Annotated in this window: 47 protein-coding genes (1 of these 47 running past the window's edge); 25 read left to right on the forward strand and 22 right to left on the reverse strand. The window is 55.6% G+C overall.

Annotated features, from left to right (window positions below; translation table 11 throughout):
* The 6 genes from KKW20_RS14705 to KKW20_RS16665 form a co-directional block, all read left to right on the forward strand.
* Positions 1 to 873, forward strand: an 873-nt coding sequence (locus KKW20_RS14705; protein WP_214568668.1) for a carbohydrate ABC transporter permease, incomplete at its 5' end; no start/stop codon positions are given.
* 10 nt (positions 874 to 883) lie between these two features.
* Positions 884 to 1,735, forward strand: coding sequence for a carbohydrate ABC transporter permease (locus KKW20_RS14710; protein ID WP_214568669.1), 852 nt, complete (start codon positions 884 to 886; stop codon positions 1,733 to 1,735).
* The gene (locus KKW20_RS14715; RefSeq protein ID WP_214568670.1) at positions 1,732 to 2,778 is read left to right on the forward strand and encodes a Gfo/Idh/MocA family protein; all 1,047 of its coding nucleotides are present in this window, start codon (positions 1,732 to 1,734) and stop codon (positions 2,776 to 2,778) included. Before KKW20_RS14710 ends, KKW20_RS14715 begins: the two co-directional genes overlap by 4 nt.
* A complete protein-coding gene (locus KKW20_RS14720) occupies positions 2,775 to 3,770 on the forward strand; it encodes an ABC transporter ATP-binding protein (protein WP_214568671.1) in 996 nt (331 codons plus the stop codon). The genes KKW20_RS14715 and KKW20_RS14720 overlap by 4 nt, the downstream gene beginning before the upstream one ends.
* 117 nt (positions 3,771 to 3,887) lie before the next feature.
* The gene (locus tag KKW20_RS14725) at positions 3,888 to 5,693 is read left to right on the forward strand and encodes an autotransporter assembly complex protein TamA (protein WP_343207601.1); all 1,806 of its coding nucleotides are present in this window, start codon (positions 3,888 to 3,890) and stop codon (positions 5,691 to 5,693) included.
* A gap of 17 nt (positions 5,694 to 5,710) precedes the next feature.
* Positions 5,711 to 9,472: a translocation/assembly module TamB domain-containing protein gene (locus KKW20_RS16665; RefSeq protein WP_214568672.1), complete on the forward strand. Its 3,762-nt coding sequence runs from the start codon at positions 5,711 to 5,713 to the stop codon at positions 9,470 to 9,472.
* 76 nt (positions 9,473 to 9,548) lie between these two features.
* Here the strand turns inward: KKW20_RS16665 and KKW20_RS14735 are convergent, their stop codons facing one another.
* From KKW20_RS14735 to iolD, 8 genes are all read right to left on the reverse strand, one after another.
* Positions 9,549 to 11,108, reverse strand: a complete 1,560-nt coding sequence (locus KKW20_RS14735; protein ID WP_214568673.1) for a SpoVR family protein — start codon at positions 11,106 to 11,108, stop codon at positions 9,549 to 9,551.
* On the reverse strand, positions 11,105 to 12,424 hold the full coding sequence (locus KKW20_RS14740; protein WP_214568674.1) for a YeaH/YhbH family protein: 1,320 nt from the start codon (positions 12,422 to 12,424) through the stop codon (positions 11,105 to 11,107). The genes KKW20_RS14735 and KKW20_RS14740 overlap by 4 nt, the downstream gene beginning before the upstream one ends.
* A gap of 13 nt (positions 12,425 to 12,437) precedes the next feature.
* Positions 12,438 to 14,372 carry a PrkA family serine protein kinase gene (locus KKW20_RS14745; RefSeq protein ID WP_214568675.1) on the reverse strand — a complete coding sequence of 645 codons (1,935 nt, stop codon included), beginning with the start codon at positions 14,370 to 14,372 and terminating at the stop codon, positions 12,438 to 12,440.
* Between the two features lie 561 nt (positions 14,373 to 14,933).
* Positions 14,934 to 15,923 (reverse strand): inositol 2-dehydrogenase, encoded by a 990-nt coding sequence (gene iolG / locus KKW20_RS14750; protein ID WP_214568676.1) that lies wholly within the window; start codon positions 15,921 to 15,923, stop codon positions 14,934 to 14,936.
* A gap of 1 nt (position 15,924) precedes the next feature.
* The gene (locus KKW20_RS14755) at positions 15,925 to 16,755 is read right to left on the reverse strand and encodes a class II fructose-bisphosphate aldolase (protein WP_214568677.1); all 831 of its coding nucleotides are present in this window, start codon (positions 16,753 to 16,755) and stop codon (positions 15,925 to 15,927) included.
* Positions 16,752 to 17,594, reverse strand: coding sequence for a 5-deoxy-glucuronate isomerase (locus tag KKW20_RS14760; RefSeq protein ID WP_214568678.1), 843 nt, complete (start codon positions 17,592 to 17,594; stop codon positions 16,752 to 16,754). Before KKW20_RS14760 ends, KKW20_RS14755 begins: the two co-directional genes overlap by 4 nt.
* 12 nt (positions 17,595 to 17,606) lie before the next feature.
* Positions 17,607 to 18,584, reverse strand: a complete 978-nt coding sequence (gene iolC, locus KKW20_RS14765) for a 5-dehydro-2-deoxygluconokinase (RefSeq protein WP_214568679.1) — start codon at positions 18,582 to 18,584, stop codon at positions 17,607 to 17,609.
* A complete protein-coding gene (iolD, locus tag KKW20_RS14770) occupies positions 18,584 to 20,452 on the reverse strand; it encodes a 3D-(3,5/4)-trihydroxycyclohexane-1,2-dione acylhydrolase (decyclizing) (protein WP_214568680.1) in 1,869 nt (622 codons plus the stop codon). The genes iolC and iolD overlap by 1 nt, the downstream gene beginning before the upstream one ends.
* 124 nt (positions 20,453 to 20,576) lie before the next feature.
* On the opposite strand from iolD, the gene KKW20_RS14775 reads away from it, so the two are divergent.
* From KKW20_RS14775 to KKW20_RS14785, 3 genes are read left to right on the forward strand one after another with little or no spacing between them, the layout of a single operon-like run.
* Positions 20,577 to 21,680 carry a Gfo/Idh/MocA family protein gene (locus KKW20_RS14775; protein ID WP_214568796.1) on the forward strand — a complete coding sequence of 368 codons (1,104 nt, stop codon included), beginning with the start codon at positions 20,577 to 20,579 and terminating at the stop codon, positions 21,678 to 21,680.
* A 19-nt stretch (positions 21,681 to 21,699) separates the two neighbouring features.
* Positions 21,700 to 22,593 (forward strand): TIM barrel protein, encoded by an 894-nt coding sequence (locus tag KKW20_RS14780; protein WP_214568681.1) that lies wholly within the window; start codon positions 21,700 to 21,702, stop codon positions 22,591 to 22,593.
* A 12-nt stretch (positions 22,594 to 22,605) separates the two neighbouring features.
* Complete coding sequence (locus KKW20_RS14785) at positions 22,606 to 23,739, forward strand: Gfo/Idh/MocA family protein (RefSeq protein ID WP_214568682.1); 1,134 nt, start codon at positions 22,606 to 22,608, stop codon at positions 23,737 to 23,739.
* Positions 23,740 to 23,810: 71 nt separating this feature from the next.
* Here KKW20_RS14785 and KKW20_RS14790 read toward each other — a convergent pair whose 3' ends face one another.
* A complete protein-coding gene (locus KKW20_RS14790; RefSeq protein ID WP_214568683.1) occupies positions 23,811 to 24,845 on the reverse strand; it encodes a LacI family DNA-binding transcriptional regulator in 1,035 nt (344 codons plus the stop codon).
* Between the two features lie 187 nt (positions 24,846 to 25,032).
* Between KKW20_RS14790 and KKW20_RS14795 the strand changes: the two genes are divergently transcribed.
* The 3 genes from KKW20_RS14795 (at position 25,033) to KKW20_RS14805 (ending at position 27,969) form a co-directional block, all read left to right on the forward strand.
* The gene (locus KKW20_RS14795; protein ID WP_214568684.1) at positions 25,033 to 25,983 is read left to right on the forward strand and encodes a sugar ABC transporter substrate-binding protein; all 951 of its coding nucleotides are present in this window, start codon (positions 25,033 to 25,035) and stop codon (positions 25,981 to 25,983) included.
* A 74-nt stretch (positions 25,984 to 26,057) separates the two neighbouring features.
* Positions 26,058 to 27,179: an ABC transporter permease gene (locus tag KKW20_RS14800; protein WP_214568685.1), complete on the forward strand. Its 1,122-nt coding sequence runs from the start codon at positions 26,058 to 26,060 to the stop codon at positions 27,177 to 27,179.
* A 1-nt stretch (position 27,180) separates the two neighbouring features.
* Positions 27,181 to 27,969 carry an ATP-binding cassette domain-containing protein gene (locus KKW20_RS14805; protein WP_214568686.1) on the forward strand — a complete coding sequence of 263 codons (789 nt, stop codon included), beginning with the start codon at positions 27,181 to 27,183 and terminating at the stop codon, positions 27,967 to 27,969.
* Positions 27,970 to 28,032: 63 nt separating this feature from the next.
* On the opposite strand, the gene KKW20_RS14810 is transcribed toward KKW20_RS14805, so the two are convergent.
* Positions 28,033 to 29,187, reverse strand: coding sequence for a phytanoyl-CoA dioxygenase family protein (locus KKW20_RS14810; RefSeq protein WP_214568687.1), 1,155 nt, complete (start codon positions 29,185 to 29,187; stop codon positions 28,033 to 28,035).
* An 86-nt stretch (positions 29,188 to 29,273) separates the two neighbouring features.
* On the opposite strand from KKW20_RS14810, the gene KKW20_RS14815 reads away from it, so the two are divergent.
* Complete coding sequence (locus KKW20_RS14815) at positions 29,274 to 30,308, forward strand: LacI family DNA-binding transcriptional regulator (protein ID WP_214568688.1); 1,035 nt, start codon at positions 29,274 to 29,276, stop codon at positions 30,306 to 30,308.
* A gap of 49 nt (positions 30,309 to 30,357) precedes the next feature.
* Here KKW20_RS14815 and katG read toward each other — a convergent pair whose 3' ends face one another.
* A complete protein-coding gene (katG, locus tag KKW20_RS14820) occupies positions 30,358 to 32,544 on the reverse strand; it encodes a catalase/peroxidase HPI (RefSeq protein WP_214568689.1) in 2,187 nt (728 codons plus the stop codon).
* Positions 32,545 to 32,665: 121 nt separating this feature from the next.
* Between katG and KKW20_RS14825 the strand changes: the two genes are divergently transcribed.
* Positions 32,666 to 33,565 carry a LysR substrate-binding domain-containing protein gene (locus KKW20_RS14825; RefSeq protein WP_214568690.1) on the forward strand — a complete coding sequence of 300 codons (900 nt, stop codon included), beginning with the start codon at positions 32,666 to 32,668 and terminating at the stop codon, positions 33,563 to 33,565.
* A gap of 15 nt (positions 33,566 to 33,580) precedes the next feature.
* On the opposite strand, the gene KKW20_RS14830 is transcribed toward KKW20_RS14825, so the two are convergent.
* The 5 genes from KKW20_RS14830 to KKW20_RS14850 form a co-directional block, all read right to left on the reverse strand.
* Entirely contained in the window at positions 33,581 to 34,462 is an 882-nt protein-coding gene (locus KKW20_RS14830) for an amino acid ABC transporter permease (RefSeq protein ID WP_214568691.1), read from the reverse strand.
* Between the two features lie 59 nt (positions 34,463 to 34,521).
* Entirely contained in the window at positions 34,522 to 35,358 is an 837-nt protein-coding gene (locus tag KKW20_RS14835) for a transporter substrate-binding domain-containing protein (protein WP_214568692.1), read from the reverse strand.
* Between the two features lie 69 nt (positions 35,359 to 35,427).
* On the reverse strand, positions 35,428 to 36,267 hold the full coding sequence (locus tag KKW20_RS14840) for an amino acid ABC transporter permease (RefSeq protein ID WP_214568693.1): 840 nt from the start codon (positions 36,265 to 36,267) through the stop codon (positions 35,428 to 35,430).
* A gap of 3 nt (positions 36,268 to 36,270) precedes the next feature.
* On the reverse strand, positions 36,271 to 37,017 hold the full coding sequence (locus KKW20_RS14845) for an amino acid ABC transporter ATP-binding protein (RefSeq protein WP_214568694.1): 747 nt from the start codon (positions 37,015 to 37,017) through the stop codon (positions 36,271 to 36,273).
* 188 nt (positions 37,018 to 37,205) lie between these two features.
* A complete protein-coding gene (locus KKW20_RS14850) occupies positions 37,206 to 38,126 on the reverse strand; it encodes a LysR substrate-binding domain-containing protein (protein ID WP_214568695.1) in 921 nt (306 codons plus the stop codon).
* A gap of 130 nt (positions 38,127 to 38,256) precedes the next feature.
* Here KKW20_RS14850 and KKW20_RS14855 point away from each other — a divergent pair, with 130 nt between their 5' ends.
* Positions 38,257 to 39,378 (forward strand): hypothetical protein, encoded by a 1,122-nt coding sequence (locus KKW20_RS14855; protein ID WP_214568696.1) that lies wholly within the window; start codon positions 38,257 to 38,259, stop codon positions 39,376 to 39,378.
* Between the two features lie 15 nt (positions 39,379 to 39,393).
* Here KKW20_RS14855 and KKW20_RS14860 read toward each other — a convergent pair whose 3' ends face one another.
* Both KKW20_RS14860 and KKW20_RS14865 read right to left on the reverse strand, forming a co-directional pair.
* Positions 39,394 to 40,095: a histidine utilization transcriptional repressor HutC gene (locus KKW20_RS14860; protein WP_214568697.1), complete on the reverse strand. Its 702-nt coding sequence runs from the start codon at positions 40,093 to 40,095 to the stop codon at positions 39,394 to 39,396.
* Between the two features lie 110 nt (positions 40,096 to 40,205).
* On the reverse strand, positions 40,206 to 41,567 hold the full coding sequence (locus KKW20_RS14865; RefSeq protein WP_214568698.1) for a formimidoylglutamate deiminase: 1,362 nt from the start codon (positions 41,565 to 41,567) through the stop codon (positions 40,206 to 40,208).
* 81 nt (positions 41,568 to 41,648) lie between these two features.
* Between KKW20_RS14865 and hutI the strand changes: the two genes are divergently transcribed.
* From hutI to KKW20_RS14915, 10 genes are all read left to right on the forward strand, one after another.
* Positions 41,649 to 42,854 (forward strand): imidazolonepropionase, encoded by a 1,206-nt coding sequence (gene hutI, locus KKW20_RS14870; protein WP_214568699.1) that lies wholly within the window; start codon positions 41,649 to 41,651, stop codon positions 42,852 to 42,854.
* Entirely contained in the window at positions 42,851 to 44,389 is a 1,539-nt protein-coding gene (gene hutH / locus KKW20_RS14875; RefSeq protein WP_214568700.1) for a histidine ammonia-lyase, read from the forward strand. Before hutI ends, hutH begins: the two co-directional genes overlap by 4 nt.
* On the forward strand, positions 44,386 to 45,189 hold the full coding sequence (hutG, locus tag KKW20_RS14880) for an N-formylglutamate deformylase (protein WP_214568701.1): 804 nt from the start codon (positions 44,386 to 44,388) through the stop codon (positions 45,187 to 45,189). Before hutH ends, hutG begins: the two co-directional genes overlap by 4 nt.
* Positions 45,190 to 45,198: 9 nt before the next feature.
* A complete protein-coding gene (gene hutU, locus KKW20_RS14885) occupies positions 45,199 to 46,881 on the forward strand; it encodes a urocanate hydratase (protein WP_214568702.1) in 1,683 nt (560 codons plus the stop codon).
* A 38-nt stretch (positions 46,882 to 46,919) separates the two neighbouring features.
* Positions 46,920 to 48,311: an MATE family efflux transporter gene (locus tag KKW20_RS14890; RefSeq protein ID WP_214568703.1), complete on the forward strand. Its 1,392-nt coding sequence runs from the start codon at positions 46,920 to 46,922 to the stop codon at positions 48,309 to 48,311.
* A 3-nt stretch (positions 48,312 to 48,314) separates the two neighbouring features.
* On the forward strand, positions 48,315 to 48,515 hold the full coding sequence (locus tag KKW20_RS16580; RefSeq protein ID WP_214568704.1) for a Rieske 2Fe-2S domain-containing protein: 201 nt from the start codon (positions 48,315 to 48,317) through the stop codon (positions 48,513 to 48,515).
* A gap of 38 nt (positions 48,516 to 48,553) precedes the next feature.
* Positions 48,554 to 49,135 (forward strand): peroxidase-related enzyme, encoded by a 582-nt coding sequence (locus KKW20_RS14900; protein WP_214568705.1) that lies wholly within the window; start codon positions 48,554 to 48,556, stop codon positions 49,133 to 49,135.
* A 107-nt stretch (positions 49,136 to 49,242) separates the two neighbouring features.
* Positions 49,243 to 50,265, forward strand: a complete 1,023-nt coding sequence (locus KKW20_RS14905) for an aromatic ring-hydroxylating dioxygenase subunit alpha (protein WP_214568706.1) — start codon at positions 49,243 to 49,245, stop codon at positions 50,263 to 50,265.
* Positions 50,266 to 50,560: 295 nt separating this feature from the next.
* Positions 50,561 to 52,273 (forward strand): PHA/PHB synthase family protein, encoded by a 1,713-nt coding sequence (locus tag KKW20_RS14910; RefSeq protein ID WP_214568707.1) that lies wholly within the window; start codon positions 50,561 to 50,563, stop codon positions 52,271 to 52,273.
* Complete coding sequence (locus tag KKW20_RS14915) at positions 52,254 to 53,096, forward strand: alpha/beta fold hydrolase (RefSeq protein ID WP_214568708.1); 843 nt, start codon at positions 52,254 to 52,256, stop codon at positions 53,094 to 53,096. Before KKW20_RS14910 ends, KKW20_RS14915 begins: the two co-directional genes overlap by 20 nt.
* Positions 53,097 to 53,192: 96 nt before the next feature.
* Here the strand turns inward: KKW20_RS14915 and KKW20_RS14920 are convergent, their stop codons facing one another.
* From KKW20_RS14920 to KKW20_RS14935, 4 genes are all read right to left on the reverse strand, one after another.
* On the reverse strand, positions 53,193 to 54,338 hold the full coding sequence (locus KKW20_RS14920; RefSeq protein WP_214568709.1) for an iron-containing alcohol dehydrogenase: 1,146 nt from the start codon (positions 54,336 to 54,338) through the stop codon (positions 53,193 to 53,195).
* Entirely contained in the window at positions 54,335 to 55,717 is a 1,383-nt protein-coding gene (locus KKW20_RS14925) for an aldehyde dehydrogenase family protein (protein ID WP_214568710.1), read from the reverse strand. The genes KKW20_RS14920 and KKW20_RS14925 overlap by 4 nt, the downstream gene beginning before the upstream one ends.
* A gap of 35 nt (positions 55,718 to 55,752) precedes the next feature.
* Positions 55,753 to 57,117 carry a glutamine synthetase family protein gene (locus tag KKW20_RS14930; RefSeq protein ID WP_214568711.1) on the reverse strand — a complete coding sequence of 455 codons (1,365 nt, stop codon included), beginning with the start codon at positions 57,115 to 57,117 and terminating at the stop codon, positions 55,753 to 55,755.
* A gap of 292 nt (positions 57,118 to 57,409) precedes the next feature.
* Positions 57,410 to 57,671 carry the 3' end of an inositol monophosphatase family protein gene (locus KKW20_RS14935; protein ID WP_214568797.1) on the reverse strand. It continues 527 nt past the right edge of the window, so the window shows 262 of its 789 coding nt (coding positions 528–789); its start codon lies beyond the right edge, outside the window; it ends in the stop codon at positions 57,410 to 57,412.

The following is a 57,671-nucleotide window of genomic DNA, read 5'->3' on the forward strand; positions in this document are numbered from 1 at the left end:
GCCCCATCGGTGCTGGTTTATACGGCGGTGATGATCTATCCGCTGTTCAACACATTGCGTTTGGCGCTTTATTCAAAGGTCGATCAAGAACGCATCTTTGTGGGGCTGGCGAACTTTCGCACCTTGTTCTTCGATCCCATTTGGTCTGAACAATTCTGGAATGCCTTGGGCAATAATTTCTGGTTTTTCATCGTGCATATGCTGGTGCAAAACCCCATCGGCGTGGCCTTGGCGGCCATCCTGAGCCATCCGCGATTGCGTTTCGCCGCACTGTATAGGTCCGCCATTTTCATCCCCACAATCCTGAGCTTTGTGATCGTGGGTTTTGCATGGAAATTGATCCTGTCGCCCATTTGGGGCATCGCCCCCAACATGCTGGATGCGGTTGGTCTGAAATCCCTATTTGCGCCGTGGTTGGGCAAAGAAGAATACGCGCTGACCACGCTTGCGCTGATCTCTGTCTGGCAATTTGTGGGCATCCCGATGATGTTGATTTACGCTGCACTCCTGTCGATCCCAGAAGAGATTTTGGAAGCGGGCGAAATAGACGGCATCACCGGCGTTTCGTCCTTCTGGAAAATCAAACTGCCGTTGATTCTGCCCTCGATCGGGATCATCTCAATCCTGACATTTGTGGGCAATTTCAATGCGTTTGACCTGATTTACGCCTCTCAAGGTGCGCTGGCGGGGCCTGCGTATTCGACGGATATTTTGGGCACATTTATGTACCGGACGTTCTTTGGCTTCCAGCTTCAGCTTGGGGATCCGCACATGGGGTCCGCCATCGCCGGGGCCATGTTCTTCATCATTTTGGTTGGGGTCAGCCTGTACCTCTTTGGTATCCAGACCCGGATGCGCCGGTATCAGATGTGAGGATCAGATCATGAGCAATTCTTCCGCCCAAGCCCGCACAAACCCGTTAAACACAATCGCCATGCACGGCGCGTTGATCACCTATACTTTGATCGCGCTGTTCCCAGTTTTTGTGATCCTTATCAACAGCTTCAAGACACGCAAAAAGATCTTTCGCGAGCCTTTGGCGCTGCCGGATGCGGATAGTTTTTCGCTGATCGGCTATCAAACTGTGCTAAAGCAGGGGGATTTTTTCCTCTACTTCCAAAACTCGTTCATCGTGACGGTCGCCTCGCTTTTCTTTGTGCTGCTGTTTGGGGCTATGGCCGCCTTTGCGCTGTCGGAATACCGGTTTAAGGGCAACACGATTATGGGGCTGTATCTGGCGCTTGGGATTATGATCCCGATCCGCATCGGCACCGTGGCGATCCTTGAACTTATGGTGCAGACCGGTCTGGTGAATACGCTGTGGGCGCTGATCTTGGTTTATACCGCGCAGGGTCTTCCGCTTGCGGTGTTCATCCTGTCAGAGTTCATGCGACAGGTGAGTGATGATCTTAAGAATGCGGGCCGCATCGACGGGTTGTCGGAATACACGATCTTTTTCAAACTGGTTCTGCCGCTGGTGCGCCCGGCGATGGCGACGGTTGCGGTCTTTAATATGATCCCGATTTGGAATGATCTGTGGTTTCCGCTGATTTTGGCACCATCCGAAGAGGTCAAAACCCTGACCCTTGGCAGCCAAGTGTTCATCGGCCAGTTTGTCACTGATTGGAACGCGGTGTTGTCGGCGCTGTCGATGGCCATCCTTCCGGTGCTGGTTCTTTACGTGATTTTCTCACGTCAACTGATCCGCGGTATCACATCTGGGGCGGTGAAATGATCCGTGTTCTGATCGCAGGTCTGGGCAATATGGGTCTGTCCCATGCGCTTGCGCACCACCGCGACAAAGGTGCCGAGGTCGTGGGGCTGGTCAACCGTTCAGGCCGCGTGGATCACCGTGATCTGGCCGCATATCCCGTCTTTACCGATTTTCAAGAGGCGCTGACCACCACTCAGCCGGACCTCGTTGTCATCGCCACCTATTCGGATAGTCACGCGGATTATGCGGTGGCGGCGATGACAGCGGGGGCACATGTTTTTGTGGAAAAACCACTGGCGACCACCGTGTCTGATGCCGCGCGCGTGGTGGCCACAGCCCAAGAAACCGGCCGAAAACTGGTGGTGGGATACATCCTGCGCCATCATCCCAGCTGGGTGCGGCTGATCGAAGAGGCCCGTGCACTTGGCGGACCTTATGTGTTTCGCATGAACCTGAACCAACAAAGCGCGGGAGCGGCGTGGGAAACCCACAAAGCGTTGATGCAAACCACGTCACCGATCGTCGATTGCGGTGTGCATTACGTGGATGTCTGGTGCCAAATCACCGACGCCAAGCCTGTCAGCGTCAATGGAATGGGCCTGCGCCTGTCTGATGAAATTGCACCGGATATGTACAATTACGGCCAGTTTCAGGTGACGTTTGAGGATGGATCTGTGGGCTGGTACGAAGCTGGCTGGGGTCCGATGATGTCGGAAACTGCGTTTTTTGTAAAAGACGTTGTGTCGCCTGCCGGATCCGTGTCGATTGTCGAAGAGGGCAAGGCTTCGTCGTCTGACGTGGATGGCCATACCAAAGTGGGCGGGTTGCTCGTGCATCGCCCGGATGGTGACACACGCATTGCGCTGCCCGATGAACCCGGACACCAAGAATTATGTGACGCAGAGCAGGCTTACATGTTGCGCGCCATCACTGAAAACCTCGACCTGACCCGCCATATGCAAGACGCGGTTCAGTCGCTCGCCATTTGTCTGGCAGCCGATGAAAGCATTCGCACCGGCCAGCCGGTTTCTTTGGCTGCTCGTTTGAAAAAGGACACGATATGACCGCCTTGACCCTGACAAAAGTGAACAAATCCTTTGGCTCCGTCCATGTGTTGAAAGACATTGATATTGAGGTGGAAGAGGGTGAATTTGTCGTGTTCGTTGGCCCATCGGGTTGCGGAAAATCAACCTTGCTTCGGGTGATTGCCGGGCTGGAAGACGCAAGTTCAGGCGAGATCCGCATTGGCGACGATCAGGTCAATCTGACCCCTCCCTCAAAACGCGGTATTGCGATGGTGTTCCAAAGCTATGCGCTTTATCCGCACCTGAATGTGCGCAAAAATATGACCTTGGCGCTTAAGCAGGAAAAGCAATCCAAAGAGGTGATTGACGCGCGGGTCGAAGAGGCCAGCCGGATGCTTGACCTTGGCGATTACCTTGACCGCTTCCCATCCGAGTTGTCCGGCGGACAGCGTCAGCGTGTGGCGATTGGGCGTGCGATTGTGCGCCAGCCCAAGCTGTTTTTGTTTGATGAACCCCTGTCTAACCTCGACGCTGCTTTGCGGATGAACACCCGGATTGAAATCGCCGCGTTGCATCGTCAACTGGCGGCCTCGATGATTTATGTCACCCATGACCAAACCGAAGCGATGACCCTGGCCGATAAAATTGTGGTTTTGCGTGACGGTCGCGTGGAGCAGATCGGTAGCCCGATGGAACTGTACAACAACCCCGCAAATCAGTTTGTCGCCGGGTTTCTGGGATCGCCCGCGATGAATTTTCTGCCGGCGGATTTGCTGGCTGAAGGGGACATGCGGACACTGGGTGTGCGGCCTGAGGATCTCCAGCTTGACGATATGGGGGCCTTCGATGCGAAAGTTGGCCATGTGGAACATTTGGGTGGCGACACCAATGTCATCGCCAACATTGGCCCACATCAGGTGACTGCGCGTCTGTTTGGTCAACATGATGTAAGCGAGGGGGACGAGGTCAAGTTGGGGTTTGCTGCCGATAAGGCCTATTATTTCGACAAAGACGGGGCGCGATTGGGCTGAGCCAAAGCGATATTTTGCCGAAGTGATGAGTTGTGTTTGGAATGATGGTGGCAGGTCTTTGCCGATCGGGTTAGCTTAGGGCAACGCCAACCTTTCGTCCCGGCAAGGATCCTGCGAGTGACGCGGACAGTTTACGCTTTTCTTCACCTAATCCTTTGCGTCTCCGCGTTTGTGGGGGGGCTGGGAACACCCGCACTCGCATTGGAACGGGTTACCTTTAACGTCTCTGGCGTGGACGAGGCGCTGAAATCCGATCTGAAAGCCGCCTCGCTGGTGCAATCGGTCAAATCCCGAGATGTCACCGCCCCGCGTGAGGTGTTTGCTGCGGCCTTGGCTGACTACGGTCGCTTGACAGAAACACTCTATGCAAATGGGTATTACAGCGGCGTTGTACAGATACGTGTGGACGGGCGCGAAGCGGGCGCCATCCCGCCGTTCTCAGAACCCAGTACGATCAATACGATTGCGATTTCTGTGACGCCAGGCCCAGTTTTTCGCTTTGGCACAACCAAGGTTGACCCGCTCGCACCGGGATCTACGTTGCCCAAGGGATTCAGATCAGGCGAAATTGCGCGTAGCGAGTTGGTGCAACAAGCGGCGGACGGGTCTGTTGCAGACTGGCGGGATGCCGGTCATGCGAAAGTCGCTGTTACGGGGCAGAAAATCTCCGCAAATCATGCCAATCGGGTCCTTTCTGCCTTTCTGTATTTGACGCCGGGGCCAAAAGTTCGGTTTGGCGCGTTGCGCCTGACGACCGACAGCATGGTGCGTGCAAGCCGCATTCAACGCATCGCGGGTTTGCCAAAAGGGGCACAGTTTTCGCCAGATACCCTTGAAACTGTGGCCAAACGTCTACGTCGCACCGGCGCATTTTCATCTGTTTCCATGACCGAGGCCGCACATTTGGGGCCGGGCGACACGTTGGATATTGATCTGGCACTGGTGGATGCAAAACCACGTCGCTTTGGCGTCGGGGCAGAATTGTCGTCGCTTGAGGGTCTCACCGTGTCTGGGTTTTGGATGCACCGGAATTTTCTGGGTGGCGCAGAAAGGTTCCGCGTTGACGGCGAAGTCGCGGGAATTGGCGGACAGCATGGCGGCATCGACTATCGGCTTGGCGTGCGCCTGGATCAGCCAGCGACCTTTGGGCCTGATACGGGCGGATTTCTATATGGTGGCCTCGCGTATGAGGACGAGCCGGGATATATTTCGCGCAGTGCGGATATCGGCGCTGGCGTGACACGCATTTTTTCGAAGACCCTCGAGGGCGAACTCGGCTTTGGGCTGCGCTATTCTGAAACCACGGATTATCTGGGCGAGCGCCGCTTTTTCTTGGCCACCTTGCCCGGGGTCCTTACTTGGGATCGGCGCGACAATGCATTGAACCCGACAAATGGGTTTTATCTGCGCGGAAAGGTTACGCCGTTTATCTCGCTTGATACGGGCGGGGTGGGGGCGTGGGGCTTGGCCGATGGGCGGGTCTACCGCGGCTTTGGTGGGGGGAAATATGTTCTCGCCGCGCGGGTGCAGATCGGCACTGTGCTGGCCGGAAATACCAGCGACATTCCCCCGGATTATCTGTTTTATTCCGGCGGTGGTAATTCCGTGCGCGGGCATCCTTATCAATCTCTTGGCGTAGATGCCGGGGGCGGCAACCTCACCGGTGGGCACGGCTATGTCGCCCTCTCGGCGGAGCTGCGTGCGGCAATCACTGACACGATCGGTGTGGTGGGGTTTGTGGACGCAGGTCATATTGGTGACACGGGCATCCTTGCGGGTGCGGGCGATTGGCAAGTGGGCGCCGGGATGGGGTTGCGCTATCAAACGCCCATCGGTCCGTTGCGACTTGATGTGGCTGGGCCTGTTTCGGGTGACACCGGGAGTGGCGTGCAAATATATCTTGGAATTGGACAAGCGTTTTGAACCGGTTTCTAACCCTCGTGATCTGTGTCACCGCATTTCTTTTACCCACCCTTTCGGGGGCGCAACAGGCGCGCGAAGATCTGGACGATCGGGGCTATATCCAAGCGTTTCTCGAAGACAACCTCTCTGATCTTGGCCGCGATATCCGAATTATCGGTTTTGCGGGGGCGCTTAGTTCGAAGGCCACGATCGAGCAAATCACCATCGCGGATGAAGCGGGAATTTGGCTTACCTTAAATGGTGTTGAACTGAGTTGGAGCCGGTCCGCGTTGCTGAGTGGACGGATCGACATTGATGTGCTGAGCGCGCGAGAGATCCTTTTGCCGCGCCGCCCCCTCGCGGTCAGTGGTGCCCCCGCGCCAGAAGCGGGCGGGTTTTCATTTCCAGAGCTGCCAGTGTCGATCGACATCGCAAAAATCCGGGCAGATCGGGTGGAGATTGGCGCGCCGGTCATGGGCGCCGCCGCAAGTCTATCCTTACAAGGTGAGGCGCATCTGAATGGTGGTAAGGCATCTGCTGATGTCACCATCACACGGACGGATGGCCCCAAGGGGGTGTTGTCGCTGAAAGGGGCCTATTCCAACACAGACAAGATGCTGGATTTGGCACTCAACCTGGAAGAAGGCCCTGATGGGATTGCCGCCAATTTGCTTGGTCTTCCGGGGCGTCCATCGACAAAGTTAAACGCCGCCGGGGCCGGACCTGTGCAGAATTTCAAGGCGGATATTGCCCTTGCAACCGACGGGAAAGAGCGGTTGACCGGGCAGGTGTTTTTGCTGGGGGGCGAACCAGATCCAACAGAAAATACCGCCTCGGATCAGCGCTTTAGGGCGTCTATTTCCGGGGATATCGCACCGGTATTTTTGCCAGAATACCGTGATTTCTTTGGCGATGACGTATCGCTAACTGCCAATGGCGTACGGCAGGAAAACGGCGCACTGACGCTTGAAGAACTGAGGGTTACAACAGATGCTTTGGCGCTTTCCGGGCGGTTGTCCCTCTCGGCGGGGGGCTGGCCAGAGGCTTTTGCGCTGACAGGCCGATTGGGCGACCCATCGGGCAATGCGGTGTTGCTGCCTTTTTCTGGTGAAAAAACTGCGGTGAACAGCGCAGATATCGCGTTGCACTATGATTATGCGGCGGGAGAAGAATGGCGCGCGGAAGCGTTGATTTCCACCCTCGCGCGGGATGATTTCACGTTGCAAGAGGCCAAAATTGTTGCATCTGGCACGCTGTCGCGTGGCGAAGGTACTGCGATCGGGCAAGTGACCGGCGATGTAGGTTTGTCTGCGTCGGGTATCGTGCCGGCTGATGAGGCTTTGGCAATGGCGATCGGTACGGATCTGTCCGGTGAACTAGGCTTTTCTTGGCAAGAAGATGACCCGTTAAGCGTGTCCGAAATTAACCTGACGGGCGCAGATTATCGCTTGACCGGCGCTGTTCGGGCGGATGCGCTCAAATCTGGTATCAACGTCGAAACCCAAGATGCTTTGACCTTAAGCGCGGATAATTTGGCGCGTTTTGCCCCGCTTGTTGGAACAGATCTATCGGGTGCATTGCGCGTGAGAATGTCCGGCGTAGCTAATCTTTTGGGTGGCGCATTCGACCTGCACATGGGGGGGCAGGGGCAGGGGGTTTCCGTTGGCCAACCTCGTTTTGACCCGCTTATTTCCGGGGTCAGCACACTTGATCTGGATATTGTTCGTGATGAAATCGGCACGCGTATTCCCCAGTTTGCCATTCGCACAGATGCCGCAGAGGCCACCCTGGCAGCCACTTTAAAAACAGATGCCAGCCAAGCGGAGTTTCGCCTTAAAATTCACGACACCTCCGTGGTTGATCCGGGCTTGCTGGGGCCTGTTGATGTGTCGGGGTTGGTGCAGCAGCAAGGTCAGATTTGGACAGTTGAGCTTGACGGTGCGGCACCGGGGGACAGCCAATTCACGGCAAATGGGACCGTGCAAACCGATGGCGGAAAAGCCGATACGGTTCAAGGAGAGCTTCGTGCGAAAATAGCGTCACTCGCGCCCTATCGCGCGCTGGCTGGGGCGCAAGTTTCTGGTGCGCTGGATATCGCGGCAAAAGGTGAAATGTCCCTGGCGGACGGGCAATTCACGGCCTCGGTTGAGGGATCTGGTCGCGATTTGGTCGTGGGGCAACCGGCGCTTGATCCGTTGATCGCTGGGCCAAGCACCCTCACCGCCAAATTACATCGCGGGGTGAATACCCCTGTGCTGTTGGATGACTTGAAGCTGACCACCAATGAAGTGTCCCTGACGGCAACCGGCCAGTCCGATGGCTCTGTCAATCGGCTGTCATTCGCCGGATCCCTGCGTGATTTGGGTGTGGTGGCGAGCGGGGTAAATGGGTCTGCGCGTGCGGATGGCACCGCGGTGTTGCAAGATGAAATCTGGCAGGTTTCTGTCAATGCCGAAGGTCCAGGCGGGGCGAATATACGCGTCAACGGCGATGTGCTGTCGGATGGCTCCCGCGCAAATTTGGCACTGTCTGGATCGGCACATCTGGAATTGATCAATCCACTTATCCGCCCCAGATTGCTCAGCGGGCAGGCGGCGTTCGACCTTGTTCTTGATGGGCCCTTGGCCTTGTCGTCATTCGCGGGCGGAGTACAGGTTTCGTCAGGCCGCTTGGTCTTGCCAGCCCGACATCTGGCGTTTGATATTGATGGGATCACAGCGCAACTTGCCGGTGGACGCGCGCAAATTGACGTCGCGGCATCGGTGCGAGAAGGCGGCAATATATCTATTACAGGTCCACTTAATTTGTCCGCCCCATACGAGAGTGATTTGCAGATTTCGGCGCGCGCCTTGCACCTGTCAGACGGCAATCTTTTTGAGACCACGTTGGACGGCACCGCCGCGTTGCGTGGGCCCTTGGCTGGGGGGGCCAGAATGGTCGCAGATCTTTCCCTAGGCCCAACAGAAATTCGCGTCCCCGAGGCGACACCAAGCAGTTTGCCCATCATGGAGAGCCTGTCGCATGTGAATGAGCCGCGAGCCGTGCAACAGACCCGTCGATTTGCCGGGTTGATTGTGGACACCAGCGCGAGCGGACCCACGCTTGCCTATCCCATTGATATTCGCCTTCATACGCCGGGTCAGATATTTGTGCGGGGCCGTGGGTTGGATGCGGAACTGGGCGGGGAATTGCGGCTTACCGGCAGCAGTACAGATATTGTCCCGCAAGGCCAATTCAACTTGGTTCGGGGCCGTTTGGACATACTGGGCAAACGGCTGTCGCTGACCGAAGGGCAGGTTCGTTTACAGGGCGGTTTCGACCCCTATTTACATTTTAAGGCTGAAAGCACGGCTGAAGAGGCACAGGTCTATATCAATGTCGATGGCCCGGCCTCTTCCCCCGAGGTGTCGTTTACGTCCGACCCGGAACGTCCGCAGGATGAAGTTTTGGCTCTGCTGTTGTTTGGCCGGGATATTACCGAGATTTCTGCCGTTCAAGCCTTGCGCATGGCGGCCGCGGTGCGCAGCTTGGCGGGCAAAGGCGGCGAGGGGATCGTCAGCAAATTGCGTGGATCATTTGGCCTGGATGATTTGGACGTCAGCACCGATGCCGATGGCGTGGCCACGGTTAAGGCGGGGAAATACATCTCGGAAAATGTTTACACTGACGTGACCGTGGGTTCTGACGGCACCAGCGAAATCAATTTGAACCTGAACCTGTCCCCGTCGTTGACGGCGCGCGGCAGCGTCGGTTCTGATGGTGACAGCAAGCTGGGAGTGTTTTTCGAGCGCGATTACTAAATGTTTCGTGATCACCTTGAAACACAGGTTTAAGACGGAACGCCCACCACATTGATTGGTGACACACTGGCGTAACTTACCCTTCAAACACCTTGGGTTTTTTGGTGGTGCGCGCATAAAGTTCTGCTCCACTCACCCGATCGACACCTTTCAGGCTGACGTCGTACCCCCACAATTTGCGTACATGTTTCAGCACTTCGGTCCGGCTGTCATCGACCAGATCAATCCCATTGCTGATCGTATGCAAAAGTTGCAATTCACGGTCACCTTTCAGATCGGCGTCACGAACTTGAATATCTGGTTCAAGATAGGCCAAGTCATAAGAGCGTGCGAGCACGCGGCGGATCTCGCGGTACCCCCGACGGTTGTGGATGTGGCTGACTTCAAGGTTTGGCTGCTTGGCGTCATCGGCGATGACAAACAGTTTGAACTGGCGGATCAGGTGGGGCGAGAGGAACTGGAGAATAAAGCTCTCGTCGCGATAATTGGCCCAAGCGTCTTTTAAAACACTGCGCCAATCGGGATCGCCTGCAAAATTCGGAAACCACTCGCGGTCCTCGTCTGTTGGGTGTTCGCAGATCCGCTTGATGTCCATCATCATTGCAAACCCAAGCGCATAAGGGTTCAACCCGGAAAAGCGCGGGTCGTCAAATTCGGGCTGCAAGATCACATTTGTATGGGAATGGAACATTTCCATATAGGCGCCTTGGGTGATCAGTCCTTTTTCATAAAGTTGGTTAATGATGTAGTAATGGGTGAAGGTCGCACAACCTTCGTTCATGACTTTTGTCTGTTTTTGTGGGTAAAGATACTGTGCCATATAGCGTACGATCCGTAGAATTTCGGACTGCCAGGGCGCCAGAACGGGGCTGTGTTTTTCAAGAAAGTAGAGGATATTTTCCTGCGGTAAATTCATCGCGGCCAACCGATTGTTTAGGGCCAAGTCCTCAGCTGTCGCGGGCTCTTTTCCTTCGCCCAGCCTTGCATCGGTCCAGATATCCAACAGCTTTCTTTCGCGCACATAGCCTTCGCGTTGCAGGCGGATGGCTTCGATTTCTTGGCGCGTTGGTTTGGGCGGTCGACCATACCGAAACACACCCTGATCGCGCAGCGCATGGGCGGCGTCAATGACCTGCTCGACCTCATCCACACCGTATCGCTCCTCACAATCCGAAATAAAATTCTTGGCAAATGATAGGTAATCTTGCACCCCATCGGCATCGGTCCAGTCACGGAATAGATAGTTGTTTTTGAAGAAATGATTATGCCCGAAAGCCGCATGCGCCATCACAAGGGTCTGCATTGCCATGGTGTTCTCTTCCATATTATAGCTGATGCAGGGGTTTGAATTAATGACGATTTCATAGGCCAGACCCATGTGGCCTTTGCGATAATGGGTCTCGTCGCGGACAAAATGTTTGCCAAATGACCAGTGCTGATACATCAATGGCAACCCTGCGCAGGAATAGGCGTCGAGCATTTGTTCGGCCGAGATGATCTCGATCTGGTTCGGATAGACATCTAACCCAAGATCCCCAAGCGCGATCTCTTCGATGGCGTCATGCACCGTGTTCATCAACTCAAAGGTCCAGTCGGATGTGTCAAACAACGGCTGAGTAGCGATTTTTGCGGTCATTTTTCAGCCCCCTTGATGGAAAATAATCTGCGGAACATGGGGTAAATATGCGCGGGTTCCGACACGCGCAGCATTTCAAAACTGGGCCAGATGGCATTCACATTCACATAGGAATCCCACAGATCACCGCCCGTGTCTGTGTCATTCATTGCGTCCCTGGTCCCTGTCGGCATGATCTCGACATAGGCGAAATACTGACAGATCGGCAGGATGACATCATTGAGCAGTTCCTCGCATTTCAGCGAGTCCTTGCCAAAATTTTCACCATCCGACGCTTGCGCGGCATAGATGTTCCACTCATCCGTTGGGTACCGGTCCTCGATGATCTTTTGCATTTCCAAAAGGGCCGTGCTGACAATGGTGCCGCCGGTTTCGCGGGCGTAGAAAAATGTCTCTTCATCCACCTCTTGTGCGTGATGGGTGTGCCGAATGAACACGACATCAGACTGATCATAAGCGCGTTCCAGAAACAGGTTGAGCAACAGGAAAAACCGCCGCGCAAGGTCCTTTTCACGCTCCTGCATCGAGCCTGAGACATCCATCAAGCAAAACACAACAGCCTTGGAATTCCGGGTCATCACAGGGACATGCGTATCAAAGCGCAGGTCAAGAGGGTCAATATAACCGACAATCTTGCGCTTGCGCTCGAGGGCGGCGAAGGCCGTGCGCAGCTCCTCAAGTCGTTTTTTGTCCCGTGCCGTGGGGGCACCCTCTTCTTCCAGCGCCTCGATATCGGCGGCCAATGTGGCAAGCTCGTCCGTTGATGGGCGCCTTAGGGCAATGCGTCGCCCAAGCGAGTTGCGCATCGTGCGTACGAGGTTGAGGTTGTTGGGGGATCCCGCCGTGGTCAGCCCGGCCCGACGGGTCGCTTTGGTTTCAGTTTCAAATGTATTTTTCTTAATCATGTCGGGCAGTTCCAGCCCGTCGAACAAGATATGCAAATACTCCTCTCGGGTCAGGCTGAAGGTAAACCCATCTTCGCCCTCGCCACTGTCCGACGCCTTGCGGCCCCCTTCCCCGGCGCCAGATTTTGGACGGGGGAAACTGTCGCCCACCACAAATTCTTTGTTGCCGGGAAAGATACGTTCGCGAAATCCACCTTGGTTGGAATGTACGAAACGTGGCTCGCCAATGCCTTTGGTGGGGATGGTAATCCGTTCGCCTGTCGGCACGGATCCACCATCCTTGATGGATTTCTCCTGTACCGATTTATCGACCATATCCTTGATATGATGCCGCGCCCGGCGCAAGAACCGTTGGCGATTGCCAAGGCTTTTGCCCTTTGGATTTTGGCGGCGGTCAATGAAATGTCGCATAACGACCCCCTGCCTATCCGGCTTTGTTCACCCTCATGTACCATTCCACCAGACGGCGGACCTGACGGCGGGTATAGCCGTGTTTTTCCATCCGCTCGACAAACTCCATGTGTTTGCCTTCGGTGTCGCTGTCTTTTTTCGACCCGAAGCTGATCACCGGCAACAGCTCTTCGACTTGGCTGAACATGTGTTTTTCAATCACGTCGCGCAGTTTTTCATACGACGACCAATGCGGGTTTTTCCCGGTGTTGGCGCGGTGGCGCAGGGCAAATTTCACGATCTCGTTGCGGAAATCCTTGGGGTTGGAAATGCCCGCTGGTTTTTCGATTTTCGACAGTTCCCCATCGAGGATTTCGCGATTGTAAAGCTGGCCGGTGTCGGGATCTTTATAATCCTGTTCCTCGATCCAGGCGTCCGCATAGGCGATATACCGGTCAAACACGTTTTGCCCGTATTCGGTATAGCTTTCGAGGTAAGCTTTCTGAATCTCATTGCCGATGAAATCCTCATACCGCGGCGCGAGTTCGGTCTTGATAAACTCAAGATATTTCGCCTCGGTCTCTTTCGGGAATTGTTCGCGTTTGATCATCTGTTCCAACAGATACATCAGATGCACCGGATCGGCGGCGACCTCTTCTGTGTCATAATTGAACACATTGGACAGCACCTTAAAGGCAAAACGGGTCGAGACCCCGGTCATGCCTTCATCCACGCCCGCATGGTCTTGGTATTCCTGCGAAGTTTTCGCTTTGGGATCGCTGTCCTTCAGGGTTTCGCCATCATAGACCCGCAGCTTGGAAAAGAGGTTGGAGTTTTCATGTGGCACCAGCCGTGACAGCACAGAAAACCGCGCGAGGATCTTAAGCGTTTCTGGCGCGCAGGGCGCCTCTTTCAACTCGCTATGCTCCAGAAGTTTGTGATAAATTTCAGCCTCTTCCGTCACACGCAGGCAATAGGGCACCTTGATGATCGACACGCGATCAATAAAGGCTTCGTTGTTTTTGTTGTTCTTGAACTGCTGCCATTCGCTTTCATTGGAATGGGCGAGGATCAACCCTTGGAACGGGATCGCGCCAAAGCTTTCCGTGCCCATGTAATTGCCTTCCTGCGTGGCGGTGAGCAGCGGATGCAGCATCTTGATCGGCGCCTTGAACATCTCGACAAATTCCATGATGCCCTGGCTGGTACGATTGAGCCCACCAGAAAATGAATAGGCGTCGGGATGGTCTTGGCTGAAATGCTCCAATTGGCGGATGTCCACCTTGCCGACCAATGTGGAAATGTCCTGATTGTTTTCATCCCCCGGTTCGACCTTGGCAATACAGATCCGGCGCAGACGCGAGGGCTTCATTTCCACCACCGTAAACTTGGAAATGTCACCTTTGAAGTCATCAAGCCGCTTCACGGCCCATGGCGACATCAGACCAGGTAGGCGGTGCCGCGAAATTCCATATTCCTGTTCCAACACCTCCCCCATGCGCACAGGATCAAACAGGCCCAGCGGGCTTTCAAAGGTCGGGCTGATCGTATCACCGGCTTTCAGCACATAAATTGGCTGATCTTCGCACAAGCGCTTCAATCGCTCTGCAATTGAAGATTTCCCGCCCCCAACGGGCCCTAAAAGATAGAGGATCTGTTTGCGTTCTTCCAAGCCTTGCGCGGCATAACGGAAGTACCCCACGATCCGTTCAATCGTGTCTTCCATCCCATAAAAATCTATAAAGGCAGCATAGCGTTTGATGGTTCGATTTTGGAAAATCAACCCGAGCCTAGGATCTTTTGACGTATCCACCTGCTCTTCTTCACCAATCGCCCGAAGCATACGTTCTGCGACGTTGGCATACATTGATGGGTCCGATTTGCACCCGTTCAAATAGTCTTGCAATGACATCTCCCGCTCGCGGGTTTCTGCATATTGCTCGGCAAAAAGCTCGACAATGTCGTCCATTTGACACCTACCTCCTTTTGGGGTTCCTCCTTAACCAAATGACACCTTCGGGCGTGCCATTGTTGTCACGCGGGAAGGGTGGGCCCCACAGCAAATCCGGCCGGGGGAATGAAAGCCAACAGCGATCAGGTTCGCAAACACGCGTCGCGAAAAGTATCAAGCCATTGATATGATGCTATTAAATTTTACACCTTTGAAAACCAGCATACACTAAAAACGCGACTTTTGCTATCGTTATGTGGGTCAACTCCGCTTGAACGTAAGACGCAATCGCGTGATTTCATCGTGACCAAAGGGGGTTGGGGCCAGATCTATCGCCGGTCGCCATTGGCGCGCGGCTGCTCAATTCAACACAAAAAGACGATGCCAGCACCCCGATGCGCATTTTACAACCGACCGCGTAAGGCGACCACTTCAACCTGATTTCTGTCATTCGTTTTGTCAGGGAAATCAGATCAACCGTGGCGATTTAAGTTTCAGACCGTTGATCGTGTTCACCCAGGAATTGTCGTTTCATCGCGCGGCCTCGCCGGAACATAGCCGCGCGCATTTTTTGGGGCATCACCCAACCGAGACGGGGCGACCTTCTGCCAAAGACCGTGCTGCCGCATCTGCCAAAACTTGCGCGCGCAACCCATCCTGAATGCTGGGCGAAACAGGTTGATCGCCACTTACTGCCGCTACAAAATGCAGCATCTCGGCCCGGTAGGCCGCCTCGTAGCGTTCCAGGAAAAAATTCTGCGCCGCTGCTTTGCGAAACCCGGTCGCGGTGGCCACTTCCACTGTGTTTTCCAACATATTTTCGGCGCGCAACATCCCATTAGCACCATGGACCTCAATCCGCTGGTCGTACCCGTAACTGGCCCGTCGCGAGTTGGAGATTTGGCAAATCTTCCCAGATGCGGTGGTCAGCGTGACAGCCGCGGTATCGACGTCGCCCGCCGTGCCAATTTCGGGGTCCACCAAGGCCGAGCCAACCGCATAAACAGTGATTGGTTCCTCACCAAGCAAGAACCGGGCCATATCCAGGTCATGAATCATCATGTCACGAAACAGCCCGCCCGAGCTTTTGATGTAGCTGACTGGTGGCGGTGTTGGGTCGCGTGACAAGATGGTCACGATTTCCACAGCGCCAATCTCACCTGTTGTAAGACGTGAATGAACATTGGCGAAATTCGGGTCAAAGCGACGGTTGAATGCGGTTAGAAAGGGGACATTTGCGGCCTCGACCACTTTGATGCAATCGCGAATACGATCGGCGGACATGTCTACGGGCTTTTCACAAAAGATCGCTTTCCCCGCGCGTGCCGCCGCGTGGATCAAGTCATAATGGGTGTCGGTTGGGGTGCCAATGACCACCGCATCCACTTTTTCACTCGCAATAAGCGCGTCGGGCGTCATCACATCGGCGCCGGTTTTTGCTGCCAAAGCCTGTGCAGGATCTGGAAAGGCATCTGCGACGGCGGTGACCATGGCCCCTTCGATTTGACCGATGCTACGGGCATGGACCTGGCCAATGCGACCACATCCTAAAAGTCCAATTTTCAGCATGTTATGCCCCCTTGAATGCGCGTAAAACCTGTCGTGTCGCGGTGACCACAGGATCATGAGTTTCTTTTAGGATCTGTACCCGATCAAACCGAGATGGGTCATGATTGACCGCCTCGCGCAGCGCGTGACCAAAGGCCATACGCAATTCGGTCCCGATGTTGAATTTGCACACTTTTGACCCACGCGCCAAGGCGGAGCGCTGTTCCACCGGCACGCCAGAGCCGCCGTGAATGACCAAAGGCACCTCGGTCACAGCCTCGATTGCGCGGATGCGGTCCATGTCCAAGCCACCCTCTTTGTCTTGTTGCAAATGCACGTTGCCAACCGAGATTGCCATGGCGTCCACCCCGGTTTCGCGTGCAAACTGTGCGGCTTCGTCTGGATTGGTTCCGGCAGAACCTTCGCCGCCAGAGTAGCCAACAAAACCAATCTCGCCCTCGCAAGATACACCGGCGGCGTGTGCCATTTCGACAATGGCCGCGGTCTCTGTGATGTTCTCAGAAAGTGGTTTGCGTGATCCGTCAAACATAACCGAGGTAAAGCCGCTGTCGATGGCGATCCGGCAATCCTCTACTGTATACCCGTGGTCGAGATGGGCCACGACCGGCACGCTTGCCGCTTCCGCCAAATGGCGAAACATCTTGCCCAAAATAGGCAGGGGCGTGTGGTCCCGGCACGATGGCCCAGCTTGTAAAATCACCGGGCAATTTTCGGCCTCCGCCGCCGCCACATAGGCGCGCATTTCTTCCCATCCAAGCGTGACAAGACCGGCCACAGCGTATCCATTCTTCAGCGCGGGCTGAAGCACATCCTTCAATGTCACAAGGGTCATTTGAACTTTGCCACCATATCCATGATACCGGGAATTGTGTGAAGCTGGGCCTCATGTGTCGGCTGGAAATACTGCTTCAACGACCGCTGGCTAAGACCGCCAAGGATGGTGAAATAATACATCTGATACCCGGGCAAAACTGCGCAAGGGTGATAGCCTTTGTCGATCATAATCGTTGATCCATCCATGATGTGATAGGCATCGCCGGGCTCATTGTCTTCGCGCTGCAACATCTGAACGCCCGACCCATAGTTTGGTTTGAACCGGAAGTTATATGTCTCATCATGGCGGGTTTCATCGGGCAAACGATCAGTGTCATGTTTGTGGGATGGGAAGCCGGACCAACCGCCTTCGCCCACGGTAAACAGCTCGCTGACCAACAAGCGGCCGACTTTGTCGTGATATTTCGTGCCAAGGATGTGCTTGATTTTGCGGTGAGTTTTCGTGTCATCTGACCCGTATTGCACCAAATCAATCTCGGCTTCGCGTACGTCAAACGGCTCAAGCACCTTGTCGTATTTTGCACCCGCAATGAAGGTTTCGGTCGCATCGGTCAGACAGGTGATCCGCACTTTGGCCCCAACCGGCACGTAAACCCCTTCGGGTTCGCCGTCCCAGACATCTTCGGTCCGCGTGCCAAGGCGATCATATTTCGCGCCGTCCACATCGACATCAACCGTGCCCGTTGCCGGCACAATGCAGGTTTCATAGCCGGGCACGGCGTATTCAAACACCTCGCCCTTCTTCAGCTTGATGATGTTAAAGTAATTCAACGGCACCAGATCGTGATCAACATCGACGATGGGTTTGTTTTGGTTGTCATGGGGCGCGATATGCATGTGCGTATCCTTTCAGCAATTTGTGGGGCCGGGATGCGAGGCCAAAAAGGCCTCAAGCTCGGCGGTGTTGGGCATGGCGGGGGCGCAGCCGGGTTGCGCGACAACAATTGACGCACAAGCCGACCCGCGCAAAACGGCGTCTTTCATCAGGTGATCTTTGGACAGCGCGGCGAGAAAGCCGGCCATGAAACTGTCGCCAGCACCGGTGGGTTTCACCGCGTCTACCGGAAAAATTCCGGTACGCAGCTCTTGCCCATTTGCAAAGGTCATGGCCCCTTCCGCGCCCATTTTATAGACGACAATGGCGGCGCTGGAAGTCGCGAGTTCCCGTGCTTTATCAAGGCCATACGAGATATCGCCGGCCATGAAACCAAATTCTTCATCATTGCCAACAATGACGTCGGACAAGGCCCCCGCGCGCGACAAAACATCCTGTGCGACCTGCGGTGAAGGCCAGCTGTAAGGGCGATAATCCACATCAAAAATGATCGGCAAACCCGCAGCACGCGCCAGTTCAAAGGCGCGGAACGCAGCAGTTCGGGAGGGTTCCGCGGCAAAGACCGTACCAGCCGTGATCAACGCGCCAAATTGGCTGTAATCCACCGCCTCCACGTCATCGACGGTCATTTGAAAGTCGGCGGCATTGTTGCGGTAAATCACCGATTGATGCTCGTCCACGCGGGTTTCATAAACGGCGAGCGACGTGCGCTCTTCGCCTTTGATCCGCTTTACATGGGTGCGATCAATGCCGTAGGCATCCAGCTGATTTTCACAATACCAACCCACCGCATCATCGGAAACCGATGTCACAAGGGCGGCGTCACAGCCGAATTTGACCAACCCTGCCGCGATATTGGCCGAGCTTCCGCCCATCGCCACCATCATGGATGTTGCATCCTGTGTCCGTGTGCCCGCAGGTTCCGGCGAAAGATCCATGCCCACACGCCCGATCACCAGAAAATTGCGCTTGGCAATGCCGTCCATCACCATCAGACGCCCTTCCGTTGCTTGCTGCGGCTGGCTTCCCAGTCCACATGGGCGTCGCGCACGCGGTTGCTGTCGGTGATATGCGGGGTGCCGACCTCCCACCAGGTATGCCCTTCGGTGGTCCAGCCCTCATAGGGGTCGACCTTCATGACAATCACATGGGTCTTGTCAGAGGCTTTGGCCCGCGTAAAGGCCTCGCCCAATTCGGCAGGATTAGAGACTGTTTCGGCAATTGCACCTTGGGATGCGGCATGGGCTTCAAAGTCCACGCTGAAAGGTTCCGGGATGGTTGGGCAATCCGCCAGAAGGTTGTTGAAGCTTTCGTTGCCTGTGTTGTTTTGCAGCTTGTTGATCACCGCAAACCCGCCGTTGTCCAGCACCAGAATGATTAGTTTCTTACGGCTCAGAACCGACGAATAGATGTCTGAATTCAACATCATATAAGATCCATCGCCAAGAAAGATGATGGTGTCTTGATCTGGTTCTTGCTCCGCCTGCGCAATGCGCGCGCCCCAACCACCAGCAATCTCATACCCCATGCAGGAAAAGCCAAACTCCACATCAACGGTGCCGATATCGAGCGTGCGCCAGTTGGCGGTCACCTCGGCTGGCAAACCGCCTGCGGCCGCAATCACGCGGTCGCGCGGATCACAAAGGGCGTTCACCATTCCGATGGCTTGGGCATATGAATTCGGACGATTGCCGTGGGCGATATTTTCGGCCACATAAGCATCCCATTTCGTGCGCTCTCCTTGCGCTTCGGCCACCCAAGACGCCGGCCCGGAATATTCAAGAGCCGCAGTCAACGCCGTCAAGGACTGCTTGGCATCCCCAACCACCGGCAGCGACATATGCTTGCCTGCGTCATGGCGCGCGGCGTTGATGGAAATGAACTGTGCGTCTTGTGCAAATGCCGTCCAAGATCCCGTGGTGAAATCCTGCAGCCGTGTGCCCACGGCCACAATCACATCCGCCCTTTCGGCGATTGCATTGGCACTGTCAGATCCGGTGACCCCGATGGGGCCGATATTTAGCGGGTGCGTCGCCAACATATTTGCACGCCCAGCGATGGTTTCGACGACCGGAATTTGGTGAGCTTCTGCAAAGGCCGTCAGTTCCTTTACAGCGCGCGAATATTGCACGCCGCCACCTGCGATAATCATCGGGCGCTTGGCACCAGACAGGGCGCGAACCGCATCGGCAATCTCGTCGGCATCCGGAGTGATCCGACGAATGCGGTGCACTTTCTTCTCAAAAAACGCGGTTGGATAGTCATAGGTCCAACCCTGTACATCCTGCGGCAGACCAAGAAACGCAGGGCCGCAATCCGCCGGGTCCAGCATCGTCGCAATGGCGGCGGGCAGGGACTGGATCACCTGCGCCGGATGGGAAATTCGATCCCAATAGCGCACAACAGGTTTAAACCCATCGTTCACGCCAAAGGTCGGATCGTTAAAGTTCTCCATCTGCTGCAATACCGGGTCGGGCAGGCGGGTCAGGAACGTATCGCCACATAAAAGCAGCATTGGCAAACGGTTGGCATGGGCCAGCGCCGCGGCCGTCATCAGGTTTGATGTGCCTGGTCCCGCAGATGCAGTGCAAAACATAAATCTTTGGCGCAACCATTGCTTTGCATAACCTGCTGCGGCGAATCCCATGCTCTGTTCATTCTGCCCACGATAAAGAGGCAGCTCATCTTGCACACCGTGCAACGCCTCGCCCAGACAGGTCACATTGCCGTGCCCAAAGATGCCAAAACCCCCGCCACACAGGCGCATTTCTTGCCCATCTATTTCGATGAACTGGTTGGAAAGCCAACGGATTATTGCCTGGGCGGTGGTCAGGCGGATGGTGTCATGTGTTGTCGTCATGTGTGCGCGAACCTTTTAGGAATTTTCGGCGGGAGACCGAATGCAGCTTGCGAGATTTCGATTCCCACGATACAAGTTTTGCAACCGGTTGCAAACCGTATTTCAAATTTGAGGGGTCGATATGATGCGACAAATCGGAATTGGCATCCTTGGTGGGGGCTACATGGGCAAGGCGCATTCGGTCGCAATGTCCGCTGTTGGCGCTGTCTTTAACACCGCTTTGCGCCCTCGTTTGGAAATGATCTGTGCCTCGTCTAACGACAGTGCAGAGCGGTATCGGGTGGCCTATGGATTCGACCGGGCCACCGATGACTGGCGCGTATTGGTCAATGATCCAAAGGTTGAGGCGATTGTGATTGCCACACCGCAAGAAACCCACCGCGCTGTGGCCGAGGCCGCCTTTGCGCTGGGTAAGCCAGTGTTTTGTGAAAAACCTCTGGGCGCATCCCTTGATGACAGTCGTGCGATGGTTGCCGCAGCCGAGGCCTCTGGCCTGCCAAATATGGTCGGCTTTAACTATATCCGCACCCCGGCAAGCCAGTTCACACGCCAACTGATTGCGGACGGCGAAATCGGAGACATCACCTGGTTTCGCGGCGAGCATACCGAGGATTTTTACGCAGACCCCGATATGCCCGCAACCTGGCGTACAACCGGCGCAGCCAACGGCACAATGGGCGACCTCGCCCCGCATATGATCAACGCGGCTTTGGCGTTGCTTGGCCCCATCACCCGTGTCATGGCCGAAATTGAAACCGTTCACAAAACGCGCCCGGGCGGCGAGGTTACCAATGACGACCACGGCCAATTGATGTGCCGCTTTGAAAATGGCGCGATGGGGCAGATGTATTTCTCGCGCATCGCGATGGGGCGAAAAATGGGCTATGCCTATGAAATTACGGGGACAAAAGGGGCGATCCGTTTTGATCAAGAAGATCAGAATGCCCTTTGGCTTTATCGTGCCGAAGATCCCGAGGCTGAGCGAGGGTTTCGCAAAATCCTAACCGGCCCCGCACATCCTGACTATTTGCCGTTCTGCCAAGGCCCCGGCCACGGCACCGGATATCAAGATCAAATCATCATCGAGGCACGGGATTTTCTTGCCGCGATTGAAACCGGAAAACCCATTTGGCCAACCTTTCAAGACGGGCTGGACGTCAACCGCGTGATCGCGGCCGCCACGGCGTCGTGTAAGTTGGAAAAATGGCAAGATATCAACGCATTATGAGCATAAGAAAGACTTGTAAATGACTATCAGAATTGGCAATGCGCCCTGTTCCTGGGGTGTGGAGTTTGCAGATGACCCGCGTAATCCCAGCTGGCAATCCGTGCTGAAGGATTGTGCTGAGGCGGGGTATAAGGGGATCGAGTTGGGGCCCGTTGGCTTCATGCCCGAGGATCCCGCTGTGTTGGCTGACGGCTTGGCGGAGCATGAACTGGAGCTGATCGGCGGCGTGGTTTTTCGCGCCTATCATGACCCGGATGCATGGGAAGATGTGTTGGATGCAACCCACCGCACCGCGCGGGCTTTAAAGGCACATGGGGCGCAGCATTTGGTGTTGATCGACTCGATTTCACCGCGCCGCGCACCCACCGCTGGCCGTGCGTCTGAGGCCGAGCAAATGGATAAGGCGGAATGGGCTGCTTATCGCGACCGGATCGCCGAAACTGCGCGCATTGGCACCGAAGAATACGGGCTGACCGTTGGCATACACGCCCATGCGGCGGGTTTCATGGATTTTGAGCCGGAACTGGAACGGTTGCTGAGTGAAGTCGATGATAACATTCTGAAAATCTGTTTCGACACCGGCCACCATTCTTATGCTGGCTTTGATCCTGTGGCGTTTATGAAACGTCACATTGATCGCATTTCCTACATGCACTTCAAGGATATTTCGCCAAAGGTGAAAGCGGACGTCATTGCCAAACGCACGGGGTTTTACGATGCCTGCGGCCAAGGGATTTTCTGCAATCTTGGCGAGGGTGATGTCGACTTCCCCACGGTGCGTCAGGTGCTTTTGGATGCAGGGTTTGAGGGCTGGTGTACGGTTGAACAAGACTGCGACCCCCTGTTGGATCCCGACCCTGTTGGGGATGCGCGCAAGAACCGCGAATACCTTGAATCTATTGGCTTTAACTAAGGAGCGCTTCTCATGACAAAACTGAAATGGGGCATGATTGGTGGCGGCGAAGGCAGCCAGATTGGACCTGCGCACCGGTTGGGTGCTTTGGCGGATGGGCGCTTTGAATTTGCGGCGGGTGCTTTGGATCATCGCCCGGATGTGGGGCGTGAATACGCGCAACGATTGGGCATTGCCGCAGACCGGTCCTATGGGGATTGGCAAGAGATGTTGGCGGGTGAGAAAAACCGCGACGATCGTATTGATCTGGTGACAGTCGCCACGCCCAACGCCACCCATTTTGAGATCGCCAAAGCCTTTCTTGAGGCCGGGTTTAACGTGCTGTGTGAAAAGCCGATGACCATGACGGTTGAAGAGGGCGAGGAAATCGTCAAAGTCGCTGAAAAAGCAGGGAAAATCTGTGCTGTGAACTATTGCTACTCGGCCTATCCAATGGTCCGCCAAGCCCGTGCAATGGTGCGCGATGGCGAGATTGGCAAGGTGCGTTTGGTGGTCACAAATTTCAGCCACGGGCATCACGGGGATGCAACGGATGCGGATAATCCGCGGGTGAGGTGGCGCTATGATCCCAAGATGGCCGGGGTCTCTGGTCAGTTTGCGGATTGCGGCATTCACGCGCTTCATATGGCAAGTTTTATTGCCGATGATGAGGTGGAAACCCTGTCCGCTGATTTCGCGTCCACCATCCCAAGCCGCGAGCTTGAGGACGATGCGATGGTCAACTTCCGTATGCGCGGCGGCACGGTTGGGCGGCTGTGGACATCGTCCGTTGCGATCGGCCGTCAGCACGGATTTGATATCCAGGTGTTTGGTGAAACAGGCGGTCTTCGTTGGGCGTCAGAACAGCCTAACCAGTTGATTTATACGCCAGTTAATGGGCGCACGCAGATCATTGAAAAGGGCGAAGGGGGCCTGCATGACGATGCCCAACGCCTGTCCCGAGTGGCGATTGCGCATCCCGAAGGCTTCCCTTTGGCGGTCGCAAACATCTATTGCGATCTGGCCGATGCGATCCATGGCGCGACCCGCGATGGCCTGCCAAATGCCGAGGCCGGAGTGCGGTCGATGGCGGCGGTTCACACGGCTGTGGCGTCGGCCAAAGAAGGGGGCGTTTGGATGGACGCACGCCCACCAATGTTCCGCTAATACCAAGAAAAACAGAAACCGGGTTGCGGCCCGGTTTCTTTAAACTGTTTAAAGTTTCAAAACCGGAAACTTTAAAGTTTTACATCCCCTCCGACGTCAATCTTTAAACACTTTAAACTCTTTAAAGTTCCCCGTTCTACCACGGAACAGGGGAAAATTCGCGCTTCGGGATAGCGATCCGGTTCGTCCAGCATCGCCACCATCAACTCAATCGACGAAGAGACAATTTGCCGGATCGGTTGGTGGATGGTCGTCAGATTTATGTTTTCCCAACGCGCCATTTCCATGTCATTCAAACCAATGATGCCAATGTCATCGGGCACCGAAAGCCCGCTATCGGCAATGGCCGACAAAGCCCCGATGGACAGCACGTCATCGCCGCAGAAAAACGCTTGTGCTGGGGTGCTTTTCAACAGGCGCATCATCTCGGCCCGGCCTGCGTCAAAGGAATAGTCATGCGCAAAAGAATGGCTGGTTTTGATCGAAGGATGTGCCGACAGCTCTGACAAAAACCCGGCGTGACGGTCTTGGGTCGAGGTGGCACTCTCTGGTCCGCCCAAAAAGGCGATGTGATCATAGCCGCGATCAACCAAGGTCCGTGCCGCCATGCGCCCGCATTCAAAGTTGTCGATGCCAACCACATGGACTTGCGGGGCGGATGAGTAGCGCCCGAAGGAATGCACCACCGGAACACCGGCATCCCGAAATGCTTTGGCAAAGCCCGGGGGCAGGGTGGAGGAGGCCACAACAACGCCGTCGACCGAATATTGCCGCAACATGCGCACCGAGTTTTCCGGGTCCACTTCGTCGCTGAGGTTCACCAAAAGCGGGCGCAATCCACAGTCCTGTAATCCGCGGGTGAACAGGTCAAACACCTCTAGGAAAATCGGGTTGTGAAAGTTGTTCGAGACGAGGCCAATCAGTTTGGTGCGCCCCGTGGTCAGGGAGGACGCCAGCGCATTTGGGCTGTACCCCAACTCGCGCGCCGCCTTTTCAACCTTGCGCCGCATTTTGTCCGAAACCGATGCGCCGTCGGTGAATGCGCGCGACACAGCCGAGCGTGATACACCCGCGCGTTCTGCAACCTCTTTCAATGTGACGGCCATGGTCAACCTGTTCTTAAATACCTGTGACAGGTGTTTTAAAGGGTTTCTTCTCAATATGCAGCATGAAACAGTCTCCGCATTTTTGCAACCGGTTGCAAAAGCAGGTTGGATATGCTTTAACTTGAGTCGGAGAGACGGAGCAAACCGCTCTTTCGGCATTAAGACCGGTGAAACTTGGGAGGAAAACATGACTTCACTGATGAAAAAACTCGCGCTGGTGACAGCTGTTGCCGCCGCCCCGCTGATGGCCGCGACCACGGCGTCGGCAGATGGCGAAAAATACATTCTTGTCAGCCACGCGCCTGACAGCGACAGCTGGTGGAACACCATCAAAAACGGCATCGCGCTGGCTGGTGAGCAAATGAATGTTGAGGTTGAATACCGCAACCCGCCCACCGGTGACCTTGCCGATATGGCGCGGATCATCGAACAGGCGGCGGCCTCTGGCCCCAATGGTATCATCACCACTTTGTCTGATTACGAGGTGTTGAAAGGCCCAATCATGAACGCTGTGGCATCGGGTGTTGATGTGATCATCATGAACTCGGGGACACCGGATCAGGCGCGCGAAGTTGGTGCGTTGATGTATGTTGGTCAGCCAGAATATGACGCAGGGTATGCGGCTGGTCTGCGTGCAAAAGGTGACGGTGTTGGATCGTTCCTTTGTGTGAACCATTACATTTCATCACCCTCGTCGACCGAACGGTGTCAGGGTTTTGCAGATGGCTTAGGTGTCGATCTTGGCAACCAGATGATCGACAGTGGGCAAGATCCGGCAGAAATCAAAAACCGTGTTCTGGCCTATTTGAACACCAATCCTGAAACAGATGCGGTCTTGACGCTTGGGCCAACATCGGCGGATCCGACATTGCTTGCGCTGGACGAAAACGGTATGGCGGGTGACATCTATTTCGGCACGTTCGATTTGGGTGAAAACATCGTCAAGGGCATCAAGGCGGGCATCATCAATTGGGGCATCGACCAACAGCCGTTCTTGCAGGCGTATCTGCCGGTTGTGGTGATGACCAACTATCACCGCTACGGCGTTCTGCCCGGCAACAACATCAACTCTGGCCCCGGTTTTGTAACCGCAGACGGGTTGGAAAAAGTTGAGATGTTTGCTGGCGAATACCGTTAATCTTCTCCCGACTGGGCGGCTGGTGCGAATTGGCCGCCCTTTCTTTATCCCCATCTAGGGTCTCTGAGGTCAAAATGTCTGATACAGCACCTGAAATTCAAACTGACGAACGGGTGAAAACCCGATCTCGTTTCCGCGAAGCCCTCATCCGCCCGGAATTGGGCGGGATCATTGGCACCGCAATCGTGTTCCTGATGTTCCTTTTGTTTGCTTTTGACAGCGGCATGTTCTCCAGTCAGGGCGTTATGAACTGGAGCCAAGTGAGCGCGCAATTCATGATTATCGCCGTCGGCGCCTGTCTATTGATGATCGCGGGAGAGTTTGATCTGTCGGTCGGATCAATGATCGGGTTTTCAGGCATGATGATTGCGATTTTCACGGTCACACTTGGCTGGCCGGTCTGGATGGCAATCCTTGTCACCTTTGCGCTTGCGTTGGCAATTGGCGCGCTGAACGGAATCATTGTGGTTCGCACGGGTTTACCCAGTTTTATCGTCACTTTGGCCTTTCTGTTCATCCTACGCGGATTTGCGATCTTCCTGCCGCAAGTCATTGAACGCAAAACAATTATTGGTGGCGTGGATGTTGCAGCCGAAGGCGATTGGCTGGCGGCATTGTTTGGGGGCAAGATCCTTGGGGGCCTGTTCACCTGGATGGGCGACAATGGCCTGATCGCGGTGTTTGCGCGCGGCAGCAGGGCAGGTGACCCTGTGGTTGACGGGATTCCCATGCTGATTGTCTGGGCGCTTGGTCTTGTGATCTTTGGGCATGTGCTGCTGACACGTACGCAATTTGGAAACTGGATTTTTGCCGCCGGTGGTGATGCCGAAGCGGCGCGTAATTCGGGTGTTCCGGTGAACCGCGTCAAGATCATGATGTTCATGTTTACGGCCTTCTGCGCAACCGTTTTTGCCACCTGTCAGGTGATGGAATTCGGCGGTGCCGGGTCCGATCGCGGGGTGTTAAAGGAATTCGAGGCGATCATTGCCGTTGTCATCGGCGGTGCGCTTTTGACCGGCGGATATGGCTCGGTTGTGGGGGCTGCTTTGGGGGCCTTGATCTTTGGCGTCGTGCAACAGGGGCTCTTTTTCGCAGGGGTCGAAAACTCGTTGTTCCGGGTGTTCCTGGGGGTCATCCTTTTGGCCGCTGTGATCCTGAACACCTATGTGCGCCGTATGATTACCGGGGAGAGATAAGATGAGCACTGAACATGCCGCAATCGTACAGATGAGAAACATCGAAAAGCATTTTGGCGCCGTCATCGCCCTGGCTGGTGTCTCGCTAGAGGTCTATCCGGGCGAATGCCATTGCCTTTTGGGCGACAATGGCGCCGGAAAATCCACCTTTATCAAAACCATGTCCGGGGTGCATAAACCCACCAAAGGCGAGATCTATTTTGGCGGGACACCGATGAAATTCGATCGCCCGCGCGATGCCATTTCGGCCGGGATTGCCACGGTGCACCAGCATCTCGCGATGATCCCTTTGATGAGCGTCAGCCGAAACTTTTTCATGGGCAATGAACCTGTGCGCCGGGTCGGGCCGTTGAAATTTTTCGACCATAAACTCGCCGACAGTATCACCATGGAAGCCATGCGGGAAATGGGTATTAACCTGCGCGGGCCAGATCAGGCCGTGGGCACATTGTCGGGCGGAGAACGCCAGACAGTGGCGATCGCACGGGCCGTGCATTTTGGCGCAAAAGTGCTGATTTTGGACGAGCCGACATCCGCCCTTGGCGTGCGCCAAACCGCCAATGTTCTGGCCACCATCGACAAGGTTCGCAAACAGGGTGTGGCGGTGGTGTTCATCACCCACAACGTGCGTCATGCTATGGCGGTGGGTGACCGGTTTACGGTGCTTAACCGCGGAAAAACCCTTGGCACCGCACAGCGCGGTCAAATCACACCAGAAGAGTTGCAGGACCTGATGGCCGGTGGTCAGGAACTTGTCGCGCTTGAGGGATCCTTGGGCGGTACGGTTTAATCCGGTCACACAGGTTTACCTAAATGGCCCCCGCCGCGTATCGCACGGCGGGGGTTTTCTGATTTAGGGGCGCTGTTTTTCGGTCATAGCGGTCAGGGCCGCGCCGAACGCCTCTGTCGTCAGCCCGTCATCCAAAGCGCGCTGAAACAGGGCGGCTTGGGTTTCTGGCGCCAGCCCACCAACGGGCGGATCGCGGTCCAGATTGGTGGGGAACGAATAGCCTTCGGCGCAGGCGTCAATTGCGGCTGTCATTTCTGAACGGGTCAGGTTTTTAGCGGCTTGCGCATGGGGATACATCGCGTTGCACATCGCCCGACGATCCAGCGTTTCCATCGCGCGCCCAAAGGCCGAAGACACCTGTAACAGGTTGGCCATACGGTGGATATTCGCACTGACATTGGCCCCTGCCGCGTGGAAAAGCGCGGGGTTGAAAAACACCGCATCGCCTTTGGAGAGGGGCAGTTGAATATGATGCGTCTCAAAATAGGCGCGGAAATCCTCGCGCCGCCATGCCACATATCCGGGCCGGTACAGTTGCGAAAAAGGGAGCAATTTGGTTGGGCCACTTTCCACCGGCATATCGCAATGGGCAACGGCACCTTGCAAGGTTAATGCGGGCGACAAATCATGCACATGCGCGGGGTATTGCGCGCTGATGTCAGCCGATTGAAAGCCGATGTGATAATCGCGATGCGCTTGCTGGGCCGCCCCGCCGGGACGCACCAGATTGATCTGCGCAGTCATTTGATAATTTGGACCCAACCACGCTTCGCTCATCGCCGCGATTGAGGTGTTGGCGAAATACCGCAGAAACACATCAGGGGCCGTCAGGCACAATTTCTGAGCGGAATTCCAGATCCGATCATTTGCCCCAGAGGCCGCAAAATGATCGCCGCCGCCGCCCGTTTCCTCTTTCTCCCTGGCGATGATCTGTTGGTAAACCTCGGTGGCGTCATCCAGCACAGTTGTGTCGGCATAAGCCCCCTTTAGGACCACCACGCCAGCCCCGGACATCAGCACGTTGGCCCATTCCGCCATCAGCGTCTTACGCGTGTTTTCCTGCTCCAGCTGGGGCCGCAAAACGGACATATCATAAAGGGGCACGTTCTTTCGAACCTCCGCCGCGAGGGGCGTTTTGGCGGGGTCTGTCGTTTGTTCAACAAGCTCTGTGAACTCCGCCAGCTCACAGGTATCAGGATGGAAATAGGGGTGTGTCATGGCGCCTCTCTTTTCTTCGTTCGCTTGTTAAAGAGTGCATCACGACGGGCTTGATCGGGGCCGCAAAACACATCAAGAATACATCAATGACACATCGTTTTCCGATCAAAGAAATCGCGCTTCAGGCGGGTATGGGCACAGCAACCGTTGACCGGGTGTTGAACGGCCGCGCCCATGTCAGCCCGCAAACCCGCGCGCGCGTGATGGCCGCGATTGATGAACTCACGCAGCAAGAGGGGCAAATGTCTGCGCGTGGGCGGCGGGTGTTTTTTGATGTGGTGGTCGAGGCGCCAACGCGGTTTAGCCGTGAGGTTAAGCGCGCCGCGGAAGAGGTGTTGCCCGGCGTCAGTGCCGCCGTCATTCGGCCCCGCTTTGTGTTGGGGGAGGTCATGCGCGATGACGAGGTTTTGGCCACCGTCACACGTATTTTGAAACGCGGCAGCCAAGGGGTTTGTCTGAAATTACGCGACACGCCTTTGATGCGTGCGGCGATTGCGGAGTTGACCGCTGCGGGCATCCCGGTTGTCACCCTGTTCACGGATATCGCAAGTCCGGCTCGGTTGGGCTATTTCGGGCTGGAGAATGCCGCCGCGGGGCAGGTTGCAGCCTATTTGATGGATCTGTCATTGCCGAAAGGGCCGGGTACAATATTGGCCACACAAAGCAATCTCGGCTTTTTGGGTGAGGGGGCGCGGGCCGATGCATTTGCCGTCGCCCTGCGGCAATTGCGCCCTGAGCTAAAGATCATTTCAGCAACCGGTGGCAGCGGTTTGCCCCATGACACGGCGCAAGATGTCATGCGCGTGCTGCGCGGGGTTGATGACCTTGTTGCGGTCTACTCCATGGGTGGTGGGAATCGGGCGATTGATCAGGTTCTATCAAACCTTGGTCATGCTCCTCATCTGTTTATCGCCCATGATTTAGATCGAGAAAACAAAGACTTGTTGCTGAGCAGGTGTATCCAATATGTGCTGCATCACGACCTGCATACTGATCTGCGCAATGCCTTTCATCGGCTGTTACGTCACCATCGGTTGATGCCTGCCGATACCGTTGATGCCCCGTCAAACGTGCAGATTATCACCCCTGCGAACCTGCCAAGAGAGACGCGTAGGGCATAGAAATGCGGCGCCCAGACGGACGCCGCACCCTTCATCACTTAACTCACGTTCAAATATCAAACCGGTCAGCGTTCATGACTTTGACCCATGCCGCGACGAAGTCTGCGACAAATTTTCCGCCGGCATCCGCCTGTGCATAGAGTTCGGACAGCGCGCGCAGTTGCGAGTTAGACCCGAAGACCAAATCAACGCGTGTGCCGGTCCATTTGACAGCGCCGCTGCTGCGATCTTGCCCCTCAAAATGGATCTCATCGTTGTCTGTTGGCACCCATTTGGTGCCCATGTCCAACAGGTTCACAAAGAAATCATTGGTCAATTGGCCGGGACGATTGGTCAGCACCCCATGGGCTGTGTCGCCATGATTTGCACCCATCACCCGCATGCCGCCCACAAGGACCGTCATTTCGGGCGCGGTCAGGGTCAAAAGCTGGGCTTTGTCGACCAGCAACTCTTCTGCCGTCACGGTGAAACGCGCCTTTTCAAAGTTGCGGAACCCATCTGCGACTGGCTCTAACACCGCGATGCTTTCCACATCGGTTTGATCCTCGGACGCATCCATACGACCCGGCGTGAAGGGGACGGAAATATCATGGCCCGCTGCCTTGGCTGCTATCTCGACACCGACGCCGCCAGCCAGCACGATCAGATCAGCAAGCGAGATCTTTTTGTCGCCTGTCGCACCTTTGTTGAACCCATCGCGAATGCACGCCAGCTCACCCAAAACACGGGACAATTGGTCCGGTTCATTTGCCGCCCAGTCTTTTTGTGGGGCCAGCCGAATGCGCGCACCATTGGCCCCACCGCGCTTGTCAGACCCCCGGAATGTTGAGGCCGACGCCCAGGCGGTTGTGACCAGATCACGCACAGAAAGTCCATGTTTCACGATCGCAGCCTTCAGCGTCTCAATGTCCTTGGCGTCAACCAAACTGTGATCAACTGCGGGAATTGGGTCTTGCCAAATCAAGTCTTCGGCGGGGGTTTCATCGCCTAAATACAATGTCTTAGGCCCCATATCGCGGTGGGTGAGTTTAAACCAGGCCCGCGCAAACGCATCGGCAAAGGCATCGGGATCACCCAAGAAACGGCGCGAAATCTTCTCGTAAATTGGATCAAATCGCAGCGACAGATCCGCTGTGGTCATCATCGGACGGTGCCTCTTGTTGGGGTCAAATGCGTCGACCACCATGTCCTCTTCGTCCACGTCTTTCGCGAGCCACATATGCGCGCCGGCCGGGCTTTTCACCAGCTCCCATTCGTATTTGAACAGCACTTTGAAATAGCCCATGTCCCAGGTGGTGGGATTGGGTTTCCACGCGCCTTCAATGCCGGATCCGATGGCATCAGCACCAACGCCGCTGCCATGAGAGCTGGACCACCCAAGGCCCATTTCTTGTATCGATGCGGCCTCTGGTTCGGGACCAACTTTTGCAGCGTCACCAGCGCCATGGGCCTTGCCAAAGGTGTGCCCGCCGGCCACCAGCGCCACGGTTTCTTCGTCATTCATCGCCATGCGCGCAAAGGTGTCGCGCACATCGCGGCCCGAGGCAACGGGGTCAGGATTGCCATTTGGGCCCTCGGGATTCACATAGATCAAACCCATCTGAACGGCGGCCAAAGGATTCTCAAGATCACGCTCGCCGGAATAGCGCGCATCCGCCAACCAATCCGTCTCAGCCCCCCAGTAAATATCCTCTTCCGGTTCCCAAATATCTACGCGACCACCACCAAAGCCAAAGGTCCGCAGGCCCATATCCTCGATCGCGGCGTTGCCCGCGAGGATGAACAGATCGGCCCATGAAATCGCATTGCCGTATTTCTGTTTGATCGGCCACAGCAAGCGACGCGCTTTGTCTAAATTCACATTGTCCGGCCAGGAATTCAGCGGTGCAAATCGCTGGTTCCCGGTGCCACCGCCCCCGCGCCCATCGGCCGTGCGGTACGTGCCGGCGCTGTGCCATGCCATGCGCACAAAGAGCGGGCCATAGTGGCCGTAGTCCGCGGGCCACCAATCTTGGCTGTCGGTCATCAACGCATAGAGATCTTGCTTTAGCGCCTTTAAATCCAGCCCTTTAAACGCCTCGCGATAATCAAAATCGGCGCCCATCGGGTCGGATTTCTCGCTGTTTTGATGCAGAATGCGCAGGTTCAATTGATTGGGCCACCAGTCACCGTTTGACCGTGTTCCGGTTGAGGTTGCACCATGGGCCACCGGGCATTTTCCAGTATTTCCGTCCATTACATTCTCCATCCAACTTGCCAGATCATCAGGGCTGAATTGCCCTGTGCTGCGATCAGCCTAGGGCGCAGTATTGATTAAGGGAAATTGCATTTTCATATCAACGTGATAGGTTTACCTTATGATAGACATCACCCTGAGAAAACTGCGATATGTCGAAGCCCTCAGCCTGACAGGCCATTTTGGCCGCGCGGCTGAGGCCTGTTCCGTGTCACAACCCGCGCTATCCGTCCAAATTAAAGAGCTGGAAGAGATGCTGGGCACACCGCTCTTTGAACGTGGCCCGCGACAGGTGCGCCTAACCCGATTTGGGCAGGCATTTCTGGATCGCAGCCGTGATATTTTGCGTTCAGTCGATGATCTCGAAGCGCTCGCGCGCACCGCTCAGGGGCGTTTTGTGGGGCAGTTGCGGATCGGTGTGATCCCGACAATTGCGCCGTATTTATTGCCCAAAATCATCAAAAACCTCACCCAAGTGCATGATGGGGCGGATATTCATGTGCGCGAAACACAGACCTCAAACCTTCTGCGGGAATTGGCCGATGGGCGGATTGATACGGCGATTGTCGCCCTGCCGATCTCTGATGCGGCGTTCACCGAAGTCGCGTTGTTTGACGAGAATTTTGTTTTGGTGCGCCCGGAACGTGACGCAGGAAACCCCATTCCAAACCGGGAAATGCTGCGCGAAATGCGGTTGTTGCTGCTTGAAGAGGGGCATTGTTTTCGTGATCAGGCTTTGTCGTTTTGCAACCAGCCGTCGGGCCCGCCAAGCGAGATGTTGGACGGCAGCTCTTTGGCCACTTTGGTTCAAATGGTTGGCGCAGGCATTGGCGTGACGTTAATCCCGGAAATGGCGGTGGCGGTGGAAACAGGCTCCGCCCCGGTGTCGATTGCGCATTTTGCCGACCCGCAACCCGCGCGCACCATTGGGATGATTTGGCGTAAAAAAAGCCCGCTGGCCCCGGTGTTTCGCGAGATGGCGGAGATTGTTCGTGGCCTTGGTGGCGCCCGCGCAGGTTAAATCCGCTGTACCAGGTCAGCGTTGATCCGATTTCCGCTCAAGCCGGCGAAACAGCATGGATAGGCTAAAGCAAAGCACAAAATAAAGCGCGGCGGTGGTCAGCCACGCCTCAAATATCAACCTTGTAGACGCGACAAGTTCGACGGTTTTAAAGGTCAGCTCCTGCACCGAAATCAACGAGATGATCGCGCTGTCTTTCACCAGCGTGATAAACTGATTGGCCAACGGCGGCGTGACCTTTTTCAAGGCTTGCGGCAAGACGATATAGCGCAGGGTATCTATGCGCCCCATGCCAATGGATTTTGCCGCTTCATGCTGACCTTTCGGGATCGACTGAATGCCCGCACGGACAATTTCACCCACAAAGGCGCTTTCAAACAGGGCCAGCACAATGATGCCAGAAACCAAAGACGGGAAGCGGCGCATATCGCCAAAAAGAAACTCCCACACGGCGTTGTTTTCCTGCCGCGCAATGCCCCGTGCCCAGCTTTCGATATTAAGCGCGGTGATCAGCTGTTCGGACAGGAAGAAATAGAAGATGAAGATCACAACAATCGGGGGGATGTTGCGCAGAAATTCAAGATAGGTCCGCGCGAGCATGCGCACGGTCAGATTGGTGGAACAGCGCGCAATGCCAAGAATGACACCTAAAATCAGCGCCAATATGCTTGCAAAAATGCTGATGCGAATGGTGGCGATAAAGCCCTGCAACAGCACATTGGGCACCCAGGTTTCGTATTTGGTGCTATAGCGCAGGATGTAGTTTGGGATCCGATCCCACCGCCATTTGTAATTCAGCGTGCCATCAATCCGTACCCAGATCACCGCCACAAAAACGGCGAGGATCACAAGGATCAGAATGTCCAGCCAATGCAGGCGTTTCAGGAATTTGGGCACGTCAGACCTCCGGGTGGTGCTGGCGAGGAGCGAGCGCCCCGCCAGCGGGTGTCAAAGCCTTACTCTTCGCCGACTTGGGCGGCCCATTCATTGCCACGGAACCAGTAATCATTGCGCGATTTCAACCAGCCATTGGCGTGATGCACGTTGATCCAATTGTTGAAAAAGTTGGTCGCGTCTGGGTCCCCCTTACGGTAGGCAAAGCTTTCGCCGGTGGCATGGAAGGTCCGGTCAAAGGGCACATTCAGCGTTTCGGCATAACGGCGCGCCTCGGTTGAGGGGGTGGGTTCAGACGCCATGGTGGCATGGGCATTTCCGTTCAGAACCTCTTGGGTTGATGCCCCATCTTCGTCAAACAGCAGCAATTCAGCCTCGGGGAAAACGGCGGCAATCACGGCGGCGGGTGTGGCGCCGCGACGGGCGGCAAAGGTCACATCCGGGCTGTTGTAATCCTCAAGCGAAAAGCCTTTTGTCATCGCGGTATTGGCCAGAATGGTCATGCCCGAATAGGCATAGGGGTCGGAAAAGTTCACCGTCAGATTGCGCTGTGGGGTGATCGACATCCCGCTGATGATCACGTCAAATTTGCCCGACACCAGCGCCGGGATGATACCATCCCAAGAGGTCGGCACAAACTCCACCTCGACGCCCATGTCCTCGGCCAGTTTGCGACCCACATCGAGTTCAAATCCCACCAGCTCGCCTTCAAGATCGCGCATCGACCAAGGTTTGAACAGTGACAGGCCGATCTTGATCACGCCGCGTGTTTTGATGGTTTCAATGACGGAATCGCCCGATACGCCCTGGCGCGTGGATTGCGCGGTTGCCGGAAAGGCGAGGGCGGCAGTCGCAGCCACCGCAAAGGCAGCGCCAAACATACGTCTTGTCAGTTTCATAATTCTCTCCTTGTTATGGGCCTTGGTGTGGGTGATGCAGATTGTATTTCTGCTTTTAATATTAATGGATTAGTGATCAACGGCGTATTTATTTTCCAACCAGCTGACGCCAATGGACAGGATCAACGTGACAACCATGTAAACGGCGGCGATGGTAAACCAGACCTCAAAACTCATGTACGTGTCCGAGATGATATTGCGCCCGATCGTCGTCAGTTCGGCCACGGCAATCACGCTGACAATGGCGGAACTTTTCACCAGATGCACCACTTCGCCTGTCATCGGCGGCAACATGAACCGCACGGATTGCGGCAGCACGATATAGCGGTACGCCTGCGTCGTGGACATGCCGATGGATTTCGCCGCTTCCCATTGCCCGGGGGCCACAGCCTGAATGCCCGCGCGCAGAATTTCCGAGATCAGCGCACCGTGGAAAACCGCCAGACACAGGATGCTCGCCGTGAAACGATCAAACCCAAAGACCGGCCCCAGCACGTAGTAAAAGAGATAGAGCAGCACGAGGATCGGCATGTTGCGAATAAACTCCAGAAATCCAATCGCAACCGCGGTGCCAACAACCAGCCCGGACATCCGCAACAACGCGACCACAAGCCCGATCACCGTCGCAAGCACAAAGGCGATGGTGGACAGCTGGAGCGTTTTCACAAGCCCGATGGCAATCTCGCCCCACTGAAACCCATCATCCGTCAGCCGATAGAAATACTGTGGCATCCGGTACCATTGCCAATTGTAGCCCATGGATTGTGCGCCGGCATATGCCCCCCAGATGATACCGCCGATGATCAAAGCATAAAGCGCCACCGACACCACCGGAAAGCCGCGACCCTGCGCGCGCGGCCGGGTGGTTTGTGGGGCGGTCTGTGGGGCAGGGGCGCTTAGATCCGTCATCGTTCAATGCGCCAGGATCTGACTGAGAAACAGGCGACAGCGTTCGCTGTCAGGCGCGGTAAAAAACTTATTGGGTGGTGCGGTTTCAACAATACGACCCGCCTCCATAAAAATCATTGTATCGGCCACTTTGCGTGCAAAGCCCATTTCATGGGTCACACAGACCATCGTCATGCCACTGTCGGCCAATTCGATCATGACATCCAGCACTTCGTTGATCATCTCAGGATCAAGCGCCGAAGTGGGTTCGTCGAAAAGCATGATCTGCGTTTCCATACACAGCGATCGCGCAATGGCCACGCGCTGTTGTTGCCCGCCGGAAAGCTGGTTGGGATATTTGTCGGCTTGTTCAGGAATATGTACGCGTTCCAGATAGTTACGCGCCCGTTCTTCAGCCTCAACCTTAGACACACCGCGCACCCGGATCGGGCCGATGGTCAGGTTTTCCAGAATGGTTAGATGTGGAAAGAGGTTGAATTGTTGAAACACCATCCCGATGTCTTGACGCAGGGCTGGCAGTTGTTTTGAGCGTTCGTTCACCTCGACCCCATTGATGGTGATGATGCCAGAATTGTGGAATTCCAACCCATTCATACAACGGATAAGGGTCGATTTCCCAGAACCCGATGGGCCGCAAATCACAACACGCTCGCCTTTTGCGACGTTCAGACTGACATCATAGAGCGCCTGAAATGCACCATAAAACTTGTCTACGTTCCTGGCGGAGATGATGTTGTTTCTGTGTTCCATAGGGAAACGTGCCAAGCCATCCTCTATTTGACTATACAATAAATGCTTATGTTTGTCATAATGCGCCCTAATATCAGACCGCAATTCCAGTATCTTCTCAAAAACTTACGGATCAAATCCAGTATGCCCGCGTGTTGAATTCGTTAACAAGTGAAAAGATCGGACCGGAAAAAATGGCGTAAAGCACGTTATCCCAGCAGGTTTGCCATCGCCGGCTGCGCGGCGACTTCGTCAAACAGCCAATCGCGAAACATCTTAATGCGCCGTTGCTTCAAAGCGTCTGGACGGCAGACAAACCAATAAGACAATTGTGATTGTGCCAGCATCGGCAAGGGGCAGACAAGGGATCCATCCACCAAGGCATCGGTGACCAAAGGCGCGCGCCCCATCGCCACTCCGCCCCCTTTGATGGCGGCTTGCACCACCATATTGGCCTGGCCGTACTTGCGTATCCGATCGCTTTTGGGCAGCGCGACCCCCACGTCATCGGCCCAAATAGTCCAAGTGGACGGAACCCCCAATTGCTGCACGTCATCTTGCAGGATTGTGTGATGCCCGAGGTCGGAAACCGTGGTGATCTTCTGGGCCAAAGCGGGGGAGCACACCGGGGTCATTTGCTCGTCCATCAGCCGTTCGGCATGCAGGCCCGGAAAGCCGCCCACCCCATAATGAATTCTCACATCCGCCACATCCGCCGTAGACTCGCGGGCAAAAACATCTGTCGACAGCGAGACAGGAACGTCGGGGTGGCGTTCATCAAACGTCATCAATCGTGGGAGCAGCCAGACAAAGGCAAACCCAGGGGGCGACGCCAAAAGCAGCCCGCGTTTTATGGGTTTCGTCCGATCGCGAAGATCGTCACAGACCAGTTGCACCGCGCCAAACCCCTCGGCCACAGCCGATGCCAGCCGCAATCCGCTGTCGGTTGGCACCGTTTTACGCGCCCCGCGGATCAAAAGCTTGTGGCCGGTCCATTCTTCCAATGCCTTGATATGCTGGCTGACCGCGCTTTGGGTCACGCTCAGTTCTTCGGCGGCGCGGCCAAACCCGTTAAGGCGAACAACAGTTTCAAGCGTACGCAGGGCGGAAAAGGGGAGAAGCTTCAGCATAAGCCACGGTAATGTCCTGTATTATGAAAATCAAATGCCAAAATACGCGGCGCTGGCGTAATCTTTAACAACCGGCACTGATCCGGCACCAAAACCAACTTCATAATATCTATCCGCAAAGAGTTTGACGATGAACAATGTCGACAGCTTCGATCGTGGCCCGTTTTTCAAAGGGGTCGAAAATATGCTGATCAACTGCGCCGCTGCGGCCCCCGGCGACAAGGTGCTGATTGTACATGAGAACGCGACTGAAGGATATTATGATGCTGAAATGCTTCAGGAAGTTGTCACCGTATCGCGCCGGTTGGGTCTGTTTCCCGCGCTATACGAGGTGCCGTTTAACCGCGACGTGACCGAACCCGACCCAGATCTATCCGCACAAATTTCAATCGCAGATCGCACGCTTTTTCTGGCACGGATTGGTGATCAACTCCGGTTTAACGCGAACAGCAAACCCGACACACAGATCGTCAGCTATGCACTGGATCGCGATATGCTCAGTTCGGGCTTTGGCACCGCCGATTACCGCGCCTTTGATGGGTTAAAGCGGTTGATCAACACGATGATGGCGGCCGCGGATAAGATCCAAGTGAGCTGTCCTTTGGGCACTGATTTCTCAGGCCGCATCACGGATTTGGATGTGGAACACGGTGACACATCCATCAAACGCTTTCCGCTTTCCGTGTTCAAACCCGCTGACGCAAATGGATTTGTCGGGCGCATCGCCCAAGCAGGTTTTTTGGTGGGCACCGGGTCAAATTACTATTCGCCATACGCCTGCCCACTGGATGACACGCTGTTTGTCAGCTTTGAAAACAACACCATCACCGGGTTTGAGGGCAGCAACGCCGATGTCGCCGCCGCCACCGCACATTATGAACGCGTGGGCAAAGCCTTTGGAATTGATCCCTATTTTGTGCATTCTTGGCATGGCGGAATTCACCCAGGCTGTGGGTTTGCCGATGCGGCATCCAAAAGTTTTGAACGGTGGAGCGGCGGGGCCTTTGGCAACCCGCGCATTCTGCATTTTCACACCTGCGGCGCCTATCCGCCCGGAGAAATCTCGCTTAATGTGATAGATCCGACCATCCGGATTGATGGGGTTGCGGTGTGGGAAGACGGCATTCTTTTCCCTGACCGCGTGCCCGGCGGGGCGGATCTGATGCGCCGCTATCCCTGTGCGGCAAAAGCTTTTGCCAACCCTGACCGGCGTGTTGGGTTGGGGCAGGGCGAGCGGTTGTCTTTTCTGTAATCCGTTGACGCGCGGCTAAAGCTTGGTTGTCAGTTGATATCCGGGGCTGAAATGCAGCCGCGCGAAGGTGACGGTCTGTTGGTTCAGCCATGTTGTGCGCTCGATGGTAAAAAGCGCATCTCCCTCGGCTGCCTCAAGATATTCGGCCACAGTGCGGGTGGCGCGACTGGCAGAAAAGGTCAGTTCGGCATCGGTAAACGGAATTTCACGCACCAGCCATTCATTGGGGCCAATCTCTTTGAAATCCGTATCCGCGGCACTTGGGGCGGCGGACAGATTGATCCAACGATCCTCATATTGATAGGGTTTGCTGTCGCTGTAATGCATACAGTGCAGGTGCAAAACCTGATCCTCCGGGGTCAATTGCAATTTGGCACAAAGCCAGCCGGGCGCGGGCATTTGGGTGCGACTGACAAGGGCATAACGATAGGCACCGCCGGTGTTTTCCACCTCTTCGCGGATGACTGGAATGACAAATTTCGCTTGCCGCGTCGGGGATTTTTTCACCCGCGTTCCGGCCTTGCGTTTGCGATCCAGGATGCCTTCTTCGGCCAATTCGCGCATCGCCCGGTTGACGGTGGCACGCGCGCAACCAAATTGCTCCGCCAGATCCACTTCGCCCGGCATAATGGTGCCCGGCGGCCATGTGTTGTCACGAATCGATTGCAGGACTTTTACTTTGATGTCCTGATAGCTCATCCTGTTGGCATCACTCATTTGGCGACCTCATAGATCTGTGCATAAGCAGATTAACGATAGTCTTAAAGCAGATCACCCTTGGGGCCAAGGCGAAGATCATCACGGTGGGTCAGGGCCATCCTAGATGACTAAATATCCGAGGTAAGATCGGAAATTGCAGCACGATAGGCGGTCGTTATCTTTTCTTCCGCTGTATGCCGCCCGGCCTGAACCTGATGCCGCCCAGCCGACCAAAGGTCTGTCACAACGGTATCTTTTGCCGCAAAGACCAGGCCATCAAAAAGCTGGTCTTCGCGCAGCGCGCAGAGTGTTGGATCTTGGCTGTTGATTGCCACCAAATCCGCGAGCGCACCGGTTTCGATGCGGCCAGCAGTGCGCCCCAAAGCCTGCGCACCGCCTTTTGCGGCACCAAGATAGAGCGTCTTGCCGGTGGATCCCTCTCCCTCCACCAACACATTGCGTTCCCGATCGCGCAGGCGCTGCGAATATTCCAACATGCGCAGCTCTTCTGTCAGTGAAATATTCACATTGCTGTCCGATCCCAGCCCAAACGCGCCGCCCGCTTGCAGGAATGTTGGGCCGTTGAAAATGCCGTCGCCCAGATTGGCTTCGGTGATCGGGCAAAGCCCAGCCACGGCGCCGGATTTGGCAAAGGCGGTGGTTTCCGCTTCGGTCAGATGGGTGGCATGAATCATGCACCAGCGCGCATCCACAGGCGCATGATCCAAAAGGTGTTCCACCGGACGCGCGCCCAAAGCGGCTTTGATATCCTCAACTTCTTTCACCTGTTCTGCGATGTGGATATGCACCGGGCCGTCCTTATGCATTGAAAGAATTTCGGCAATATCCGCTGTCGAAGACCCACGCAAAGAATGCGGCGCAATGCCCACTATTGTATCGTCATGCACGTCTTTTGCGGCGGTTTTGCACCGCGACACTAGATCAGAAAACGCCCCCAGATCATTGGCAAAACGAAGCTGCCCGCCGGTCAACGCACGACCATCCACACCGCCGTAAGAATAGAGCACGGGCAGGTGGGTCAGGCCAATTCCGGCGGTTTTTGCCGCTGCCATAATCTGCTCTGACAGCTCTGCGGGGTTCGCATATCGCGCTCCATCTGGTTGGTTGTGGATATAGTGAAACTCGCCCACCGACGCATATCCGACCTTTTGCATTTCCATAAAGGTTTGCGCCGCAATGGGCGCGATATGGTCGGGCGTCAGCCGGTGCAAAAACCGATACATGAGATCGCGCCACGTCCAAAAGCTCTCGCGTCCTTTTGCGCGATATTCCGTCATGCCCGCCATTGCGCGTTGAAAGCTGTGGCTGTGCACATTGGCAAGCGCGGGCATCAGCGTGTCGACACGAATGTCCCCATCTTTCGCGCTGGAGTTCAGAGCGATCTGTACAATTTTGCCCGCTTCAATCGTGATCCGGACATTTTGGTTCCAGCCCTCTTTGCAATAGGCGCGCTGTGCAAAAATTTTCATGTCGCTCTCTCTTATGAATGGACATAATAACTTTATAGGCATACAAACGATGCTGCAAGACAAACAGCATGGATCGTCGCCGTGACCCGCATTCTTCTGAAAAACTGCCGTGTTGCCACATTGCAGGCAGGCCAAGCCCCCTATGGTTTGATTGACAATGCCGCTTGTGTGTTGGACGGGGAAATCATCGCTTGGGTCGGGGCTGAAGGCGCGCTTCCGACCACGTTTAACATTGATCAAACCCTTGATTTACAAGGGAGATTGGTGACCCCCGCGCTGATAGATTGCCACACCCATATCGTTCACGGGGGCAACCGCGCGCAGGAATTTGAGATGCGCCTAAATGGTGCGTCGTATGAAGAGGTCGCGCGGGCGGGTGGGGGGATCATCTCCACCGTAAAAGCCACGCGCGCCGCAAGCGAAGACGATCTTTTGACCGCGGCGCTGCCCCGTGTGGATGCGATGATTGCCGAGGGTGTCGCCTTGATTGAGGTGAAATCCGGCTATGGTTTGGACCGCACCGCAGAGCTGAATATGCTGCGCGCCGCCCGTCGTCTTGCCGGTTGTCGCCCCATCGAGGTGCGCACCACGTTTTTGGGCGCCCATGCCACGCCACCAGAATACGCGGGGCGCGATGATGCCTATTTGGAAGAGGTCTGCATCCCAACCCTGCGCGCCGCCCACGCCGAGGGGTTGGTGGATGCGGTTGACGCCTTTTGCGAAGGGATTGCCTTTCAGCCTGAACAGGTCGCGCGGGTGTTTACGGTCGCCGAAGACCTAGGCCTGCCGGTGAAAATCCACGCGGAGCAATTGTCCAATCTTGGCGGTGCAAAAATGGCGGCTGGTTTTAGTGCGCTTTCGGCGGATCATATTGAATACCTTGATGAAATGGGCGTTCAATCCATGGCAAAAGCGGGCATGACGGCGGTCATTCTACCCGGCGCGTTTTACACGTTACATGAAACACAAAAGCCCCCAATTGTCCTGTTGCGCACCCATAATGTGCCGATGGCTGTGTCCACGGACGCCAACCCCGGATCCTCGCCGATGACCTCTTTACTGATGGCAATGAACATGGCCTGCACGCTGTTTCGCCTGACCCCAGAAGAGGCGCTCGTGGGCACCACACGCAACGCGGCCCGCGCCTTGGGGCTGACGGATCGAGGTCAAATTGCCCCCGGCCTGCGCGCGGATCTGGCGATTTGGGACGTTGAACACCCCGCTGAACTTTCTTACCGCATCGGGTTTAATCCCCTCTATCGACGTATTTTCGGAGGCTGTCTATGACCACGCTCACCCTTACACCTGGCGCTGTCAGCCTTGCTGAGCTTTCGCAAATTTACTGGGGCGAGGCGTCTGTGATCTTGGACCCGACCTGCCGCCCCGCCGTTGAAGAGGCCGCAAAACGCATTGACGCGGCCGCCCGAGGGGACATGGCCGTTTATGGCGTGAACACCGGGTTTGGCAAACTTGCGAGCATGAAGATTGAGGCCAAAGACACGGCGACGCTGCAACGCAATCTGATCCTGTCGCATTGTTGTGGCGTCAGCACCCCGGTTGAACGGCGCATGTCGCGGATGATTATGGTGCTAAAATTGCTCAGCTTTGGGCGCGGGGCGTCCGGTGTTCGCTGGGCGTATGTTGAGCTGTTGCAAGGGATGCTCGCGCGCGGTGTGACGCCACAAATCCCATCACAGGGATCGGTAGGCGCATCCGGTGATCTGGCCCCGCTTGCACATATGGCGGCGGTGATTATTGGCGAGGGTGAGGCGGAGTATGAGGGCGAGGTTTTGCCCGGGGCAGAAGCGTTAAAACGTGCCGGGTTAGAGCCTATTCAGCTGGGTCCAAAAGAGGGATTGGCCTTTATCAACGGCACGCAATTCTCGACCGCATTCGCCCTTTCGGGTCTGTTTCAGGCGTGGCGCGCGGCGCAATCTTCACTGGTCACCTCCGCCTTATCAACCGACGCCATCATGGGATCCACCGCACCGCTGCAACCAGAAATCCACTCGCTTCGCGGCCATAAAGGTCAGATCGAGGCGGCGTCTGCGATGCGCAATTTGCTAGAGGGGTCCGAGATCCGTGAAAGCCACCGCGAGGATGACACCCGTGTGCAGGATCCCTATTGCATTCGCTGCCAACCCCAAGTGACCGGGGCGGCGATGGGCGTATTGCGCCAAGCCGCGCAAACGTTGGAGGTAGAGGCCAACGCCGCCACCGACAACCCCTTGGTTTTAACCGAGGCGGGGTTGATTGTGTCAGGCGGAAACTTCCACGCCGAACCGGTCGGATTTGCGGCGGATATGATTGCGCTTGCCGTGTCAGAAATCGGCGCCATTGCCCAACGGCGCGTGGCCTTGATGGTGGACCCGGTGCTGAGCCATGATTTGCCGCCCTTCCTGACCCCAAACCCCGGATTGAATTCGGGCCTGATGATTGCCGAGGTCACAACGGCGGCGTTGATGAGTGAAAACAAGCACCTCGCCAATCCCTGTGTGACCGATTCCACCCCCACCTCGGCCAACCAAGAAGACCATGTGTCGATGGCGGCCCACGGCGCGTTTCGTCTGACGCGGATGGTGGGCAATTTACACTATATTCTGGGGGTCGAGATGATGTGCGCCGCCCAAGGGGTAGAGTTCCGCGCGCCGCTGAGAACCAGTGAAAAACTAACCGATGCAATCACCCGGTTCCGTCAGGATGTGCCGCGGCTAGAGGATGATCGCTATCTTGCCCCAGACATCGAAATCGCCGCCAAACTGGTGGCCAAGGGGGCATTGGTTGAGGCGTCAGCCGTGAGCATAGAGGGCCTCTCAGGATGAGGCCGTTTGATGTGATACGCGGTGACAGCCCGGTGGTTTTGGCGCAGCCTCATGGTGGGACTTATGTGCCCGAGGATATTGCCGCGCGGTTGAATGCGCGGGGCGCGGGGCTTGATGACACCGATTGGCACATCACCCAGCTTTATGAAGGGCTTTTGCCGGGGGCGACGGTGGTGAAATCCAACGTGCATCGCTATGTGATTGACGCCAATCGTGACCCGGAAGGCGTGTCGCTCTATCCCGGTAAAAACACCACAAGTCTTTGTCCCACAACAGATTTTGACGGTGTGGATATTTGGCAAGAGGGCCAAGCGCCGTCCCTGGACGAGGTGGAAACACGGCGTCTCGCCTATCACGCCCCCTATCACGCCGCGCTGGCGAGTGAGCTGGCGCGAGTGCGTGAAAAACATGGCTGTGTCGTACTTTATGACTGTCATTCGATCCGTTCAGAAATTCCGTTTTTGTTTGACGGTTTGCTGCCGGTGTTCTCAATCGGGACCAATCAGGGCACCACTTGCGCGGCTGAGATTGAGACGATCACGCATCAAACCTGCGTTGCACATGACCCCACACAAACCGTGCTGAACGGGCGCTTTAAAGGCGGCTGGACCACGCGCCACTATGGCAGGCCACAAACAGGCCAGCATGCCATTCAAATGGAGTTGGCGCAGCGCGCCTATATGGATGAGGCGGCCCCATGGGGATATCGCCCTGATCGGGCAAAATCCGTGCGCCCGGTGCTGAAATCCATCCTCTCCAAACTCGAAACACATGCGCTGTCTGGCGCGTTATCTGCATAGGAGCCTGCCATGTCGGATCACAATTTGGACCGTAAAAACACCCGAGACATTTATCCCCCTACAGGGCCGGAACTGAACGCCAAAAGCTGGCTGACCGAGGCCCCTCTGCGGATGTTGATGAACAATCTGCACCCGGATGTGGCGGAAAATCCGCATGAATTGGTGGTCTATGGGGGCATCGGCCGGGCCGCGCGCAGCTGGCAGGATTTTGATGCGATGGTTGAGACGCTGAAGGATCTTGAGGCAGATGAGACATTGGTGGTGCAGTCGGGCAAACCGATTGCCGTGGTCAAAACCCACACCGATGCGCCGCGCGTGTTGATCGCCAACTCAAACCTCGTGCCGCATTGGGCCAATTGGGATCACTTTAACGAGCTCGATCAAAAGGGTCTGATGATGTACGGTCAGATGACGGCCGGATCGTGGATTTACATCGGATCGCAGGGCATTGTTCAGGGCACCTATGAGACCTTTGTTGAGGCGGGGCGTCAGCATTATGGCGGTGATCTGACTGGTAAGTGGATCCTGACCGGCGGGCTTGGTGGCATGGGTGGCGCGCAACCTTTGGCCGCTGTGATGGCCGGCGCGTGCTGTCTGGCGGTGGAATGTAACCCCGACAGCATCGATTTTCGCCTGCGCACAAAATATGTGGATGAACGCGCCGACACGCTGGATGAGGCGCTTGAGATGATCAGCCGCTGGACGGCCGCGGGCGAAGCGAAATCCGTCGGGCTTTTGGGCAATGCGGCGGATGTGTTCACCGAAATACAGGCGCGCGGCATTCGCCCTGATATTGTGACCGACCAGACCTCTGCCCATGATCCGCGCCACGGATATTTGCCGCAAGGGTGGAGCATGGCAGAGTGGAAAGCCAAACAGGAAACGGCGCCCAAAGAGGTTGAAGCCGCCGCGCGCGCGTCGATGCGCGTTCAGGTGGCCGCAATGGTCGCCTTCCACAACGACGGCATTCCCACGGTGGATTATGGAAATAATATCAGACAGATGGCGCTGGAAGAGGGGCTGGAAGATGCGTTTGCCTTCCCCGGCTTTGTCCCCGCGTATATCCGCCCACTTTTCTGCAAAGGCATTGGCCCGTTCCGTTGGGCGGCGCTTTCCGGGGATCCCGAGGATATTTACAAGACCGATCAAAAGGTCAAAGAGCTTTTGCCGGACAACACGCATCTGCACAACTGGCTGGATATGGCGCGTGACCGGATCGCGTTTCAGGGCCTTCCTGCGCGCATTTGTTGGGTGGGTCTGGGCGACCGTCATCGGCTTGGTTTGGCGTTCAACGAGATGGTCAAATCTGGCGAACTGAAAGCCCCGGTTGTCATTGGTCGCGACCATTTGGACAGCGGATCTGTCGCGTCCCCCAACCGCGAAACAGAAGCAATGCGCGATGGATCGGATGCGGTGTCAGACTGGCCGTTGCTCAACGCGTTGGTCAACACGGCGTCTGGGGCCACATGGGTTTCGCTGCATCATGGCGGCGGCGTTGGCATGGGCTTTTCGCAGCACTCGGGCGTGGTGATTTGCGCGGACGGCACGGATGAGGCCGCCAAGCGGCTTGAGCGCGTTTTGTGGAACGACCCGGCCTCGGGCGTCTGGCGTCACGCGGATGCGGGGTATGAAGAAGCGGTTGAATGTGCCCGGTCGCAAGGGCTACGTTTGCCGAGAATTCTTGGAAATTAGGATCCTCACATGAACCATTGCACGCGCTGGGAAAACTGATGGCTGTGACCCAAAGCAGCTCTTTGGTGCGCGGGCCATTGGTTCAGCATTTCAAAACGCTGGCCATACCCGCGGCAATAGGCATGGGGTTTTCGACACTTTACAACCTTGTGGATGTATTTTTTGCTGGGATGATTTCGACACAGGCACAGGCGGGTCTTGCCGTGTCTTTTCACCCATTTTTCCTGTTGTCGACCTTTGCTTTTGGGTTGGGGACGGCCATGTCGGCATTGGTTGGCAACGCGATTGGCGCAAATAAAAAACGCCGCGCCCGCAAGGTCGCCCTACAAGGGCTTGGCTATGGGGTGATTGGCGCGCTGGTCTTGCTAATCGTTGGGATTGTCTTTGCCGGCCCCTTGATGACCCTGACGACAGAGCCAGGGGAGATCCGAACACTCGGGTCACGCTATTTCTTGGTTTTGTTGTTTTCTTTGCCGGGATTTATCCTGACCTTTTGCGCCAATGGGATCCTGCAAGCCTTTGGAGATGCCGAGAGTTTCAAGCGTGGATTGATCGGCGCCTTCCTGGCAAATATCGTGCTCGACCCCCTGTTTGTCTTTGGCCTTCCCGGTGTTTGGGGCGGCATTGGGTTTGACGGCTTGGCCCTTTCTTCGGTGATGACCCAAACCGGCGTCGCTGTTTTCTTGGTGTCCAAGCTTCACAAGATGGACGTCACCGCGGCACCGAAATTGCCCGAGCTGCGCCCGTCTTGGGCCACGACACGGGCCATTTCCGCACAGTCGGTCCCCGCCAGCACCGCGATGTTTGTTCTGGTCTTCTCTGGGTTTGTGGTTCTCTATTATTTGCGTGGTTTTGGCGAGACAACACAGGCGGCCTATGCGGTGGCTCTGCGGATTGAACAGATTGCCCTGCTGCCGGTTTTTGGCCTGACCGGGGCGCTCTTGCCGATTGTGGCGCAGAATTTTGGCGCCAAGGAAAACAGCCGTGTGTCACAGGCGCTGTTCACATGTTTTGGCATTGGGCTGATCTATATGGCGGTGGCCTGCCCAGTGTTATGGGTTGGGGCCGAGGTCGCGATGGGGCTGTTTACCGACGATGCTGAAGTGATCCGAATTGGGGTCAGTTACCTGCGGGTTGATGGTGCAATCCTGCCGGCTTACATGGCTTTGTTCGCGATCAATTCTTTCTTGCAAGGCTTGAAAAAACCCATCTGGGCCTTTTGGATTGGGGTGTATCGTCAAGGTCTCGCGGTGCCATTGTTCATCTATCTTTTTGTGAATGTACTTGGCTTTGACGTGATCGGCGTTTGGTTTGGCGTGGCCACGAGTGTGCTCACCGGATTGCTGGTGTCTTTGATTGTCGCCAAGATAGTGGCCCGGCCATTGCTGGGGGGGTTATTGCCATCGCGAAGCGCGCGGGTTGGGGGGTGATCGGTGGTCCGCCATTGGGCGTTTGGCAATCATGGCGGGGCAGATTTATGTGACGGGTACTTTGTCGGACACATTATCGAATGCCCCCTGCATCAAGGGGCGTTTGATGTGCGCACTGGGCGGGCCATATCGGCACCTGCCACGCGGGCAATGAAAATCTTTGAAACGCGGATGGAAAACCAGATGGTTCAAATCCGTCTTTGACATTACGGGCCGAGCCCCCCCATTTGAAAGGAAACTGCATGTCAGCCTGGATCAAAATGCTGTCGGACGACGAGGCAGATGGCCCTCTGCGCGAAGCGCTGAACTTTGCCCGCACGCCACATGGCACGGTGGACAATGTGATGCGGGTGCATTCGCTGCGTCCGCAAACGATGAACGGGCATGTTGTGCTGTACCGTGCCTGTCTGCATGATGACGCCAACACCATTGCGACGTGGTTTCAAGAGGTCATCAGTTCCTATGTCTCGACCCTTAATCGCTGTGCATATTCCTATGCCAACCACTGGTCCAACGCCCGTCATCTGATCAATGACACGGCGCGTGCGGATATGGTGGAAGCTGCCTTAACAGCGTTGCGCCCAGAAGAGGCCTTCGATGGCAAGGAATTGGCCTTGTTACGGTATACAGAAAAGCTGACCCTGCGCCCGGGCGACATGGTCAAAAGCGATATAGAGGCACTGCGGGCGGCGGGCGTAGATGATGGTGAAATTTTGGAAGCCAATCAAATCATTGGATATTTCAACTATGCCAACCGCCTTCTGAATGGTTTGGGTGTGTCCACAGATGGTGACGTTGTGGGCTATTATGCCAAGGATGAGTGAGCTGGCGCCAAAACGTAAGTCCAGCTAATGCACAACATTATGAATGGCGAATAGCTATGGACCAACAAGACTTTTAGGCTTGGTCCAAACGGCAAAGGAAATCGACAATGTATATGCGCAATTGCTGGTATGTGGCGGGGTGGAGCAAAGACTATGAGCAGAAATTGCGCGCCCAGACTGTGCTTGGCGAAAAGATCGTTTTCTATCGTCAGGGGGATGGCAAACCCGTGGCATTAGAGGATGCTTGCCCTCACCGTAAGCTGCCCTTGTCGATGGGTCAGCTGGCCGGCGACCGTGTGGTTTGTGGCTATCATGGTTTGACCTTTGATTGCTCGGGGTCCTGCGTTGAGGCCCCGACCCAACGGGGCAATATTCCCAAGCGCGCGGTTGTGAAATCCTATCCGGTCGAGGATCGATACGGCCTTTTGTGGATCTGGATGGGCGATGCGGACAAAGCAACCCCAGACGAGATTTTTCACATCCCAAATTATGACAACCCCGCTTGGGGCGCCACTGATGGCGGGTCATTACATTTGGGGTGCAACTATCTGTGGATGGCCGATAACCTGTTAGATCCCAGCCATGTGGCCTGGGTGCATGTCACGTCTTTTGCGGGGGCGGGCACCGATGATGCGGCACTGGATTTGGAACGTACCGACCGGGGAGTGATTGTTTCGCGTTGGATCTATGACCAGCCGGTATCGCCCTATTACGCGCCGCTGGTGAAATTCACAGGCAATTGCGACCGCAAGCAGCATTACGAAATGTGTTTTCCAGCCATTGGCGTGAACATGTCGATCTATTGCCCCGCGGGTTCCGGTGGGCCAAAGGCGCCACATGGCGATCTGACCTATGTGAATGTCTCTTATAATTTCATGACGCCGATTGATGAGCACAACACGCTTTATATCTGGTTTCAGCACCGCAACACCGACCCCGATGACACAGCGATTTCCGAACAGATGAATGCAGGCGCCCTCATGGCGTTTAACGAGGATAAAGTGGTGTTGGAGGCCGTGCATCGCGGTATGGAAAACAAGACCAGCCCGCATCTGGATCTTGGGCTGGATGCCGGTGCAAAACTGTTTCGCCTGCAACTGGGCCGCCAGATCGACGCAGAACAGCCATAATCATTCACATTGCGACCCCCAAGGGCGCAAAGTCGTGATCAAACCTGAGGTTGGCAAAAGGTCGTATGGCGCGTAATGCGTCTTATGTTAACTATTATGTCAAAAGGCCGGCGCGAAACAGGTTAGAAACACCGTCTATGCAAACTGGCGAACATCCCGACCAGCCCTGCAATATTCACGCAACAATCCTGAGAGATTAAACTGTGCGGGCGTGGGTTTGCTGTTGGGTCATAACAGTTTACATCCCCTGCAACACGCGCGGTGGTGCGAAGGCGAAATGGAAAGGGATTTGAGGATGAAAACCGATCAGATGGATGCGCTGGCTCAGCTGTTCAAGCAATCAATGGAGTCTCATCCCGTATTTTCAAACATCGACGCCGACAAATTGCAGGACATGTCCAAGGATTTCTTTAAGTCATTTGAGGCGATGTATGGTGGCAATGCCCATCCTTTTGCCGACTGGACTGGCACTTGGATCAAGTACCAAACGGACTTGGCACAGGTCTGGCTAAACGCGGCCAATCCAGAACAGGGCACAACAAAGGACAACAGGTTCAAGGGGGACGCTTGGAACGAGGGGATTTTTCCCCTGCTGCGCCACTCGTATGAATTGACCGCGAAGGCGATGACAGATTTGGCGGATGGGGCGGGATTGCCGGAGCATGAACAAAGCAAGCTCAGCTTTTACGCCCGCGTGGCCGCCGATAATATGGCCCCGTCAAACTTTGCGATCACAAATCCAGATGTCTTGGAGCTGGCCAAAGAAACCGGCGGGAAAAGCCTTGTGGATGGGTTTAAAAACCTGCTCAGCGATCTGGAAAAAGGCTATATTACCACCACCGATGAAGACGCGTTTGAGGTTGGTAAAAATCTGGCCACGACCCCCGGCGCTGTGATCTATCGTAATGATCTGATTGAGGTCATTCAATATGAACCGATGACCGCAAAACAGCGCGGCAACCCGGTTTTGATTGTGCCCCCTTGCGTGAACAAATTCTATATTTTCGACCTGAATGAAAAGAAATCCATGGTTCGCTATTTGCTGGAACAAGGGCAAAGCGTTTACATGATGTCTTGGCGAAATCCGGGGCCGGATCAGGGCGACAACGGATGGGACGACTATATTGAACAGGGCATCTTTGAGGCGCTGAAGGTGACATCCGAAGTCTCGAAGTCCAAAAGCGTTGATATGCTGGGCTGGTGCAATGGCGGCACAATGCTGATCGCCGCACTTTCAGTCTTGCCACCCGAACTGAAACCATTGCTGGGGTCGGCCACATTCTTGTCATCAATGATCAGTTTTGAAGACCCCGGACAGGTAAAAGTGTTCATGGACGAGGGGCAAAATGCCGCCTATGACATGCGCCTGAAATCGGAAAAGATTGCGCCAGGCCGCGACATTGCGAATGCGATGTCCATGCTGCATGTCAATGAATCTATTTGGAATTTTGTAATTTCAAACTATCTACTAGGGAAATCCCCGGCACCCTTTGATGTGCTGTATTGGAATTCGGACACATCCAACCTGCCCGCCAAATGGTATTCCTATTACATCGAAGAGATGTATATGGCCGATAAGTTGAAAGACCCCGGCGCACTGACCCTGTTGGGCCGCCCCGTGGACACGGGAAACATCGACGTTCCGTGCTATTTCGTGGCCGCAGATGGTGACCATATTGTGCCTTGGAAAGGGTCATATTCGGCCACGCCTTTGGTCTCTGGGCCCGCCGAATTTGTGTTGACCACGGGGGGGCATGTTTCGGGCACTGTGATCAATCACCCCACCCGCAACCGGAAACGGTTTTGGACCGACGGCAACGACGCGCTTGATGCCGAGGGTTGGCTTGAAACCGCCTCTGTCACAGACGGAAGTTGGTGGCCCCACTGGCTGCTGTGGCTGAACGAGAACAACCCCGCCGAAGACCGCGCAAAGCCCAAAACGCTTGGCAATAAAACCCACAAGGTGCTTGACCCTGCGCCCGGAAAATATGTTCTGGAACGGGCGTAAGCGGATGCAAGCAGCAATTGATATCTCTCATGGCGAGATGGCGATCACCAATATTCAGGGCACCGACGTTCGGTATCTGATCCACAAGGCTGACACAGACGAACCGCCGCTTCTGATCTGCAATGGTTTGGGCCAATCCATCGAGATCCTATTGCCGTTGATTGATGTGATCACGGACCGCACAATCATTACGTTTGACATGCCCGGAACCGGGCGCTCAGCGGTCAATAACGGCGTGCAATCAATGTCTGATTATGCCGGGTTCACGCTTGCCTTCATGGATGAGATTGGGGTGGAACAGTTTGATATTCTCGGGATTTCCTGGGGCGGTGCCGTGACACAACAAATCGCGTATGACGCGCCCGATCGGGTGCGCAAACTGGTGCTGGCGATCACCTCGGCGGGGGGGATTGGCAGCTGGTGGGGAACGCCAATTGCCCTGTCAGAAATCATGTTCCCGATGCGATATTTCAACAAAGCCTACGGGGATTTCATCGGGCCTTGGATGTACGGCGGCGAGGCGGTGCTAAATCCCGGAATGTTCCAAGACTACTCCAAACACGCGATCCGCCCCACAAGTGAAGGATACTTTGGGCAGGTACGCGCCATGTGCAGCTGGACCAGTTTGTCGTGGTTGGATAAATTGAAACAGCCCACCTTGATTATTGCGGGTCAGTTTGATGGGCTCATTCCGATCGCAAACCAAATGCTGCTGGCGCAGAAAATACGGAATTCCAGGTTAAAGGTTTTTCAGGCAGGTCATTTGCTGATGTACACCCAACGCCACGATGTTGGGCCAATGGTTTCTTCGTTTTTGAAGTGACCGAGCCGACCCTGGTCGCCGAAGCCGGCGAAGATAAAAAAGGGCGCCACGACTGACGCCCTTTTCATGTGTTCTGTGTCCAAACGGAAGCCGTGGTCAGATGCAATCAATAAACAGCTGACGGGTGTTTTCAGCCGTCAGTTCCACCGGATTGCCACCGCAAGACGGATCGGCCAGCGCCTGACGTACCATTTCATCCAGCTGCTTATCATCGACACCCATCTCTGACAGCTTGCGCGGAATGGCGAGGCGGTCGTTAAACTCCTGCACAAAGTTCTGAAAACCGTTGAACCCGCCCGCAATGCCCAAATAAGCCGCCGCCCTATCAAAACGATCCGCGATTTCAGGCGCGTTAAACGCCAGAACCGCAGGCATACAGACCGCGTTGGTGGTGCCGTGATGGGTGTTGTAAACCGCCCCAATTGGGTGGCTGAGCGCATGGATTGCACCAAGCCCTTTCTGAAACGCGGTGGCCCCCATTGCGGCGGCAGACATCATATGGGCGCGCGCCTCGAGATCAGTGCCGTCGTTAAACGCGCGCGGCAGATAGTCTTTCACCAAACGCATCCCTTCCAGCGCAATCCCCTGCGACATTGGGTGGTAATGCGGGCTTGAGAAGGCTTCGACACAATGGGCAAACGCATCCAGCCCCGTCCCAGCGGTAATAAAATCGGGCATGCCAACGGTCAATTCTGGATCCGCAATCACAATGGACGGCAGCACCTTGGGGTGGAAGATGATCTTCTTCTCGTGCGTCACCGAATTGGTAAGGATCGATGCGCGCCCCACTTCGGACCCAGTCCCTGCGGTGGTTGGCACCGCGATGATGGGTGCGATGGCATCCGCATCGGCGCGGGTCCACCAATCACCCACATCTTCAAAGTCCCAGATCGGGCGGGTTTGCCCCGCATGAAAGGCTACCATCTTACCCAGATCAAGACCCGAGCCGCCGCCAAAGGCAATCACCCCGTCGTGGTCCCCCGCTTTATACGCGGCAACGCCAGCTGCAAGGTTCCGCTCTGATGGGTTCGGATCCACCTCGGAAAAGAGACCACGGCCAAGCCCGGCCGCCTCTAGGATGTCCAGCGCTTGGGCCGTGATTGGCAATGCCGCAAGGCCCTTATCCGTCACCAAGAGCGGGCGTTTTATTCCCAGGCTTTTGCAGGCCTCTGCCAGTTCCGAAAGACGGCCAGCCCCAAATTTCACAGCGGTCGGATAGGACCAGTTTCCAACAAGTTTCATGAGGTCACCTTTTTCATGTGGTACGATTTTGGGCGCGTCAGATTGTGAAAGCCGATGACAGATAGTCCGCCCCCGCGCCCCGTGTTTTTGCAGCCGGTCCAGCACAGGCCCGGATCCAGATAATCGGCGCGGTTCATAAAGACAGTGCCGGTTTCAATCTCATCACCGATGCGCGCGGCGCGCTCAGGATCTTGTGTCCAAAGGCTGGCCGTCAGGCCAAATTCGCTATCGTTCATCAACGCGATGGCCTCATCGTCCGAGGACACTTTCATAATGCCCACAACCGGCCCAAAGCTTTCGTCGCGCATCACGCGCATCGTATGGGTCACATTGGTCAGAATTTGCGGGGTGAGATAGGCGCCGCCATCATCCTCTGCCATCGTTTCGATATGAGTCACGGCGCCCTCGGCCACGGCCTCGGCAATCTGTGCACGCACATCGTCGGCAAAGCGTATATTGGCCATTGGGCCCATGGTGGTGTCCGGGTCCATCGGATGGCCGAGTTTATAGCCCTTTGCGATCGCAACTGCCTTTTCAACAAAGGCGTCATACAGGCTTTCATGTACATAAATCCGTTCGATCCCACAGCAGCATTGCCCCGCGTTGAACATCGCCCCATCGATCAGCGTATCAACGGCCGCATCAAGATCCGCATCCTCCATCACATAACCTGGATCTTTGCCACCAAGTTCTGTGCCAACGCCCGTAAACGTGCCCGCTGCGGCCCGTTCCATCGCTTGTCCACCCCCAACGGACCCGGTGAAATTCACGAAATCAAACGCATTTCCTGCGATCAAATCATTGGTCACGTCATGGGACAGAAAGACATTTTGGAATACATCCTCGGGAACACCGGCCCCCGCGAAGGCCGCCGCCATCCGCTCGCCGACCAATAAGGTCTGTGTTGCATGTTTTAACACAACCGTATTGCCCGCAATCAACGCTGGCGCCACCGTGTTGATCGCCGTCATATAGGGGTAATTCCAAGGTGCGACGACAAAAACCACCCCATGCGGGACGCGCTTGATATACCGCTTAAACGTAGCGTCCTCGCCCACTTCTATATCCGCGAGACTGTCCGCCGCAATTGATGCCATATGGCTGGCGCGTTCATTAAACCCGCCAAATTCGCCGCCATAGCGTGTTGGGCGACCCATCATATGGGCCAGCTCTGGTACAATCTCATCATTCATTGCCCCCACCGCGGCAACCCCTGCCATCACCAAATCAATACGCTCGGGCAAGGGACGTGCGGCCCAGGATTTTTGCGCATCACGCGCACGGGTAGCGACAGATTGCGCCGCCGTCAGCGAAAGCACCGGACGTTCCGCGTAAACGGATCCATCAATCGGCGAGATACATTTCAGTGTCTGTGTCATGTCTCTGTTCCGGTCTTAATGATCTGAAATGCGCGTTAGGCGCGCTCAAAACCACGGGCGATTTCCCAATCGGTCACCACGCGGTCAAATTCCTCTTGTTCCCATGCCGCGCAGCGATGGTAATGCGCCACAACCTCTTCGCCAAAAGCAGCTTTCAGCATGTGGGATGCGGCAAGGGCGTCCATAGCTTGCGCCAGATTGGCGGGCAGTTTCTTAGCATCTGGGTCGTTATAAGCATCACCCGCCTGAGGGGGGGACAACTCCAGCTTTTCTTCGATCCCGGCAATGCCCGCAGCCAATTGAGCGGCCATCGCAAGATAGGGGTTCAGGTCAGCCCCGCCCACACGACATTCCACGCGGATCGCTTTGCTGCCCTCGCCACACAGACGAAATCCGGCGGTGCGGTTGTCGATGGACCAGACGGTGCCAGTGGGGGCAAAACTGCCCTTTGTAAAGCGCTTGTAGCTGTTCACGTAGGGCGCCAAAAATACCATCATGTCACTGGAATACTTGATCATTCCGGCCATGTAGTGACGCATCAAATCCGACATTCCATGCGCGCCCTTTGGGTCGAAAAATACGTTTTTCCCATCTTTCCAAAGCGATTGATGCACATGGGATGCCGACCCCACACGATCCTTATGCCATTTGGGCAAAAAGCTTGCGGCGTGCCCCTGTTGCCAGGCGATTTCCTTCACCGCATGCTTGGCAATGGTATGGTGGTCGGCACAGTCCAGCGCTGCGGCGTATTTGATATTCAGCTCTTCCTGCCCTGCTTCCGCCTCGCCTTTTGTCCCTTCAATGGGGATCCCGGCCGCATAAAGATGATTGCGGATTGGGCGCATCACATGCTCTTCTTTTGTGGTCTGAAGGATGTGGTAATCTTCGTTATATGCGCTGATCGGTTCCAGGTTACGAAACCCTTCTTTGCGGATTTCATCAAAGCTTTTGGCAAAGAGGAAAAATTCCAATTCTGTCGCCATGACCGCCGAAAACCCCATCGTTTCCAGACGTGCAAGTTGCTTTTTCAACACCGCACGCGGGGAGTGTGGCACCGGTTTATGAGTGTGGTGATCAAGGACATCACAAAGCACCATTGCGGTTCCGTCCAACCACGGCACAGCACGCAACGTATCCAGATCTGGTTTCATGACATAATCGCCATAGCCCCCCGCCCAAGAGGTCGCCGCATAGCCATCTGGCGTTGCCATCTCAAGATCGGTCGCCAGCAAATAATTGCAGCAATGGGTTTCTTCATAACCGCCATCGACAAAGAACTGAGCCACAAATCGCTTGCCCATCAACCGGCCCTGCATATCCACCACGCAGACCAGCACCGTATCAATTTCACCGCTGGCCACCCTGGCTTTCAGACCCTCAAATGTCAGATTAGCACTCATTTCACGTTCCCCTGTTTCCTGTCTTTCTGCGGCGCAGGCTGCGGCAACCACAAAAGTTCCCGCGCCATGGTCGCAGTGTCAGCCTCGGATGTAATCAAGTCATTCCGGGCCTCAATCATTACATTTTCCAAGCCCCGTGACAGGGCCAAGATCTTTCGCAAATGGGTCACTCCCCTTCAGGACCATGGGCCCTGACTTCTCACCACGACGATGCGAAATCATGCGCATATGTGCAAGCCGCACGTCGGCACCCATCAGAACAAGACCCTGACCTTGGCTGAATAAAAGTGGTTTAGTCATCACTGGGTTGTCCCGTCAGCAACGAAAGAAGTTCGCGGTGCAGTTCGGGGGTGGCCGCCGAAATCACCCGACCAGCCGACTGCAGGGTCAACGCGCAGCCATTCCAATCGGTTGCAATCCCTCCTGCGGCTTCGACCACTGCCGAAACAGCCAAATAGTCGTAGGGCTGCAAATCATAATCAACCACGGCGTCCACATGCCCCGCCGCCAACAGCGCATGCGGATAGCAATCATATGCGAACCGAAGGGTCTGT

It is taken from the genome of Aliiroseovarius lamellibrachiae (genome assembly GCF_018599245.1).
In the GTDB taxonomy this organism is placed as follows: domain Bacteria; phylum Pseudomonadota; class Alphaproteobacteria; order Rhodobacterales; family Rhodobacteraceae; genus Aliiroseovarius; species Aliiroseovarius lamellibrachiae.

What these genes read in the sequence shown, in the direction of transcription:
- KKW20_RS14825 (WP_214568690.1), top strand. Translation starts at nt 32,666, where the DNA reads ATGATAGACATCACCCTGAGAAAACTGCGATATGTCGAAGCCCTCAGC.
- KKW20_RS14735 (WP_214568673.1), bottom strand. Translation starts at nt 11,108, where the DNA reads ATGACCGCAAAAATCGCTACTCAGCCGTTGTTTGACACATCCGACTGG.
- KKW20_RS14845 (WP_214568694.1), bottom strand. Translation starts at nt 37,017, where the DNA reads ATGGAACACAGAAACAACATCATCTCCGCCAGGAACGTAGACAAGTTT.
- KKW20_RS14835 (WP_214568692.1), bottom strand. Translation starts at nt 35,358, where the DNA reads ATGAAACTGACAAGACGTATGTTTGGCGCTGCCTTTGCGGTGGCTGCG.
- KKW20_RS14745 (WP_214568675.1), bottom strand. Translation starts at nt 14,372, where the DNA reads ATGGACGACATTGTCGAGCTTTTTGCCGAGCAATATGCAGAAACCCGC.
- KKW20_RS14930 (WP_214568711.1), bottom strand. Translation starts at nt 57,117, where the DNA reads ATGAGTGCTAATCTGACATTTGAGGGTCTGAAAGCCAGGGTGGCCAGC.
- iolC (WP_214568679.1), bottom strand. Translation starts at nt 18,584, where the DNA reads ATGGTGATGGACGGCATTGCCAAGCGCAATTTTCTGGTGATCGGGCGT.
- katG (WP_214568689.1), bottom strand. Translation starts at nt 32,544, where the DNA reads ATGGACGGAAATACTGGAAAATGCCCGGTGGCCCATGGTGCAACCTCA.
- hutG (WP_214568701.1), top strand. Translation starts at nt 44,386, where the DNA reads ATGAGGCCGTTTGATGTGATACGCGGTGACAGCCCGGTGGTTTTGGCG.
- KKW20_RS14795 (WP_214568684.1), top strand. Translation starts at nt 25,033, where the DNA reads ATGACTTCACTGATGAAAAAACTCGCGCTGGTGACAGCTGTTGCCGCC.
- iolD (WP_214568680.1), bottom strand. Translation starts at nt 20,452, where the DNA reads ATGACGACAACACATGACACCATCCGCCTGACCACCGCCCAGGCAATA.
- KKW20_RS14850 (WP_214568695.1), bottom strand. Translation starts at nt 38,126, where the DNA reads ATGCTGAAGCTTCTCCCCTTTTCCGCCCTGCGTACGCTTGAAACTGTT.
- KKW20_RS14865 (WP_214568698.1), bottom strand. Translation starts at nt 41,567, where the DNA reads ATGAAAATTTTTGCACAGCGCGCCTATTGCAAAGAGGGCTGGAACCAA.
- KKW20_RS14815 (WP_214568688.1), top strand. Translation starts at nt 29,274, where the DNA reads ATGACACATCGTTTTCCGATCAAAGAAATCGCGCTTCAGGCGGGTATG.
- hutU (WP_214568702.1), top strand. Translation starts at nt 45,199, where the DNA reads ATGTCGGATCACAATTTGGACCGTAAAAACACCCGAGACATTTATCCC.
- KKW20_RS14715 (WP_214568670.1), top strand. Translation starts at nt 1,732, where the DNA reads ATGATCCGTGTTCTGATCGCAGGTCTGGGCAATATGGGTCTGTCCCAT.
- KKW20_RS14780 (WP_214568681.1), top strand. Translation starts at nt 21,700, where the DNA reads ATGACTATCAGAATTGGCAATGCGCCCTGTTCCTGGGGTGTGGAGTTT.
- KKW20_RS14800 (WP_214568685.1), top strand. Translation starts at nt 26,058, where the DNA reads ATGTCTGATACAGCACCTGAAATTCAAACTGACGAACGGGTGAAAACC.
- KKW20_RS14805 (WP_214568686.1), top strand. Translation starts at nt 27,181, where the DNA reads ATGAGCACTGAACATGCCGCAATCGTACAGATGAGAAACATCGAAAAG.
- KKW20_RS14905 (WP_214568706.1), top strand. Translation starts at nt 49,243, where the DNA reads ATGTATATGCGCAATTGCTGGTATGTGGCGGGGTGGAGCAAAGACTAT.
- KKW20_RS14840 (WP_214568693.1), bottom strand. Translation starts at nt 36,267, where the DNA reads ATGACGGATCTAAGCGCCCCTGCCCCACAGACCGCCCCACAAACCACC.
- KKW20_RS14920 (WP_214568709.1), bottom strand. Translation starts at nt 54,338, where the DNA reads ATGAAACTTGTTGGAAACTGGTCCTATCCGACCGCTGTGAAATTTGGG.
- KKW20_RS14755 (WP_214568677.1), bottom strand. Translation starts at nt 16,755, where the DNA reads ATGACCCTTGTGACATTGAAGGATGTGCTTCAGCCCGCGCTGAAGAAT.
- KKW20_RS14785 (WP_214568682.1), top strand. Translation starts at nt 22,606, where the DNA reads ATGACAAAACTGAAATGGGGCATGATTGGTGGCGGCGAAGGCAGCCAG.
- KKW20_RS14760 (WP_214568678.1), bottom strand. Translation starts at nt 17,594, where the DNA reads ATGCATATCGCGCCCCATGACAACCAAAACAAACCCATCGTCGATGTT.
- KKW20_RS14925 (WP_214568710.1), bottom strand. Translation starts at nt 55,717, where the DNA reads ATGACACAGACACTGAAATGTATCTCGCCGATTGATGGATCCGTTTAC.
- KKW20_RS14900 (WP_214568705.1), top strand. Translation starts at nt 48,554, where the DNA reads ATGTCAGCCTGGATCAAAATGCTGTCGGACGACGAGGCAGATGGCCCT.
- KKW20_RS14810 (WP_214568687.1), bottom strand. Translation starts at nt 29,187, where the DNA reads ATGACACACCCCTATTTCCATCCTGATACCTGTGAGCTGGCGGAGTTC.
- iolG (WP_214568676.1), bottom strand. Translation starts at nt 15,923, where the DNA reads ATGCTGAAAATTGGACTTTTAGGATGTGGTCGCATTGGCCAGGTCCAT.
- KKW20_RS14855 (WP_214568696.1), top strand. Translation starts at nt 38,257, where the DNA reads ATGAACAATGTCGACAGCTTCGATCGTGGCCCGTTTTTCAAAGGGGTC.
- hutH (WP_214568700.1), top strand. Translation starts at nt 42,851, where the DNA reads ATGACCACGCTCACCCTTACACCTGGCGCTGTCAGCCTTGCTGAGCTT.
- KKW20_RS14915 (WP_214568708.1), top strand. Translation starts at nt 52,254, where the DNA reads ATGTTCTGGAACGGGCGTAAGCGGATGCAAGCAGCAATTGATATCTCT.
- KKW20_RS14860 (WP_214568697.1), bottom strand. Translation starts at nt 40,095, where the DNA reads ATGAGTGATGCCAACAGGATGAGCTATCAGGACATCAAAGTAAAAGTC.
- KKW20_RS14775 (WP_214568796.1), top strand. Translation starts at nt 20,577, where the DNA reads ATGCGACAAATCGGAATTGGCATCCTTGGTGGGGGCTACATGGGCAAG.
- KKW20_RS14710 (WP_214568669.1), top strand. Translation starts at nt 884, where the DNA reads ATGAGCAATTCTTCCGCCCAAGCCCGCACAAACCCGTTAAACACAATC.
- KKW20_RS14790 (WP_214568683.1), bottom strand. Translation starts at nt 24,845, where the DNA reads ATGGCCGTCACATTGAAAGAGGTTGCAGAACGCGCGGGTGTATCACGC.
- KKW20_RS14720 (WP_214568671.1), top strand. Translation starts at nt 2,775, where the DNA reads ATGACCGCCTTGACCCTGACAAAAGTGAACAAATCCTTTGGCTCCGTC.
- KKW20_RS14910 (WP_214568707.1), top strand. Translation starts at nt 50,561, where the DNA reads ATGAAAACCGATCAGATGGATGCGCTGGCTCAGCTGTTCAAGCAATCA.
- KKW20_RS14740 (WP_214568674.1), bottom strand. Translation starts at nt 12,424, where the DNA reads ATGCGACATTTCATTGACCGCCGCCAAAATCCAAAGGGCAAAAGCCTT.
- KKW20_RS14890 (WP_214568703.1), top strand. Translation starts at nt 46,920, where the DNA reads ATGGCTGTGACCCAAAGCAGCTCTTTGGTGCGCGGGCCATTGGTTCAG.